Annotated in this window: 47 protein-coding genes and 2 riboswitches (2 of these 49 running past the window's edge); of the genes, 24 read left to right on the top strand and 23 right to left on the bottom strand. The window is 69.1% G+C overall.

Features of this window, described 5'->3' with window-relative positions; translation table 11 throughout:
• From WQ53_RS02950 to WQ53_RS02935, 4 genes are all read left to right on the top strand, one after another.
• Positions 1-927, top strand: partial view of an NAD(P)/FAD-dependent oxidoreductase gene (locus WQ53_RS02950; RefSeq protein WP_052630257.1) — the 3' portion only. It extends 342 nt beyond the left edge of the window; only the last 927 of its 1269 coding nucleotides appear in the window; the start codon falls outside the window, past its left edge; its stop codon occupies positions 925-927.
• Positions 928-962: 35 nt separating this feature from the next.
• Positions 963-2348, top strand: a complete 1386-nt coding sequence (gorA, locus tag WQ53_RS02945; RefSeq protein WP_052630255.1) for a glutathione-disulfide reductase — start codon at positions 963-965, stop codon at positions 2346-2348.
• A gap of 252 nt (positions 2349-2600) precedes the next feature.
• On the top strand, positions 2601-3377 hold the full coding sequence (hutG, locus tag WQ53_RS02940) for an N-formylglutamate deformylase (protein WP_052630253.1): 777 nt from the start codon (positions 2601-2603) through the stop codon (positions 3375-3377).
• A gap of 227 nt (positions 3378-3604) precedes the next feature.
• Positions 3605-4651, top strand: coding sequence for a DMT family transporter (locus WQ53_RS02935; RefSeq protein ID WP_052630252.1), 1047 nt, complete (start codon positions 3605-3607; stop codon positions 4649-4651).
• A 278-nt stretch (positions 4652-4929) separates the two neighbouring features.
• Here WQ53_RS02935 and fusA read toward each other — a convergent pair whose 3' ends face one another.
• Positions 4930-6990: an elongation factor G gene (gene fusA, locus WQ53_RS02930; RefSeq protein WP_052630251.1), complete on the bottom strand. Its 2061-nt coding sequence runs from the start codon at positions 6988-6990 to the stop codon at positions 4930-4932.
• Between the two features lie 380 nt (positions 6991-7370).
• On the opposite strand from fusA, the gene WQ53_RS02925 reads away from it, so the two are divergent.
• The 3 genes from WQ53_RS02925 to WQ53_RS02915 all read left to right on the top strand — a co-directional run bounded on the left by WQ53_RS02925 (position 7371) and on the right by WQ53_RS02915 (position 11623).
• A complete protein-coding gene (locus WQ53_RS02925; protein WP_052630248.1) occupies positions 7371-7805 on the top strand; it encodes an OsmC family protein in 435 nt (144 codons plus the stop codon).
• A 396-nt stretch (positions 7806-8201) separates the two neighbouring features.
• Positions 8202-9923: an amidohydrolase gene (locus WQ53_RS02920; RefSeq protein WP_052630247.1), complete on the top strand. Its 1722-nt coding sequence runs from the start codon at positions 8202-8204 to the stop codon at positions 9921-9923.
• A gap of 407 nt (positions 9924-10330) precedes the next feature.
• Positions 10331-11623 carry an adenylosuccinate synthase gene (locus WQ53_RS02915; RefSeq protein ID WP_052630245.1) on the top strand — a complete coding sequence of 431 codons (1293 nt, stop codon included), beginning with the start codon at positions 10331-10333 and terminating at the stop codon, positions 11621-11623.
• 119 nt (positions 11624-11742) lie between these two features.
• On the opposite strand, the gene WQ53_RS16165 is transcribed toward WQ53_RS02915, so the two are convergent.
• The 6 genes from WQ53_RS16165 to WQ53_RS02885 all read right to left on the bottom strand — a co-directional run bounded on the left by WQ53_RS16165 (position 11743) and on the right by WQ53_RS02885 (position 16997).
• Positions 11743-12303, bottom strand: coding sequence for a TIR domain-containing protein (locus tag WQ53_RS16165; protein WP_082112816.1), 561 nt, complete (start codon positions 12301-12303; stop codon positions 11743-11745).
• Positions 12304-12435: 132 nt separating this feature from the next.
• Entirely contained in the window at positions 12436-13275 is an 840-nt protein-coding gene (locus tag WQ53_RS02905; RefSeq protein WP_052630241.1) for a macro domain-containing protein, read from the bottom strand.
• Between the two features lie 41 nt (positions 13276-13316).
• On the bottom strand, positions 13317-15164 hold the full coding sequence (locus tag WQ53_RS02900) for a DUF2075 domain-containing protein (RefSeq protein WP_052630239.1): 1848 nt from the start codon (positions 15162-15164) through the stop codon (positions 13317-13319).
• A gap of 29 nt (positions 15165-15193) precedes the next feature.
• Positions 15194-15544, bottom strand: a complete 351-nt coding sequence (locus WQ53_RS02895; RefSeq protein ID WP_052633894.1) for a nucleotide pyrophosphohydrolase — start codon at positions 15542-15544, stop codon at positions 15194-15196.
• Between the two features lie 346 nt (positions 15545-15890).
• On the bottom strand, positions 15891-16568 hold the full coding sequence (locus tag WQ53_RS02890; protein WP_052633892.1) for a hypothetical protein: 678 nt from the start codon (positions 16566-16568) through the stop codon (positions 15891-15893).
• A 159-nt stretch (positions 16569-16727) separates the two neighbouring features.
• The gene (locus tag WQ53_RS02885; RefSeq protein WP_052630236.1) at positions 16728-16997 is read right to left on the bottom strand and encodes a hypothetical protein; all 270 of its coding nucleotides are present in this window, start codon (positions 16995-16997) and stop codon (positions 16728-16730) included.
• A gap of 149 nt (positions 16998-17146) precedes the next feature.
• Here WQ53_RS02885 and WQ53_RS02880 point away from each other — a divergent pair, with 149 nt between their 5' ends.
• Complete coding sequence (locus tag WQ53_RS02880; RefSeq protein ID WP_052630234.1) at positions 17147-17455, top strand: hypothetical protein; 309 nt, start codon at positions 17147-17149, stop codon at positions 17453-17455.
• Positions 17456-17696: 241 nt separating this feature from the next.
• The gene (locus WQ53_RS02875) at positions 17697-17969 is read left to right on the top strand and encodes a hypothetical protein (protein ID WP_082113106.1); all 273 of its coding nucleotides are present in this window, start codon (positions 17697-17699) and stop codon (positions 17967-17969) included.
• A gap of 115 nt (positions 17970-18084) precedes the next feature.
• Here the strand turns inward: WQ53_RS02875 and WQ53_RS16960 are convergent, their stop codons facing one another.
• Together WQ53_RS16960 and WQ53_RS02870 are read right to left on the bottom strand one after the other, a co-directional pair.
• Positions 18085-18252 carry a hypothetical protein gene (locus WQ53_RS16960; RefSeq protein WP_158497803.1) on the bottom strand — a complete coding sequence of 56 codons (168 nt, stop codon included), beginning with the start codon at positions 18250-18252 and terminating at the stop codon, positions 18085-18087.
• A gap of 192 nt (positions 18253-18444) precedes the next feature.
• Entirely contained in the window at positions 18445-19377 is a 933-nt protein-coding gene (locus tag WQ53_RS02870; protein ID WP_052630230.1) for an SDR family oxidoreductase, read from the bottom strand.
• Between the two features lie 227 nt (positions 19378-19604).
• On the opposite strand from WQ53_RS02870, the gene WQ53_RS02865 reads away from it, so the two are divergent.
• The 3 genes from WQ53_RS02865 to WQ53_RS02855 all read left to right on the top strand — a co-directional run bounded on the left by WQ53_RS02865 (position 19605) and on the right by WQ53_RS02855 (position 22448).
• Positions 19605-20048: a MerR family transcriptional regulator gene (locus WQ53_RS02865; protein ID WP_052630228.1), complete on the top strand. Its 444-nt coding sequence runs from the start codon at positions 19605-19607 to the stop codon at positions 20046-20048.
• 111 nt (positions 20049-20159) lie between these two features.
• Entirely contained in the window at positions 20160-20822 is a 663-nt protein-coding gene (locus WQ53_RS02860; protein WP_236685896.1) for a type 1 glutamine amidotransferase domain-containing protein, read from the top strand.
• Between the two features lie 195 nt (positions 20823-21017).
• Positions 21018-22448: an MFS transporter gene (locus WQ53_RS02855; RefSeq protein ID WP_052630223.1), complete on the top strand. Its 1431-nt coding sequence runs from the start codon at positions 21018-21020 to the stop codon at positions 22446-22448.
• Positions 22449-22573: 125 nt separating this feature from the next.
• Here WQ53_RS02855 and WQ53_RS02850 read toward each other — a convergent pair whose 3' ends face one another.
• The 4 genes from WQ53_RS02850 to WQ53_RS02835 all read right to left on the bottom strand — a co-directional run bounded on the left by WQ53_RS02850 (position 22574) and on the right by WQ53_RS02835 (position 25444).
• Complete coding sequence (locus tag WQ53_RS02850) at positions 22574-23728, bottom strand: Fic family protein (RefSeq protein WP_052630221.1); 1155 nt, start codon at positions 23726-23728, stop codon at positions 22574-22576.
• A gap of 505 nt (positions 23729-24233) precedes the next feature.
• Complete coding sequence (locus WQ53_RS02845; protein ID WP_052630219.1) at positions 24234-24659, bottom strand: hypothetical protein; 426 nt, start codon at positions 24657-24659, stop codon at positions 24234-24236.
• Between the two features lie 127 nt (positions 24660-24786).
• Positions 24787-25215 carry a type II toxin-antitoxin system death-on-curing family toxin gene (locus tag WQ53_RS02840; RefSeq protein ID WP_052630217.1) on the bottom strand — a complete coding sequence of 143 codons (429 nt, stop codon included), beginning with the start codon at positions 25213-25215 and terminating at the stop codon, positions 24787-24789.
• 7 nt (positions 25216-25222) lie between these two features.
• Positions 25223-25444, bottom strand: coding sequence for an AbrB/MazE/SpoVT family DNA-binding domain-containing protein (locus WQ53_RS02835; RefSeq protein ID WP_052630215.1), 222 nt, complete (start codon positions 25442-25444; stop codon positions 25223-25225).
• A gap of 133 nt (positions 25445-25577) precedes the next feature.
• Here WQ53_RS02835 and WQ53_RS02830 point away from each other — a divergent pair, with 133 nt between their 5' ends.
• From WQ53_RS02830 to WQ53_RS02815, 4 genes are all read left to right on the top strand, one after another.
• A complete protein-coding gene (locus tag WQ53_RS02830) occupies positions 25578-26123 on the top strand; it encodes an HD domain-containing protein (RefSeq protein WP_201774039.1) in 546 nt (181 codons plus the stop codon).
• A gap of 402 nt (positions 26124-26525) precedes the next feature.
• The gene (locus WQ53_RS02825; protein ID WP_144409205.1) at positions 26526-35240 is read left to right on the top strand and encodes a glycoside hydrolase family 94 protein; all 8715 of its coding nucleotides are present in this window, start codon (positions 26526-26528) and stop codon (positions 35238-35240) included.
• Positions 35237-35470, top strand: a complete 234-nt coding sequence (locus tag WQ53_RS02820) for a hypothetical protein (RefSeq protein WP_052630211.1) — start codon at positions 35237-35239, stop codon at positions 35468-35470. Before WQ53_RS02825 ends, WQ53_RS02820 begins: the two co-directional genes overlap by 4 nt.
• A 214-nt stretch (positions 35471-35684) precedes the next feature.
• On the top strand, positions 35685-36359 hold the full coding sequence (locus WQ53_RS02815) for a class I SAM-dependent methyltransferase (RefSeq protein WP_052630209.1): 675 nt from the start codon (positions 35685-35687) through the stop codon (positions 36357-36359).
• Positions 36360-36692: 333 nt separating this feature from the next.
• Here WQ53_RS02815 and WQ53_RS02810 read toward each other — a convergent pair whose 3' ends face one another.
• Complete coding sequence (locus WQ53_RS02810; protein WP_052630207.1) at positions 36693-36902, bottom strand: cold-shock protein; 210 nt, start codon at positions 36900-36902, stop codon at positions 36693-36695.
• Between the two features lie 341 nt (positions 36903-37243).
• Positions 37244-38194, bottom strand: coding sequence for an aldo/keto reductase (locus WQ53_RS02805; RefSeq protein ID WP_052630205.1), 951 nt, complete (start codon positions 38192-38194; stop codon positions 37244-37246).
• Positions 38195-38467: 273 nt separating this feature from the next.
• On the opposite strand from WQ53_RS02805, the gene WQ53_RS02800 reads away from it, so the two are divergent.
• Both WQ53_RS02800 and WQ53_RS02795 read left to right on the top strand, forming a co-directional pair.
• Positions 38468-39781 (top strand): glycoside hydrolase family 30 protein, encoded by a 1314-nt coding sequence (locus WQ53_RS02800; RefSeq protein WP_052633888.1) that lies wholly within the window; start codon positions 38468-38470, stop codon positions 39779-39781.
• Positions 39782-40188: 407 nt separating this feature from the next.
• Positions 40189-40695 (top strand): hypothetical protein, encoded by a 507-nt coding sequence (locus WQ53_RS02795; RefSeq protein WP_052630203.1) that lies wholly within the window; start codon positions 40189-40191, stop codon positions 40693-40695.
• 126 nt (positions 40696-40821) lie between these two features.
• Here the strand turns inward: WQ53_RS02795 and WQ53_RS02790 are convergent, their stop codons facing one another.
• Positions 40822-42921: a catalase gene (locus WQ53_RS02790; RefSeq protein ID WP_052630202.1), complete on the bottom strand. Its 2100-nt coding sequence runs from the start codon at positions 42919-42921 to the stop codon at positions 40822-40824.
• Positions 42922-43283: 362 nt separating this feature from the next.
• Here WQ53_RS02790 and WQ53_RS02785 point away from each other — a divergent pair, with 362 nt between their 5' ends.
• Entirely contained in the window at positions 43284-43544 is a 261-nt protein-coding gene (locus tag WQ53_RS02785) for a hypothetical protein (RefSeq protein WP_236685895.1), read from the top strand.
• A gap of 97 nt (positions 43545-43641) precedes the next feature.
• On the opposite strand, the gene gcvP is transcribed toward WQ53_RS02785, so the two are convergent.
• The gene (gene gcvP, locus WQ53_RS02780) at positions 43642-46557 is read right to left on the bottom strand and encodes an aminomethyl-transferring glycine dehydrogenase (protein ID WP_052630198.1); all 2916 of its coding nucleotides are present in this window, start codon (positions 46555-46557) and stop codon (positions 43642-43644) included.
• Between the two features lie 107 nt (positions 46558-46664).
• A riboswitch (glycine riboswitch) is annotated at positions 46665-46768 on the bottom strand.
• A gap of 3 nt (positions 46769-46771) precedes the next feature.
• Positions 46772-46857, bottom strand: a riboswitch (glycine riboswitch).
• A 393-nt stretch (positions 46858-47250) separates the two neighbouring features.
• Here gcvP and WQ53_RS02775 point away from each other — a divergent pair.
• Positions 47251-48438, top strand: coding sequence for a multidrug effflux MFS transporter (locus tag WQ53_RS02775; protein ID WP_052633887.1), 1188 nt, complete (start codon positions 47251-47253; stop codon positions 48436-48438).
• A 22-nt stretch (positions 48439-48460) separates the two neighbouring features.
• Positions 48461-48874 (top strand): hypothetical protein, encoded by a 414-nt coding sequence (locus tag WQ53_RS02770; protein ID WP_052630196.1) that lies wholly within the window; start codon positions 48461-48463, stop codon positions 48872-48874.
• A 219-nt stretch (positions 48875-49093) separates the two neighbouring features.
• Here WQ53_RS02770 and WQ53_RS02765 read toward each other — a convergent pair whose 3' ends face one another.
• The 6 genes from WQ53_RS02765 to WQ53_RS02740 all read right to left on the bottom strand — a co-directional run bounded on the left by WQ53_RS02765 (position 49094) and on the right by WQ53_RS02740 (position 54491).
• Positions 49094-51073: a M2 family metallopeptidase gene (locus tag WQ53_RS02765; protein ID WP_052630194.1), complete on the bottom strand. Its 1980-nt coding sequence runs from the start codon at positions 51071-51073 to the stop codon at positions 49094-49096.
• A 260-nt stretch (positions 51074-51333) separates the two neighbouring features.
• Entirely contained in the window at positions 51334-51807 is a 474-nt protein-coding gene (locus tag WQ53_RS02760) for a hypothetical protein (protein ID WP_052630192.1), read from the bottom strand.
• 164 nt (positions 51808-51971) lie between these two features.
• Positions 51972-52226, bottom strand: a complete 255-nt coding sequence (minE, locus tag WQ53_RS02755) for a cell division topological specificity factor MinE (protein WP_052630190.1) — start codon at positions 52224-52226, stop codon at positions 51972-51974.
• Positions 52227-52228: 2 nt separating this feature from the next.
• Positions 52229-53038 carry a septum site-determining protein MinD gene (gene minD / locus WQ53_RS02750; protein ID WP_052630188.1) on the bottom strand — a complete coding sequence of 270 codons (810 nt, stop codon included), beginning with the start codon at positions 53036-53038 and terminating at the stop codon, positions 52229-52231.
• Between the two features lie 69 nt (positions 53039-53107).
• Entirely contained in the window at positions 53108-53911 is an 804-nt protein-coding gene (gene minC, locus WQ53_RS02745) for a septum site-determining protein MinC (protein WP_236685894.1), read from the bottom strand.
• On the bottom strand, positions 53895-54491 hold the full coding sequence (locus WQ53_RS02740) for a GNAT family N-acetyltransferase (RefSeq protein ID WP_052630184.1): 597 nt from the start codon (positions 54489-54491) through the stop codon (positions 53895-53897). Before WQ53_RS02740 ends, minC begins: the two co-directional genes overlap by 17 nt.
• Before the next feature lie 151 nt (positions 54492-54642).
• On the opposite strand from WQ53_RS02740, the gene WQ53_RS02735 reads away from it, so the two are divergent.
• From WQ53_RS02735 to WQ53_RS02725, 3 genes are all read left to right on the top strand, one after another.
• Positions 54643-55839: a sensor histidine kinase gene (locus WQ53_RS02735; protein WP_052630182.1), complete on the top strand. Its 1197-nt coding sequence runs from the start codon at positions 54643-54645 to the stop codon at positions 55837-55839.
• Positions 55836-56477 carry a response regulator gene (locus WQ53_RS02730; RefSeq protein ID WP_052630180.1) on the top strand — a complete coding sequence of 214 codons (642 nt, stop codon included), beginning with the start codon at positions 55836-55838 and terminating at the stop codon, positions 56475-56477. Before WQ53_RS02735 ends, WQ53_RS02730 begins: the two co-directional genes overlap by 4 nt.
• 262 nt (positions 56478-56739) lie before the next feature.
• Positions 56740-57671, top strand: the 5' portion of a protein-coding gene (locus WQ53_RS02725) for an SRPBCC family protein (protein WP_052630178.1). The gene runs 232 nt beyond the window's last position; the window shows 932 of its 1164 coding nt (coding positions 1-932); the start codon lies at positions 56740-56742; its stop codon lies off the right edge, out of view.

Below are 57671 nucleotides of genomic sequence, written 5' to 3'. Positions count from 1 at the left end.
CTGCTGGACGACTCGCGGGCGCGGCTGGTGGACTGGATCGGCCGCTACGGGCTGGACTGCGAGTTCGGCGAGACCGGGCTGGACTACGTGTTCCGCGACCGCCGCAACTTCGAGTACTACGCCACCGAGTGCGCCCCGCTCAACGCGATGGGCATCGCCACCGAGGTGATCGACGGCGCGCAGTACCTGCGCCAGGAGCCGTCGCTGCGCGAGGGCGTGGTCGGCGCGGTGCGCTTCCCCGACGACGCCCACCTGCGCCCGGACCGCTACGTGGCCGAGCTGGCGCGCGTGGTACGCGAGCGTGGCGGGGTGATCGAGGAGGGCTGCCGGGTCGAATCCATCCAGCCGGACGCCGACGGCGTGCGCGTGCGGATCGCCGGCCGGGAAGGCGGGCGCGGCGAGCGCCGCGGCCGCGACGCGGTGGTGGCGATGGCGGCATGGACCCCGGAGTTCATCCGCCCGCTGGGCCTGCGCCTGCCGATCCAGCCGGGCAAGGGCTACTCGATCACCTATCCGCGGCCGGCGCTGGCGCCGCGGCGGCCGATCGTGCTCAAGGACCGCTCGGTCTGCGTCACCGCCTGGGGCAGCGGTTTCCGCCTGGGCAGCACGATGGAGTTCTCCGGCCATGACGACACGCTCAACGAGCTGCGGCTGTCGGCGCTGGAGCGCGCCGCGCGCGAGTACCTGCGCGAGCCGCCGGACACCGCCAGCGTGCAGGAGAAGTGGTACGGCTGGCGGCCGATGACCTGGGACGACCTGCCGGCGCTGGGGCGCTCGCCGAAGCATCCTCACGTCTGGTTGGCGGCCGGCCACGGCATGCTGGGCATCAGCATGAGCCCGGCCAGCGGCCAGCTCATGGCCGACCTGATGACCGGCCGCGCGCCGGTCATCGACCCGACCCCCTACCGGGTGGAGCGCTTCCAGTAGGGCTTGCCGGCGGGGCTTTCAGACAGGAGCCGCACATGGGCCAGGACCGCAGCACGGAACGCACGCCGCAGGCCGAGTTCGACCTGGTGGTGCTCGGCGGCGGCTCGGCCGGCCTGGCCGGCGCGTTCCGCGCCGCCGCGCACGGCGCGCGGGTGGCGCTGCTGGAGCCGGACGAGTTCGGCGGCACCTGCGTCAACCTGGGCTGCGTGCCGAAGAAGGCGATGTGGCTGGCGGCCGAGCTGTCCACCAGGATCGCGCTGGCTGCCGACCTGGGCTTCGAGGTGACGCCGCCGTCGCTGGACTGGAAGGCGCTGGTCGCCCACCGCCAGCGCTACATCGGCAACATCCACGCCAGCTACCGGCGCCGGCTGGACGAGGCCGGGGTGGTGTGGATGCCGTGCCGCGGCCGCCTGCTCGACGCGAACACGGTGCTGGCCGACAGCGGCGTGCGGCTGAAGGCCGGCCGCGTACTGCTGGCCACCGGCGGGCGGCCGCTGCGGCCGGACATTCGCGGCGCGGAACTAGGTGGCGTGTCCGACGACTTCTTCCACCTGTGCGAGGCGCCGCCGCGGGTGGCGATCATCGGTGGCGGCTACGTCGCCGTGGAGCTGGCCGGGGTGCTGCAGGCACTGGGCAGCCGGGTCGACCTGTTCGTGCGCGGCCCGCGCCTGCTGCGGGAGATGGACGCCGAAGTCGTCGCCCAGCTGCAGGAGGATATGCGCGGCCACGGCGTGCGCATCCATCTGCAAGCCTCGGTGCATGCGCTCGAAAGCGAGGACGAGCGGGTGCGCGTGCTGCACAAGTCGATCGACAACTGCGCGCCGGAAGCCTTCGACACCGTGTTGTTCGCCACCGGCCGCCGCCCCAACAGCGACGGCCTGGGTCTGGAGGCGGTGGGCGTGGCCATCGGCGATGACGGCGAGATCGTGGTCGACGACTACGAGGACACCTCGGTCGACGGCATCCACGCCGTCGGCGACGTCACCGGCAAGCTGGCGCTCACCCCGGTCGCCATCGCCGCCGCGCGGCGGCTGATGGACCGCGTGTTCGGCGGCCAGGCCGGGGCGAAGCTGGATTACGACAACGTGGCCACCGTGGTGTTCTCGCATCCGGCGCTGGCCACGGTCGGGCTGAGCGAGGAGCGTGCCCGCGAGCAGTACGGCGAGGCGGTGACCGTCTACGCCACCGGCTTCCGGCCGATGCTCACCGCCCTGGCCGACTCGCCGCAGCGCAGCCTGTTCAAGCTGGTGTGCGTGGGCGAGGAGGAGCGGGTGGTCGGCATCCATCTGCTGGGCGAGAGCGCCGACGAAATCCTGCAGGGCTTCGCAGTGGCGCTGAAGCTGGGCGTGACCAAGCGCCAGCTGGAGGACACGGTGGCCATCCACCCGACCTCGGCCGAGGAAGTGGTGCTGATGCGCTGAGACGGAAACCGCAGCCGTGGAGTCCACACGAGTCGTCATTCCCGCGCAGGCGGGAACCCAGTGACTCGGCCTTGGCCTTGAAGCGCAGGCAGATAGTTATTCCCGCGCAGGTGGGAAGCGCTTTACAGCAGCCGAAAGGCTGATCATCCAGTGACTTCATCACAGCATCGAGGCTGGAAGCCAAGTCACTGGGTCCCCGCCTGCGCGGGGACGACGGATGGGGGATTTCCCCACGCGGCGTACAATCCGCGCATGGACACTTATCGCCTCCACCAGGGCACTGCGCCGCTGCTGGTCAGCCTGCCGCACGACGGCACCGGCTTGCCCGACGACATGGCCCCGCGCCTGACCGACGCCGCACGCAGCCTGCCGGACACCGACTGGCATGTCTCGCGCCTGTACGACTTCGCCCGCGAACTCGGCGCCTCGATCCTGGTGCCGCGCTGGTCGCGCTACGTGGTCGACCTCAACCGGCCGCCGGACGACATCTCGCTGTATCCCGGCCAGAACACCACCGGCCTGTGCCCGGTGGTGCAGTTCAGCGGCGAGCCGGTGTACCACGAGGGCGCCGGGCCCGATGCGGCGGAGATCGCCGCGCGCGTGGATAGCTACTGGCGTCCCTACCACGACACCCTCGACGCCGAACTGGCGCGGATCCGCGGTGAGCACGGCCGCGCGGTGCTGTGGGAAGGCCATTCGATCCGCGGCACGCTGCCGTTCCTGTTCGACGGCGCGCTGCCGGACCTGAACCTGGGCACCGCCGCCGGGGCCAGTTGCACTCCGGCGCTGCAGCAGCGGCTGGCCGAGGTGCTGGCCGGGCAGGGCGACTACACGCAGGTGGTCAACGGCCGCTTCAAGGGCGGCTACATCACCCGCCACTACGGCGATCCGGAGATCGGCGTGGAGGCGGTGCAGCTGGAGATCGCGCAGCGTGCCTACATGGACGAGGACAGCTTCGAGTACCTGCCTGAGCGGGCGGAGAAGCTGCAGGTCGTGATCCGCAGGCTGCTGGAGGCCGCGCTGGCGTGAGCGGCGGCAAGCGCGACGAGGACGTGTCCGGGCAGTTGGGCGACCCGGCCACGGAGATGGCCAGCGCCGCGCTGGATCCCGAAGCCACTGCTTCCTGTGGCAGCCCATTGGTGGGCGACACGGGCGTCGGGCGGGCCGATGAAGTCGCCCGTGCCGGAGACATCGGGTCGTCGATGAATCGGTCCCTGCAGGATCACGCCCCGGCTCTTGGTGCAGGCCCACCATCCATGGACGATCCGGCGGCCGGAAACCAGGCACAGTCGCCTGTGCCGACAGGGCGTGTCGCCGGCCGGAGCCCGGCTCCTGCAGATGCAGGTGGCAGCGGGGCAGTGCATGCCACGCCTGCACGCGGTGATGCGGCACGCGCCGCCTCCGCGGACCGGCGCCTATATCTGGCCGGCATCCTCCTCGCCGCCGGCGGCGCGATCCTGTTCTCGGGCAAGGCGATCATCGTCAAGCTCGGTTTCCGCTTCGGCGCCGACGCGGTCACCCTGCTGGCGCTGCGCATGCTGGTCGCGTTCCCGCTGTTCCTGCTGATGGGCTGGTGGGCCGCGCGCCGCGCCGTGCGTCCGCTCACCGGCGGCGAGCGCTGGCGCATCGCCGGGCTCGGCTTCCTCGGCTACTACCTGGCCAGCTTCCTGGACTTCGCCGGGCTGGCCTACATCAGTGCCACCCTGGAACGGCTGATCCTCTACCTCACCCCGACCCTGGTGCTGCTGATCGGCTGGGCCGCGTTCGGCCGCCGGCCCGGCCGCGTGCAGTGGATCGCGCTTGCGGTGAGCTACCTCGGCGTGGCGCTGGCGTTCGGCCACGACCTGCAGGCGGGCGACAAGGGCATCCTCATCGGCGGCGCGCTGGTGTTCGGCAGCGCACTGGCCTACGCGCTGTACCTGGTCGGCAGCGGCGAACTGGTGGCCAGGGTCGGCGCGGTGCGGCTGACCGCCTACGCCAGCAGCGTGGCCAGCGTGCTGTGCATCGGCCAGTTCCTGCTGCTGCGGCCGCTGTCGGCGCTGGCGCTGCCGCGCGAGGTGTACTGGCTGTCGCTGCTCAACGGCACCCTGTGCACGGTGGCGCCAGTGCTGATGGTGATGCTGGGCATCGCCCGGATCGGCTCGGGGCCGGCGGCGCAGATCGGCATGCTCGGCCCGGTGTCGACCATCGTGCTGAGCATGCTGGTGCTGGGGGAGCCGATGGGGCCGTGGCAGGTGGCCGGCACGGGGCTGGTGCTGGGTGGCGTGCTGCTGGTGTCGCGCGCGCAGGTGGCGCGTCCCTGACCACCGCCGTTCTCTTGTAGGAGCCGGGTTTAGCCGGCGACACGCCACCTCGGCACAGGCGACGCCATCGTATTCCCGACGCTCGTGTCGCCGGCTAAACCCGGCTCCTACAAAGGCCGCGGCGCGCCCGCTCTTCTGTAGGAGCTGACTTCAGTCGGCGACACGGGCGTTGGTACGATGAGGGAATTGCCCGTGCCGAAGCCGCCATGTCGCCGGCCGGCGCCCGGCTCCTGCACCCAGGAGAGGCACCCGGCGCGCGGCGCCGGATGCGTGATCCCTCAATCCTCCTCGTGCCTCGGCTTGTACGCCTCCACCAGCTTCTGCTGCACCGGCGGCGGCACCGGTTCGTAGTGGCTGAAGTCGAGCGAATAGCGGCCCTTGCCGGCGGTCAGCGACTTCAGTTCCGCGGCGAAGCCGTCCAGCTCCGACATCGGCACCTGCGCCCTGACCACGGTCTCGCCGCGCACGCTGTCGGTGCCGGTGATGCGCGCCCGCCGCGCCGCCAGGCTGCCGGTGACGTCGCCCAGCTGCGCCTCCGGCGCGCCCACTTCCAGGTCGACGATCGGCTCCAGCACCTGCGGCCTGGCCTTGGCAATCGCATCCAGGAACGCCTTGCGCCCGGCGGTGACGAACGCGATCTCCTTGCTGTCCACCGAATGGTGCTTGCCGTCGTACACGATCACCCGCACATCCTGCAGCGCGTGGCCGGAGACCGCGCCGGTCTGCAGCACCTGGCGCACCCCTTTCTCCACCGCCGGCATGAACTGACCGGGGATGGTGCCGCCCTTGACCTCGTCCACGAACTCGAAACCGGCCCCGCGCGGCAGCGGCTCGATCCGCAGGAACACTTCGCCGAACTGGCCGGCGCCGCCGGTCTGCTTCTTGTGCCGGTGATGGCCCTCGGCCTTGGACGACACCGTCTCGCGGTAGGCGATGCGCGGCGGCCGGGTGGCCACGTCCACCCCGAAGCGCTCCTTCAGCCGCTCCAGCATCACCCGCAGGTGCAGCTCCGACAGGCCGCGGATCACCGTCTCGTTGAGCTCGATGTTGTGCTCGACCAGGAACGCCGGGTCTTCCTCGGCCAGCTTCTGCAGCGCCAGCGACAGCTTCTGTTCCTGGCCGCGGCTGGCCGCCTGCACCGCCAGGCCGAACATCGGCTTGGGGAACTCGGTCGGCGCCAGGCGCACGCTGTCCTCGTCGTGGCTGTCGTGCAGCATCGCGTCGAAGTGCAGGTCGTCGATCTTGGCCACCGCGGCGATGTCGCCGGGGATGGCCTCGTCGATCTCCGCATGCTCCTTGCCGCGCAGCTTGAACAGGTGGCCGACCTTGAACGACTTGCGCCCCTCGTCGACGAACAGCTGGGTGTCGCGGCGCACCGTGCCCTGGAACACGCGGAACACGCCGAGCTTGCCGACGAAGGGATCGTTGACGATCTTGAACACGTCGGCGATGACATGGCCCTGCGCGTCGGCCTGCACCGTGAGCGGCTCGTCGCCCTGGCCGTTGCGCTTGAGCAGCGGCGGCGGGTTGGCCTCGGTCGGGTCCGGGAACAGCCGCTCGGCGATCCGCAACAGCTCGGGCACGCCCACGCCGCTGCGCGCGGAGACGAAGCACACCGGCACCAGGTGACCCTCGCGCAGCGCCTTCTCGAAGGCGTCGTGCAGTTCCTGCGGCGACAATCCGGCCTCGCCGCTCTCCAGGTAGTGCTCCATCGCGCCTTCGTCCACCTCCACCACCTGGTCGATGATGCGCTGGTGCCACTCGGCCACCGGGCCCAGGTCCGACTCGCCCTGGGGGTTGGCGAAGCAGTCGACCACGCGCCGGCCCCAGTCCGCGGGCAGGTTCAGCGGCAGCACCTCGGGGCCGAAGGCCTCGCGCAGTTGCTCCATCACCCGCACGCAGTCGGCGTGCTCGTGGTCGATCTTGTTGACGACGATGGCCCGGCACAGGCCGCGCTCGCGCGCCCGTTCCATCAGCCGCAGGGTGCCGTGCTCCACGCCGGTGTCGGCGTCGACCACGATCGCCGCGGTCTCCACCGCCGCCAGTGCGGATAGGGCGGGGCCGCGGAATTCCGGGTAGCCGGGGGTGTCGATGAAGTTGAGGTGGTAGCTGCGGTCGCCGTCGGGCGCGTGGTCGATGCTGGCGATGGCGATGTCCATCGAGTGGCCGCGCGCTTTTTCCATCGGATCGAAGTCCGATACCGTGGTGCCGCGTTCGATCGTGCCTGCCGTGGTCAGGGCGCCGCCGGCATGCAGCAGGGCTTCGAACAAGGTTGTTTTGCCGGCGCCGGGGTGGCCTGCGAGGGCCACGTTGCGGATGTCATGGGTTGCGTAGGGCATGAGGCCGTTCCTCCCAGGATTGGGGGTTGAAGGGCCGTCATGGCTGTCCGGGCCGGGAGCCATCCCGATGAGGCAGCCCGGGGCGTGGAACCCGGCGGGCGGTCATGGCGGACGCACACCTTAGCGCGTCCGCCGTTGACGGGACGTTGCGGCGCACAACCGCGTGGCGTGGGGCGGCGCCTGTGCCGCCGGCGTCGCTTCTCTTGTAGGAGCGGGCATGACCGCGACCCGACGCCGTCGGCACAGGTGACGCCCTCGCGATCCCGACGCCCGTGTCGCGGTCATGCCCGCTCCTACAACGGCGTGGTTTGGCAGGCAACGGCCCGCTAACGCTTGCGCCTATAGGCTGGCGCTCCCTCCACCCGACCAAGGAACCTCCGATGGGCATCTCCCGCACCGCCACCGCGCACTGGGAAGGCGACCTCAAGACCGGCAAGGGCACCCTCAACACCCCGCAGAGCGGCCTGCTTGCCGACACCCGCTACGGCTTCAACAGCCGCTTCGGCGACGAGAAGGGCACCAACCCGGAGGAGCTGATCGCCGCCGCGCACGCCGGCTGCTTCAGCATGGCGTTCTCGGCCAAGCTGGGCGAGGCCGGGTTCACCCCGACCTCGATCGACACCCGTGCCGAGGTCGACCTGTCGCTGGAAGGCGGCCCGACCCTGTCGCACATCCGCCTGAAGCTCAAGGCGGTGATCCCCGGCATCGACGAGACCCAGTTCCGCGCGATCGCCGACGACGCCAAGCAGAACTGCCCGGTGTCCAAGGCCCTGTCGGCCGTACCGATCTCGCTGGAAGCCGAACTGGCCAGCTGACCGCCCTTGTAGGAGCCCAGCTTGCTGGCGACACGGGCGTCGCAACGACGAAGGAGTCGCCTGAGCGAGAGGTGGGAAAGCCGCGGGCAAGCCACGGCTTCCGCACCAAGCCACCAGTGGTTCTCCTTGTAGGAGCTGACTTCAGTCGGCGACACGACGACGTCGGAACCACGACGTCGTCGCCTGTACCGACGTCGTCGCGTCGCCGGCTGAACCCGGCTCCTACAAACAGCCCAGGCGTCGCTGCGATCCCGTCTTGCGATGCCCCAGGCGTCGGGATCATGAGGGCGTCGCCTGCATCGACGCGCCACTCCACCAGCAAGCACATCCCCCTGCGCCATTGCCCCCACGCGCATGCCCCGGCATAGTCGGTCGCTTTCCTTTCCGGAGAAACCGATGCGCCTGCGTGCCCCGATTGCCCCGTTCGCGTTGCTCCTGGCCGGCGCCTGCGCCGCCGCGACCGCACAGGCCCAGGAAGAGGGCGGGGCACCGGCCGCCGCGCCGGACAGCATCACCGTGCTCACCGCCGCACGCATCCACACCGAAGACCGCGCCCGCCCGCAGGTCACCGCCATCGCCTGGGACGGGCAGGGCCGCATCCTCGCCACCGGCGCGGCCAGGGACCTGCGCCGGCAGTTCCCCGGTGCGCGCCACGTCGATGCCGGCAAGGCCACCGTCGTCCCCGGCCTGATCGACGCCCACGCCCACCTGATGGAGCTGGGTTACGCGCTGATGCAGGCCGATCTCACCGGCGCCGCCAGCAAGGACGAGATCATCGAGCGCCTGCGCGCGTTTGCCGCCACCGCGCCGGCCGATGCCTGGATTGGCGGCTGGGGCTGGGACCAGAACCGCTGGCCCGAGCAGCAGTTCCCGACCGCCGCCGACCTCGACGCCGCCTTCCCCGACCGCCCGGTCTGGCTGGTGCGCATCGACGGCCACGCCGGCTGGGGCAACAGCGCCGCGCTGCGCGCCGCCGAGGCGCTGGCCGGCGCGCGTCCGCTGGCCGGCGACTGGCAACCCGACGGCGGCCGCATCGTCCGCGACGGCGCGCAGGCCACCGGCGTGTTCGTCGACGCCGCCATGCGCCTGGTCGAGCGCGCCATTCCCGCACCGACCGCGGCCTACCGCGAGGAAGCGCTCAAGCGCGCCCTCGACGCGGCGGTGAGCAACGGCCTCACCGGCGTGCATGACATGGGTGTGTCCCGGGCGGACCTGGCGCTGATGCGCCGCTTCGCCGACGAAGGCCGCCTGCCGCTGCGCATCGACGCCTACGCCGACGGCAACCGCGAGGCGCTGGCCGACCTGTGCGAGCACGGCCTCTACCGCCACCCCGGCGGCCGCCTGCAGATGGAGGGCGTGAAGCTGTACATCGACGGCGCCCTGGGCAGCCGCGGCGCCGCGCTGCTGGCCGACTACAGCGACGAGCCCGGCAACCGCGGCCTGCTGGTCACCGACCCGACCGCGTTCGCCGCCGCCGTGTACAAGGCGCGCGACTGCGGCGTGCAGGTCGCCAGCCATGCCATCGGCGACCGCGGCAACCGGCTGGTGCTGGACACCTACGAACAGGCCCTGGCCGGCGCCGGCGTGCGCCCCGACCACCGCTGGCGGGTGGAGCACGCGCAGGTGGTCGCGACCGAAGACATCCCGCGCTTTGCCCAACTGCGCCTGGTCGCCTCGATGCAGCCGACCCACGCCACCTCGGACATGCCCTGGGCCGGCGACCGCCTCGGCCCCGACCGCCTGGACGGCGCCTACGCCTGGCGCCGCTTCCTCGACCTGGGCGTGCCGCTGGCGCTGGGCTCGGATTTCCCGGTCGAGCAGGTCGACCCGCGCTTGGGCCTGTTCGCCGCGGTGAACCGCACCGACCGCGACGGCCACCCGCCCGGCGGCTGGCTGCCGGGGCAAAAGCTGACCGCCGCCGAGGCCCTGCGCGGCTTCACCGCCACCGCCGCCTGGGCCGGCCACGACGAGGCCCAGGTCGGCCGCCTGGCCCCCGGCCTGCGCGCCGATTTCGTGGTGCTGGACCGCGACCCGCTGGCCATCCCCGCCGCCGAGCTGGACGACCTGCAGGTCCGCAGCACCTGGGTCGACGGCCAGCCGATCTACACCGCCGAGTGAAGCCGCGGCCGGGCGCCGTGGGCCCCGCCGACGCCATCACCCTTCGGCCGCCCTTCGCGTTTCCTGTGTAGGAGCCGGGTTCAGCCGGCGACACGGGCGTCGAAACCATGGGGGAGTCGCCTGTACCGACCTGGCGTGTCGCCGGCTGAACCCGGCTCCTACATGGGCCACCCACAACGGCCGCCGACCGGCGGCCCGCTGTCGGGTGGCCCCCTTCGCCCAAAACCCGGATAATCCGCCAAAGCCGGTCGGGCCCGCTTCCCACGAAGCACACCCGCCCGGCTTTTTCCGTGTCAGGCACCCGCGTTGCCCCGGCCGCCCCGATGGCGGCCAACCCCGGGCAGGGCAGGCGCCCGCCACGGTCCATCCCGCGGCCCCGATGGCCGCCAGATAAAGGAGTCACGGCCATGGGCCAGTCAGTCGTCGTCATCGGCGCCCAGTGGGGCGATGAAGGCAAGGGCAAGATCGTCGACCTGCTCACCGAGGAAATCGGCGCGGTCGTCCGCTTCCAGGGCGGCCACAACGCCGGCCACACCCTGGTCATCAACGGCAAGAAGACCGTCCTGCACCTGATCCCGTCCGGCATCCTGCGCGAGGACGCGCTGTGCCTGATCGGCAACGGCGTGGTCATCTCGCCCGCGGCCCTGATCAAGGAGATCGGCGAGCTGGAAACGGCCGGCGTGGAAGTGCGCAGCCGCCTGAAGATCAGCCCGGCCGCCCCGCTGATCATGCCGTACCACATCGCCCTGGATCAGGCCCGCGAGAAGGCCGCCGGCAAGGATGCCATCGGCACCACCGGCCGCGGCATCGGCCCGGCCTACGAGGACAAGGTCGCCCGCCGCGGCATCCGCATCGCCGACCTGCACTATCCCGACCAGCTGGCCGAGAAGCTGCGCAGCGCGCTGGACTACCACAACTTCGTGCTGACCAAGTACCTGGGCGTGGACGCGGTCGACTACCAGCAGACCCTGGACGAGGCCCTGGCCTTCGGCGAGTACGTGCAGCCGATGAAGTCCGACGTGGCCGGCATCTGCCACGACCTGCGCAAGCAGGGCAAGCGCATCCTGTTCGAGGGCGCGCAGGGCGCGCTGCTGGACATCGACCACGGCACCTACCCGTACGTCACCAGCTCCAACACCACCGTCGGCGGCGCGCTGGCCGGCACCGGCGTGGGCGCCGACGCGATCGACTACGTTCTGGGCATCGCCAAGGCCTATGCCACCCGCGTCGGCGGCGGCCCGTTCCCGACCGAGCTGGACGACGAGATCGGCCAGGGCCTGCGCGACCGCGGCGCCGAGTACGGCGCCTCCACCGGCCGCCCGCGCCGCTGCGGCTGGATGGACATCGTCGCCCTCAAGCGCGCGGTGGCCATCAACGGCATCTCCGGCCTGTGCATCACCAAGCTCGACGTGCTCGACGGCATGGAGAAGCTGAAGATGTGCATCGCCTACGAGTACCGCGGCAAGCGCACCGAGTACGCCCCGCTGGACGCCCAGGGCTGGGAAGAGATCACGCCGGTGTACCTGGAGTTCCCCGGCTGGAGCGAGAACACCCACGGCATCACCGTGTGGGACGAGCTGCCGCCGGCGGCGCGTGCGTACCTGCGCGCGCTGGAGGAGCTGGCGGGGTGCCCGATCAGCATCGTCTCGACTGGACCGGACCGGGATCACACGATGGTGTTGCGGGATCCGTTTGCTTAACTTCGGCGACAGCCGAAGAACAGAAAGCCCCGCGAAAGCGGGGCTTTTATTTTGGGCCTGAAGGGAGATTTCACCGTTTACTTCAGCAGATGGCGAAAGCGATCCAGTTGAGTCGAAGCTCAGGGATTTATGAGTCCCCAGCGAACCTGGGTTTCACGGTTGTAAAAACCGTAACCATCTGTCGGATAGGTCGTATTGGAAACGCCAAACTGTTCGATCGCATCAAGTACGGCTGGAAGCCTGAAGGGTATGTGGATTACGCGGGCCTTTCCGCTGGTGATGCGTGATGCAAGAGCGGGAGGCCAGTAGTTGGCGAGTTCCGCCGGGGCAAGTATTGATGTGTAGTTCGGGTAGACGGCAATGATCGGCATCTGGCATGTATCCACGGCATGAGCTATCTCGAAAGCAACCCAGTCGGTGTCATTCTTTGTGGTCGCCGTTAGGATTAGGACCATGTGCTTGGACTTGTTGAGCCGCGTGACAAGTGCCCGGCGCAAAGTTTCCTTCGTGGATGTGTCTCGGACCGCGGACGTCTTCTCATGGCTGTTAATTAAGTTGAATTCTATGTTCTTGTTCTCGCTCCACATCTTTAATGTGTTGTAGTACTTAATATCTGAGGCAGTGGGGTCAGTCGTGCCGCCTGCATGAAAGGCAACGTACGTGCCATTACGGTAGTTCATGAATTCCTCCCGCGAGGTCGTGATCTATCTTAAGTGGGCTAGTCGCCTGCGGCGCTGATGCGAGGATCAAGGAGTCTCGCTACCCTTTCACAAGTTGTGAGGGCTCTTTGCAGGAGATGGCGGAGTGCAGTGCTAAACCCCATTCTTTACCGACGCGATATCCAAGAGATTGATCTGGTCGATCTTGCTCTCGTGAATGACGATTGTGAGCCTTGCTGGATATTTGAACCGCATCTCACTAATCCTGAAAGTCCATAGCATGATTTTCAGTAGGTCCTCGTCACTGATCGTCTTATGGCCTTTAATCCGGGTAATTCCTGAGCCGAAAATAGTTGTTGATACGCTCTTCTGGGCATAGACCTTGTTCACCTTATCCCAAAAATTAATGAGGAACTCTAGGTATTCAGGCATCGTCAGGTTGGCTTGATTCTTTGCGTCAAATCGGGCAAAGGCGGTAAGGAGGAAATCGCCATAAACACAGGTCGTACCGAGCCGGTAACGTGTGATCTTTCCTTTGTGTCGCGTGACTTCGGTCTCGATGACGTCTCTATCGTCAAACAAGTAGCTTGCGATGTATGCGTCTAGGTTTTCGACTGATTCCTTCAATTCATGTTCGATAAACTTTCCGTTTAACGAGGTCCTACTAATGATGATGTCGTCAACCTGAGTATCGAAATACTCGTTGAATGCGATCGCCTTCAATCCGTTCTGTTTGAATATGTCGCCGGTAGTTATTTTTACGGTACTCCCTTCGATTTCGATGCTAATTTCTCGGAGGGAGTTAGCATGGAGCCAAGTTGCAATATGGATCAGGACAAGCGTGCATAGGAAGGCTAGGCCCGCGAGTATTTTGCAGTTGGGTGGGATGTCTACGAATAAGAGCACTGCTGATAAGGATGTCGATGCGCCCGCAATGAATTTCACGGATTTCTTGATGACATTTCTGTCTAGAATCTTGACCTTTAAGTTCATGGGATTAATATATAAGTCGGGTTTGCAATGGGGATTGATGGTTAGGTGCGGGTCTTGTGGGTGCTTGCGGTATGGATATAGCAGCCCTTCAGCCCCCGGCTCATCAGCGTCTTGTACGTATTCCGCACGATCAGATCCAGCCGTTCGCGCGTGGCATCCGGGTTTTCCTCCAGCAGAGTCTTGTATCCCCGCACTGACCGGTCCATCCGCGACCGTGACTCGGGGAACACCATCGGCTTGCCGTCGACCCACCGCAGGTCCGGCCCGATGATCACCCCCACGTAATCCAGCTCCAGCCCCTGGCAGGTATGGATACACCCGACCTGCTCGACCGAATCCGGCGCGACGATCCACAGGCTGCCGTCCTTGTCCAGGTTCCACTGCGCCCTGTAGCCGAACTCGGGAATCTCGATGTCCCAGGCCTTCGGGTTCTTCTTGCTCTTCCAGTCCCAGCAGTAGCCGGCGACAACGCGGGCCTTGTTGTTCAGCCTGTTCTTCTCGCGGATCAAATCGTGCAATTCGACCGGGGAGTCGACGATGCGGAAGTCGAAGCTGTCGCGGTCCAAGTCGGTGTTGGCGGATTCGCGGATGCCGAGGAAGTTGTCCAGCCAGGCGATGTAGCCGTCCGAGCCGGCGCAGCGGAACTGCGAGGCCAGCTCAAGCCGGGTCACCTCCGCGCCGGCAGCGTGTGCCCAGCGCTCCAGTTCCTCGGTGCGGCCGATGTCGGCCAGGGTCACGATCTGATTGTCGTCGGCGAAGAAGACGGTGCAGCGGGCGCTTCGGATCAGTTCCATGATCTGGTTCTGGCCGAGGTTGCCGTACAGGCCGCTCTTCTCGTTGAGGCGGTGGGCCTCGTCCACGACCAAGGTGTCGAACACATTGGGCTGGGCTTCGTGGAAGCCGCCTGAGCCTGCAAAGAGGTTGCCGATCTCGACCTTGCGAAGGTGACCGGCCAGCTTCTGCGCGTAGACCGCACGCGGCGCCGCGTTCTTGGAGGCGTATTTGGTGACCTGGCCACGCTTGGTCAGCTCTACCAGCAGGTTCACTGCCAACACCGATTTGCCGGTGCCCGGGCCGCCCTTGACAATCACCACTTGCTTGCGGGCGTCACTGGCTTGCGCGGCCTTGGCCAGGCAGGTCTCGTAGACGACCTTCTGGTCGTCCACCAGCACGAACTCCTCGTTGCCCTTGAGCATCTTCGCCAGGCTGTCGGCCAGCATCTTCGACGGGCGGATGCGGCCGTTCTCGATCTCGTAGAGCAGGGCACCGTTGTCGCCCTTGCGGACGTGCTGGCGGATGAAGGCGCGCAGCTTCTCCAGTTCGTCGGTGCCGTCGAGGAAGACTGGGGCCTTGTCCAGATAGGCGGCGTAATGCGCGTTGCGGATGACGCCGTCGTCCTTGTAGTTGTGCAGGTAGGCGCAGGGCCGCAGTTCGGTGCCGGACTCGTACACCGCCTCGTTGAACCCGTTGAGCAGTGCGGCGTAGGACCAGGCCTGGTAGCTGGGGTGCGGGCCTTCGATCTCGGCCCTGCCGCCGCGGTTGGCGACGATGATCCCGTCCTTCTCGCTGATGCGGGAGTTGGACCACTGCTTGAGTTCGACGATGACTACGTGCGGGGTGTCGTCCTCGGCCTTGCCCGAGAGGATGAAGTCGATCCGCTTGGCGGTCTGCGGGATGCCGAATTCCACGCCGACGCCGATGTTGTCCGGGATGTCGCCATCGCGCAGCACCCGGGCCATGGCCGCCAACGAGGCGCGCCAGGATTTGAACTCGCCATGGGAGGCGTAGCGCCCGACCTTCTGGACGAAGGCGCGTTGGACCACGTCCTCGATCTGGTCATGGTCGCTGTCGTGCAGAAACTTGGATTTGGTCGCCTGGTAAACGATCACGCCAGCCTTTCCCCCTTCCGCTCGCTGTCTCAGAGTTCGGTGTACTTCCTGCTGCTGCCCCGGGCCTTATCGGCCGGGTATTTGGCCGCGTTGATAGCCAGCTTCTCCCTCGCGGCCGCCAGCGGGTCGATACCCAGCTTGTCGGACAACTGCAGGAGATAGAGCAGGACATCGGCGATCTCATGTCCCACCTTGAGCCGCTGCTCCTCAGTGAGCTGCCGGCTCTGCTCGTCGGTCAGCCACTGGAAGTGCTCCAGCACCTCGGCGGCCTCGATGGACAGTGAAGCGGCCAGGTTCTTCGGCGTATGGAACTGCCCCCAGTCCCGTTCCTCCGCGAACCGGCGCAAGGCGATCTGCAGTTCCTCGATCTCGCGGCTCACGCGCTCTGTCTCCCCTGCGACTGTGACGCCGATCAAGTATAGGCGAGGCGGGGCATGGCGGCTCCGCGCTTTCTGGAGTGCCCGTGGCTCGGGTAGCCTTGGCCGGTAACCGGGGATCCGGGTGGGGGGAGTCGATGGCGACCGGCAAGCGTGTGTTCCGTACCGAGGCCAGCTACGCATTTGAGCGCGAGGCGCGTGATGCGGTGGCACCTTTCCTGCGCAATCGCGGGTTCGTGGTCACCAACTGCAGACGAAACTGGAGCGGGTCAAAGTGGCGGCAGGAAAGTCCTGATAGCAACCGAGCTGCACTCCCTCGCATACCAAACGCAATACGCCGACGCGCCCTTCAGTGGCGGGCGGGCCGTGCGCGTCTTCCATTGTCGCGTTGCGTAGTCGCGCGACTTTGCGCGAACTCCGGGAAGGTCTCCGCTATCGGCGCCGCGTCCGGCAAGATGTAGAACACCCCGCCACGCTCGAACGTCGGACGGATCACCTGCTCGTAGAACTCGGGCGAGACGTTGATGCAGCCATGAGTGACGCGGTTGTCGTCCGGCGAAGGCGATGCAAGGCGTTCGGCGCGTCTCTCGGCCGGGACGCCAGCGGTAGGGTGGAGGGAGACCGCGGAATCGTAGTCCACCCACAGCACGCGCCCAGCGTCGATTGACGGACCGTAACCACCCACAAAGCGACCCGCAGGCGTCGTGCGATCCCGGCCCGGAATCTCGCGAAGCGCGAGACCGGCGATGCCGGGGGCCGTGTGATCGCCGACCGCCGAGCCAAAGAGCCCGGGTGCCGCGCCGCGAAGCCGGCCGTCGCCGCCGAACACCAGGATCTGTGCGGCGGCCTTGTCCATGACCGCGAACGGATAGCCTTGGCTGTCATTGGCTGCGACAACCCAGCCTGCGAGCTCGATCACCGTGTCGGACACATCCTGGCCTGGCGGAAGCTGGTCGACGGCGGCGACCGGTTGTGCGGCGGCATCCTCGGCGCTGGCCACGCTGAAGCTCGCGAACGCCAGCGCCAACACCAGCGCACCATAAGCGGCCCGGATCGCAGGGAGTGTGTACGTACGGATGGGACGGTTCCTTGGAACGAAGATTGGGTGAAGAGTAGGGAGACCGGCGGCCAGCAAAGGCCACCGGGTCCCGGTTCAGGCCGTTCGTCGCGAACTGTGCGAGAAGGACTAGCCGCGCGGCGCGCGGCGCGGCTGCGCTTCAAGCTGCTGGACGCGGCTTTCGATTTGATCCAGCCGTTGGTTGGCCTGCTGCGCGGACCGGTTGGCGGATTCGGCGCTCTGGGCTGCGCCCTGCACCCTGGTGTCGAGTTGATCGAGGCGTGAGTTGATCCTTGCAAAATCGTCGTCATACGTGGCGCAGGCGGCAAGGCCCAGGGTGACGACGATCGCCACGCCGAGCGTACGCGCCATCGTCAGATGTTGCTTGGTCGGAAACATGGCAACTCCTCCTTCGTCTGGGGTCTCGGCAATATAGAAGCCTTTTTGCCGGAGCCATGACCCGCCTTCAGCTGACATTGTAATACGTAGATGGATTGTGAAGATGTGGCTGCAACCACAGGTGTCCACGCCAGCTCAGGGGCGATCCCATGCATCTGGTCCAGCTGTTCCTCCCGCTCCACGACAATGCCGGGGCCGCTTTCGCCAAGGCGCTCTACGACGCCGTCCGCGGTGAGCTCACCGAGCGCTTCGGCGGCGTCACCGCCTTCCTCCCTTCGCCGGCCGTCGGCGCGTGGGAGGACGATCGCGGCGGCGTGCAGCGCGACGAGGTCGTGCTGTTCGAGGTCATGGTCGAGCATGTCGACCACGGCTGGTGGGCGGCCTACCGCCAAGACCTGCAACGGCGTTTCGGCCAGGACGAGGTGCTGATCCGTGCGAGCCCGGTGGAGCGGCTGTAGCGCGGCGGCGCCCGAGTCAGGGCGGGTTCGTAAAGCGGCTTTTCACGCGGGAACGCGCGTGAGGTAACGCGCTGTCTGCGAGCGTGGCCGGGCGCGCACATCGCCGCGCCCACCAGGAGCCGCCATGGCAATCGACAAGGGGACTCGCACCGGCCAGAAGGGTGCCGCTCCCGAACAACGGCACGGCCGGACCGGGCAGGAAGCGCGGCAAGACACCGCCGAGCAGCGCCAGAACGATGCGCTGGAGGAGCGCCGCGGGAATCCGACGGCGGAGGAAACGCAGGTGCGTCGCGAACAGGGCGGCCATGACCGCCCGGTCGGAGCGGACCAGAAGCCGCATCCGCGGCCCGTGCCGGAGGATGGGAAGCAGGCGGCACAGGAGCGCGGCGGCGACGCGGCCCATTCCCATCCGAAGGCCGGCCTCGACCGCGAAGTCGGTGACCTGGAAGATCCGGATGCGCGGAAGGATGGCGCGCTGCCGGGGCGTGCCGGCGGTGGGCTGGCCGGCGGCTGAGGCAGCCCGGAAGGAGCGCCGGCAGTCCGCGCGCATCGCAAGCCGGTTGGCGCGGCCGGGATGAAGAAAGGCCCCCGGATGGGGGCCTTTGCGCACGTCGCGATACTGGAGCCGGTCAGCGCTGCTGGCCGCCTTGGCGTCCCTGCTGGTCCTGGTCCTTGCGGGTGTTCGGATCGTTCTGGTCGTCGTGCTGGCCCTGCTGGCCCGGCATGCGCTGGCCCTGGTCCTTCTGGCCCTGCTGGTCCTTGCGCTGCTGGTCGTTCTGGTTGTTGTTGTTCGGCATCTTCTTTCTCCAAATCCCCGATCCCATGCCGGGGTAGCAGCAGCATGGGCGCCGCAGCGGTAGATGGACGTCGAATCCCTGTGGAGCGGATGTTCGGCGAACGCGAAGACACGTTCACGAAGGGGACGCCGGTGGTTTTTACGCGTGCCGGCGACAATGGCGCATCTCCGTCAGGCGGTTGGGAGGGTGAAGTCAATTTCCGGATGCTTCCCGTCGAATCAGGTCGAGACCATCGCGATAGCTCGTCACCTCGAATCGCGGGAAACGGTGCTTGAACTTCGTGGAGTCGAACAGGGCGTCCTGTCCGTAGCGCGGAAGCAGTTCCCGGATCTCCCGCACCTGCGAGGAAAAGAGGCCCGCGGCGACCAGGGTCGATCTGCCAATGACGCTGTACGACACCGGCCTGCCGAAGGCTTCGCATGCCATCGCGACGAATTGCCGGTACGTCGGCCGATCGTCGCAGCAGGGCAGGTGCCAGGTCTGCCCGAATGCCTCGGGCGTGTTGCCGAGGGTCGCCAGCGCGCGGCTGGCATCGGGCGTCCAGATGAGCGTGCGCCGGACGTCGTCGCGCACCGGGACGCGCGGCTTCTTGCCGGCCTTGAGCTTGTCGATGACCAGCGCGTTGGTGAAGCTCTGGGTCTTCCCGGGGCCGTAGAACTCGGGGGCGCGGCCGATGAGGACGGGAATCTCGCCGCGCGCCATTTCCTCCAGCACCATCGTGGCCATCGTCGCGCGAACCCTGCCCTTGCGCCCGACCGGGGCGAACGGCGTTTCCTCCGTCTGCAGCCGGTCGTCCTGCGGGTACATGTAGGTGTTGTCGAAATAGACGAAGCTGGCGCCTGCCGCCCGGCAGGCGTCGAGCGCGTTCTTCAGCATCAGCGGGAACTGCGCCTCCCACAGGCGGGTGCGGGGTGGCAGGCCGGCGGTGAAGTAGACGACGCGGCTGCCCTTGACGGCCTCGGCGGTCTGCCTGGCATCGAGCAGGTCGGCCGATGCCAGGGTATCGGTGTCGTTGACCTTGCGCGGATTGCGACTGACCAGCCTCAGGTCGCTGGTGTGGCTGCGCCGCAGTTCGCGCGCCAATTCGATGGCGATCTGGCCGTTCGCGCCCAATATCGTCTGCATCCTGGTTCCTCGGTATTCGACACGCCGGCCCGCATCGCGCGCGGGCCGGCATCATTCCAGCCTGCCGCGATCAATCCTGCTGCAGGAACTCCGGCAGGTCGGCGTTGATCTGGTCGGCATGCATGGCATGAGATCCAACGCCCGGTCGTCCATACCTTGTCCTCCCGGGCGTTGCCGGACTGTATGCTTGAAGTTAACTTGAAGGTCAACGCATCCGGGTCCATGGCATGAAGATCGGGGAACTGGCGAAGCTGACCGGCCTCACGGCCTCGCGCATCCGCTTCTACGAGAGCACGGGCCTCATCCAGTCGGTGGCGCGCCGGGCCAATGGTTATCGCGACTATCCGCCGGAGACGGCGTCGGTGCTGGAGATCATCGACAGCGCCCAGCGCGCCGGTTTCTCGCTGGAGCAGATCCGCTACCTGCTGCCGGTCGGCGATGGTAGCTGGGACCATGGCGAGTTGCTGGTCGCCCTGAAAGCCAAGGTGGCCGAGATCGATGCGCTGCTGAAGCGCCTGAAGCAGAACAAGGCGCAGCTGCTGGTGGCCATCGACAGCATCGCCCGCCGGCCAGACGGCATCAGCTGCGCGGACAACAGGTCGCGTGTGCTGGATCAGCTGCGCGGCGAGGGCGTGGTGTCGTCGCGGCGCAAGCCGGCTCGTGGCCCATGACGCCATGTCCGCGGCCTTGACCTTCAAGTGCGGTTGAGCCCTAGGATGCGCGCCGGTACTTCATCGGCACGAACGGGAGTTGTCCGTCACATGGCCCGACGCATCCTGCACGTGGTCAGCAACGTATCCCACTACGCCGACCCGTCCGACCCGACCGGCCTGTGGCTGTCGGAACTGACCCATGCCTGGCACGTGTTCGACGCGCGCGGCTTCGAGCAGCGGCTGGTCAGCCCGAAGGGGGGCTTCACGCCGCTGGAACCGCGCGCGCTCAAGTGGCCGCTCGCCGATGCCTCGGCGAAGGCCTGGCTGCACGATCCCGCGCGCATGGCCTTGCTGGCGGATACCGCCAGGCCCGACGATATCGATCCGGCCAGCTTCGATGCCGTCTACTTCACCGGCGGGCACGCGGTGATGTGGGATTTCCCCGACGACCCGGGATTGCAGCGGATAACGCGCGAAATTTTCGAGCGCGGCGGCATCGTCTCGGCGGTCTGCCACGGCTATTGCGGCTTGTTGAACACCCGGCTGTCGGACGGCACCCTGCTGGTGGCGGGGCGGCGCGTCACCGGGTTCTCGTGGCGGGAAGAAGTCCTTGCCGGCGTGGCGAAGAAGATGCCCTACAACGCGGAGCAGGCGATGAAGGACCGCGGTGCCCGCTACGAAAGGGCGCTCCTCCCGTTCGTCCCGCATGTCGTTGTCGATGGCCGCCTGGTGACCGGACAGAACCCGCAATCGGCCAAGGCGACCGCGAGGCGCGTGGCGGAGTTGCTATAACAGCTTGGGATCGCAAGCGGGTGCAGTGAAGGCACCCGATTCCCGTTGCCTGCAGACATGGTGGCCGACGACGCGCTGCTGGTGGCGGCGGACCGGGCAGAAGCAATCCTTTGCGGCGGCCCCCACGGACGATGACGCGACACCGTTCACGCGCTTCCGGCGAGAATGGCGCCGCCGCGATACCGCCCTGGACCCGTGCGCCCCCAACGCCTCCTCCCCCTGATCGTCGCCACCGCCCTGTTCATCGAGAACATGGACTCCACGGCGATCGCCACCTCGCTGCCGCAGATCGCGGCGGACCTGGGGACCGAGCCGATCGCGCTGAAGCTGGCGCTGACCACCTACCTGGTGGCGCTGGCGGTGTTCATCCCGGTCAGTGGCTGGGTGGCGGACCGGTTCGGGGCGCGGCGGACCTTCGTCGGCGCGATCGCGGTGTTCCTGCTCGGTTCGCTGGGCTGCGCGGCCAGCGACGGGCTGGGGCAGCTGGTGGCCGGGCGCTTCGTGCAGGGCGTGGGCGGGGCGATGATGGTGCCGGTCGGGCGGCTGGTGCTGTTGCGCAGCATCGACAAGGCCGAGCTGGTGCGGGCGCTGAGCTGGCTGACGATCCCGGCCATGCTCGGGCCGATGCTGGGGCCGGTGCTGGGCGGGGCGATCACCACCTACGCGCACTGGCGCTTCATCTTCCTCATCAACCTGCCGATGGGCGCGCTGGGCATGTGGCTGGCCTGGCGGCACATCCCGGAGCTGCGCCAGGTGGTGGGGCCGCTGGACACGCGTGGCTTCCTGCTGTCGGCCGGCGGGCTGGCGCTGGCGATGTTCGGGCTGTCGGCGATCGGACGCGGGCTGGTGCCGGGCGCGGCCATCGCCGCCTGCGTGCTGGCCGGCGCCGGGCTGATGGCCGGCTACGTGCGGCATGCGCGCGTGCATCCGCATCCGCTGCTGCGGCTGGACCTGTTCCGGGTGCCGACCTTCCGCGCCGGGGTGCTGGGCGGTTCGCTGTTCCGCATCGGCATCGGCGCCACGCCGTTCCTGCTGCCGCTGATGCTGCAGCTGGGCTTCGGCCTCAACCCGCTGCAGTCGGGGCTGATCACCTTCACCTCCACCGCCGGGGCGATGGTGATGAAGACGGTGGCGCCGCGGATCCTGCACCGCTTCGGCTTCCGCCCGGTGCTGGTGTGGAACGGGCTGGTGGCGGCGCTGGCGATGTGCCTGTTCGGGCTGTTCCGCGCCGACACGCCGTACTGGCTGATGGTCGGCGTGCTGCTGGCCAGCGGCTGCCTGCGCTCCCTGCACTTCACCAGCATCAACGCGATCGCCTACGCCGACATCGACCAGGACCGCATGAGCCAGGCCAGCAGCCTGGCGGCCATGGCCCAGCAGGTGGCGCTGGCGCTGGGCGTGACCCTGGGCGGCTACGCGCTGAGCCTGGCCGGCACGCTCACCGGCCGCCCGGGCGACGACCCGCTCAACTTCACCTTCGCCTTCCTCAGCGTGGGGCTGATCTCGGCGATGTCGGTGTGGGAGATGCGCCGGCTGCCGCCCGACGCCGGTGCGGAGATGGCCGGCCACGCCGAGGCCGGGCGCGAGGTGGCCGAGCCGAGGGTGGAGGCGCGGCCGCAGGGGTGAGGGCCGTCAGGCCGGTCGCGGTTTGTAGAGTGGGGCTTGCCCCGCTGCCTTTGCGTCACGGGGTTGCACACGCATGGCGAGTAGCGGGACAAGCCCGGCTCTACGGGAACAGTCCGCCTCCTCGCTCAAGCTTCGTGAATGGGCAGAACAGCGGCGATGGCCGGTGCATTGATGACATAGCGAGTACTGCGCCCACCACCAGGCAGGCGCCGCAGGCAGCCTTTCTCCAGCAGGTCGGCCAGGTGGCGGGTGGCGGTGGCCTTGGAGACCTTGGCCACGGCCTGGTACTGGCGGGCGCTGATGCCATGTTCGAAATCGCCGTCGAGCAGGCGGTTGAGCACCTTGGCCTGTTCGGCGGACAGGGCCTGGTCGCGATGCTGCTGCCAGAAGCGCGTCCTGGCCAGCACGCCGTCGATGCGGTGCAGGGCCTGCACCAGGCTGTCGTGGAGGGTCTGCAGGAACCATTGCAGCCAGGCGGTAACGTCCAGTCCGCCCTTCTGGCTGGATTCGAGGATGCGGTAGTAGCCGGCGCGGTCGGCCAGGATGCTGGCGGACATGGCGTGGAAGCGGATCGCCTGCGGCTGGGCCTGGGCCAGGGCCAGGTCGGTGAGGGCGCGGGTCAGGCGACCGTTGCCGTCGTCGAACGGGTGCAGGGTGACGAACCAGAAGTGGGCGATGCCGGCTCGCAGCAGCGGATCCAGGGCGGCGTCTTCGCGTGAGCGGGAGAACCAGGCGAGGAATTCGTCGAGCCGGGCCTCCAGTCCTGCACGCGGCGGCGCCTCGAAGTGGACGGTGGGGCGGTCGATGCGGCCGGAGACGACCTGCATCGGTTCTTCGCCGCGAAGCATGCCGACGCGGATGCGCTCCGGCACCAGCCGGTCGCGATCGGGGAACAGCCAGCGATGCCATTGCAGTAGCCGCGGCAAGTCGAAGGGCGCGTCGGCATGGCCGGTGGCGTCGAGCATCAGTTCGGCCAGGCCTTCGCTGCGCGGCGTGGGGCGGCGTGGCGTTTCCTCGGCCAGCCCCAGGTGCCGCGCCAGCGAGGAGCGGACCGATGCGGCATCCAGGCGCTCACCCTCGATCGCCGACGAAGTGATGATGTTGGACAGCAGGGTGTCCAGCGCTTCCTCGGCCTGCTGATCGCTGGCGACCAGGCCCGCCATGCCGAGCAACTGGCCCTGGGCCTGCTGGCAGGCGCGCAGCAGCGGGGCCAGTGCGTCGGCTTGCCAGGTGAACCGGGGCCAATCCTGGTGCTGCCAGATCCAGTGGGGGGCGGTCATCCGAGTACCCTGTCGATGACGTGAGCCGAATAACAGGGCTATTCGGCTCATTATATGAGCCGAATATAGACTGTATTCGGCTCATGCGCGAGCTTTGGCAAGACTGTCTCGGCCGCGGCCCGATGCCGGCGTGGAGATGGCCGGCGGCCATTCGGGGCTGGCCGCGAGGTGGCCGAGCCGAAGGTGGCGGCGCGGCCGCAGGGTGAGGGGCCTGCCTGGTCTAGAGCAGCCACATCTGGCCGAAGGCCGGTTGCGCCGGCTGGCTCCAGTAGTCGAACGCGGACTGCGGGTCGTCCCGTTTGCTGTGTGGCGGCAACTTGAAGCGTCGCCATGGATGCAGGGCCGCATCGTTGCCGATACCGACCTGCAGTCCGTGCGGCAGCGGTATCTGGGTGGTGCTGCGCCGTCGCGCCCGTCGCCGGCAACAGCGGCACCAGGAGGGCGAGATCAGGAGATGCTCGGCGATGGCCCGGGTGCGGTGATCGAAGCGTATGGCCAGCCAATGCTAGGCGGACGCCTCGCAATGGTAGGGATCGGGCATTTCCGCAGGCACGCCTTCCGAGCTCTCCGCGGCCTCGATGAGCGAAAGCGGATGCTCGCCGCCATCGGCCACGAGGCGTTCCAGCAGCGAGGTCTTTCCAGGTTCGGCCAGATCGAGCCGGCTGGCCTTGCGCAGCGTGCGGCCATGACGATTGGCGATGCGACGCAGGTGGGCAAGGAGCCTGCCGGCGTCCTCTTCGCTATCCGGATCGAGGTCGCGTCCGCACGATGCACCGAGTTCGTGGAGGGCGAGGAAGATCTCGCCCTCCAGGTCTTCCTGCGACCACAGCCCCTGCGAGTCGACCACGATCCATCGCAAGGCGTCGGCGTGGCGTTGGGTGAAGCGGGTGATCGGCGCATCTTCCGCCGCCATCCGGTCATCGCTGTGCATCGGGCGAGTATCGGGTGCCCGTGTTGCGGACCGATTGCATGGGACTCGCGTTGTCCCGACGAGTGAAAGGCGGCGCGTTGCCGGCGTGCTGGTACACCAGATTGCCGGTTCCCGCGTAGCCGCGTGTTCAGCGGCGGTATCCCGCCCGCTTCTCCTGCACCTTGCCGCCATGCGCCGTGACCATCCGCGGGCGCAGCCAGTCGGCGAAAGCGGTTTCGTCCAGGCTGCCCTCGGCCAGGGCGATCATCTGCACGTACATCTCGTCCAGGCCGGCGTCGAGGCGGACGTCGTTGAGGATGAGGAACACGTAGTAGCAGACATGCGCGGTGCGCTTGTTGCCGTCCACGAACGGGTGGTTGCGGGCCAGTCCGTAGGCGAGGCTGGCCGCCAGCGCGGCCAGGTCCGGGGGTGGATCGCCGTACGCGAACAACTGCTGTGGCCGCGCCAGCGCCGATTCGAGCAACGCTTCGTCGCGCACACCGATGCCGCCGCCGTGTTCCGCCAGTTGCCGCTCATGGATGGCCAGCGCCAGTGGCCGCTCGATCCAGACGATCATGGCGCGCTCACTGGGCCAGCTTGCGCAGCAGGTCGCGGTGTTCGCGCATGACCTGTTCGGCCACTTCCATCTGCGCGGCCAGCGTCGGGTCGTAGGTGGTCAGGCGCACACCGTCGGGAGTTTCCACTGCGAACAGCTCGTCGCCCTTGTCCACGCGCAAACGGGCCAGCAGCTCCTTGGGCAGGATGACGCCGGCGGAATTGCCGATTGTGGTGATCTTGAGCTTCATGGCGGCGGGCCAGTTGTTATAACGATGGTTATATTGAGCCTGTCTGTCGCTCAAGGCAAGGCCACTGGGCAGGACCTTCTACCCGGTGTCTTTGCTTCTCGGCGCCTGAGACGCTGGCGCGAGAAACTCTTCCCTGACACCTCAAGGGGACCGTCATGAACGCAATGGACGCCGCATTGCCCGCGTCATCGATGCCATCGCCTTCGCCGCCCATGCCCACCGCAGGCAGCGGCGCAAGGATGACGAGGCCACGCCGTACATCAGCCACCCGGTCGCGCTGGTCCACATCCTGTCGGTGGAGGCGGGCGTGGAAGACATCGACGTCCTGTGCGCGGCGGCGTTGCACGACTACCTGGAGGACTGCTGCGGGCAGGATGGGCAGCCGACGCTGGAGCAGGGGCGGGCGCTGCTGTGCGAGCGCTTCGGCGCGGGCGTGCTGGCGCTGGTGGAGGCGGTGACCGACGACAAGGCCCTGCCCAAGGCCGAGCGCAAGCGCCTGCAGGTGGAGCACGCCGCGCACATTCCCGAGGGCGCGCGGCTGATCAAGCTGGCCGACAAGACCGCCAACCTGCGCGACATCGCCGCCTGCCCGCCCGCCGACTGGCCGCTGTTCCGGCGCCGCGAGTATTTCGACTGGGCGGCGCAGGTGGTGGCGCGGTTGCGGGGTACCCATGCATGACTGGAGGCGCTGTTCGACCACGCTGCGCAGGCCCGCCCTTTGTAGGAGCGGGCATGACCGCGACACCGACGCCATCGGCACGGGCGACACCCTCGCGATTCCGACGCCCTGGTCGCGCCCTGAAGTGCGCTCCTACAGAAAACCCCGCGCCGCGGCTGTTGTAGGAGCGGTGCATGACCGCGACACCGACGCCATCGGCACAGGCGACACCCTCGCGATTCCGACGCCCGTGTCGCGGTCTGATGCCCGCTCCTACAGAAAGCTGTGCGTCCCGGTCCCGGTCCCGGTCCCGGTTCGCGGGCGCTCCAGTTTTAGCGGGCGTGACGCCTATTCACACGCCCCTCCGCCCCGGGTGCAAGGATGGGGCCCGAGGCAGTTGCCTGGCCCCCCACCGGACACGACATGCCCCAGGTACGACGGATCTTCGGTCGCTGGTTGCGCCTGCGCCGGCGTCTGTGGCGCGTGTGGCGCACGCGCCGCGCGGCGCGGCGCAAGGGGCTGCCGGCCGAGGCGCTGCTGCGCGCGCAGCTGTTCAACGTGGAGCAGATGGAGCTGCACGGCCGGGCGCTGGCGCGCTCGCACCACGTGCAGGCGCGGCCGGTGCCCGAGCGGTTGCTGGAGCGGCTGCAGGAGAACGAACGCCTGCTCGACGACGCCTGCACCCTGCTGACACGGATGGTGCAGGACGAGATGCGCATCGCCCCGGCCGGCGAATGGCTGCTGGACAACTACTACCTGGTCCAGGAGCAGATCCACACCGCGCGCCGGCACCTGCCGCGCGGCTACAGCCGCCAGCTGCCGTCGCTGAGCCAGGGGCTGTCGGCCGGGCTGCCGCGGGTCTACGACCTGTCGATGCAGGCGATCGCCCACGGCGACGGCCGGATCGACGCGGAAGCCATCAGCCGCTTCGTCGCGGCCTACCAGCAAGTCGCGCCGCTCAAGCTCGGCGAGCTGTGGGCGGTGCCGATCATGCTGAGGCTGGCGCTGATCGAAAACCTGCGGCGCCTGGCGGTGGGCGTGATGCGCGACGGCGTCGACCGCCGCCTGGCCAGCGTGTGGGCCGAGGCGCTGAACCGAACCGCCAGCGACAGTCCCAAGGACGTGGTCCTGGTGGTCGCCGACATGGCGCGTTCGGAGCCGCCGCTGAGCGGCGCGTTCGTCGCCGAGCTGACCCGCGCGCTGCAGGGGCAGGGCGCGGCGCTGGCGATGCCGCTGACCTGGCTGGACCAGTGGGCTGCCGACGGCGGCCACCGCATCGAGGAGTTGATCCACCTGGAAAGCCAGCAGCAGGCGGCCGACCAGGTCTCGATCAGCAACAGCATCGGCAGCCTGCGCTTCCTGGGCACCATGGACTGGCGCGAGTTCGTCGAGGCCATGAGCGTGGTCGAGTACCGGCTGCGCGAGGATCCGGCCGACACCTACGCGCGGATGGATTTCAGCACCCGCGATTCCTACCGGCACGTGGTCGAGAAGATCGCCCGCCGCAGCGGCGCCAGCGAGGAGGAGGTGGCCGGGGTCGCGCTGGGATTGGCGCAGGCGGCGGCGCAGCGCGATCCGCAGGGGCGCGAGGCGCACGTGGGCTACTACCTGGTGGACCGCGGGGTGGCGCGGACCGAGGCCGACGTGGCCGCGCTGGCGCCGGGCTACCGTGCCGCGCGCCTGCCGGCTCGGCAGGTGCCGCTGTGGGCCTACCTGCTGCCGATCGCGGTGATCGTCGCCCTGAGCAGCTGGGGCCTGCTCGCGTCCGGGACCGGCGCGCTGCCGCCGTGGCTGCCGGCGGCGCTGGCAGTGCTGGTGTTCAGCGAGCTGGGCATCGCCCTGGTCAACTGGACGGCGACGCTGCGGGTCGCTCCAAAGCCGCTGCCGCGCATGGATTTCTCGCGCGGCATCCCCGACGGGTTCCGCACCCTGGTGGTGGTGCCGAGCATGCTCTCGGGCATCGAGGCGGTGGATGCGCTGGTCGAGGGACTGGAGGTGCGCTTCCTCGCCAACCGCGACCGCCAGCTGCATTTCGCCCTGCTCACCGATTTCCTCGATGCCGACCAGCAGGTGCTGCCCGGCGACGAGGCGCTGCTGGCGCATGCGGCCTGGCAGATCGAACGGCTCAACGGCCGCTACGCGCCGGAAAGTGGCGACCGCTTCTTCCTGTTCCACCGGGCGCGCGAATGGAATCCGCGCGAGCGGACGTGGATGGGCCACGAGCGCAAGCGCGGCAAGCTGGCGGCGCTGAACCGGCTGCTGCGCGGCGGCGATGGCGGGTTCATGCACGTGGTCGGGCGGACCGATGCACTGGCCCAGGTGCGCTATGTGATCACCCTGGACACCGATACCCGCCTGCCGCGCGACGCGGCGCGCGAGTTCGTCGCCACCCTGGCCCATCCGCTCAACCGGCCGCATTTCGACGTGCGGCGGCGGCGGGTGGTGGACGGCTACGGCATCCTCCAGCCCAGCGTGGGCACCAGCCTGGGCGGTCGCCGCAGCTCGCGCTATGCGCGCCTGTTCGGCAGCGAGCCGGGGATCGATCCTTACACGCGCACCGTGTCCGACGTGTACCAGGACCTGTTCGGCGAGGGGTCGTTCGTCGGCAAGGGCATCTACGACGTGGACGCGTTCGAGTACGCGCTGGCCGACCGCTTCCCGGACAACCGCATCCTCAGCCACGACCTGCTGGAGGGCTGCTACGCGCGCGCCGGGCTGGTCAGCGACGTGCGCCTGTTCGAGGACTATCCCGAGCGCTACGCGGTCGACGTCAAGCGCCGCCACCGCTGGATCCGCGGCGACTGGCAGCTGCTGCCGTGGCTGCTGCCGTGGGTGCCGCGCCGCGGAGGCGGCTTCGAGCGCAACCCACTGAACTGGCTCTCGCGCGGCAAGTTGCTGGACAACCTGCGCCGCAGCCTGGTGCCGCCGGCCGCCACCGCGTTGCTGCTGCTGGGCTGGGTGTATTCGCCGCGGCCGCTGGCCTGGACGGCGTGGGTGCTGGCGCTGTGGTTGCTGCCGGTGCTGCTGCCGGCGCTGCGCAATGTGTTCGCGGTGCCGGTGGACATGCCGCTGGAAGCCCACCTGGCGCAGGTGGCGAAGGCCGGCTTGCGCCAGTTGGAACGCGCCGCGGTCAGCCTGGCCTGCCTGCCGTACGAGGCCTCGCTGAGCCTGGGCGCGATCGCGCGCACGCTGTGGCGGCTGCTGCTCAGCCGCCGCCACCTGCTGCAGTGGAATCCGTCCAGCGAAGTGGAGCGTAGCCTGGGCGGCGACCGCGGCGCGGAGTGGCGCGGCATGGCGCTGGCGCCGCTGTTCGCGGTCGGCGTGGCGGTGCTGCTGTCCGTGGTGCGGCCGGCGTCGCTGCCGGTGGCGATGTCGTTGCTGCTGCTGTGGCTGCTGTCGCCGGGGCTGATGGCCTGGCTGGGCCGGCCGCCGCAGACGCACGGCGCGGACCTGTCCGCGGCGCAACGCACGTTCCTCGGCCGGCTGGCGCGACGCACCTGGGCGTTCTTCGAGACCTGGGTGCGCGCCGAGGACCACTGGCTGCCGCCGGACAACATCCAGGAGCATCCGGCGCTGGTGGTGGCGCGGCGCACCTCGCCGACCAACATCGGCCTGTCGCTGCTGGCCAATGTGTCGGCCTGGGACTTCGGCTACCTGCAGGCGGGCGGGGTGATGGAACGCACCCAGCGGGTGTTCGCCACGCTGGAGGAGCTGCCGCGCCACCGCGGCCACTTCTACAACTGGTACGACACCGAGACCCTGCAACCGCTGCCGCCGCACTACGTCTCCACGGTGGACAGCGGCAACCTGGCCGGCCACCTGCTGACCCTGCGCCAGGGGCTGCTGGCACTGGCCGACGCGCCGATACTGGCGCCGCACACCTTCGACGGCCTGGCCGACACCCTGGGCGTGCTGGAAGAGGCGTTGGAGGAAGGTGAAGCGGCGGCGGCGCCGCAGGGCGATGCGTTGCCCACGGCACTGGCCGCATTCCGCGCCGCGCTGACACCGGCGCTGGTGCAAGCGCCGGCCACGCCGGGCGAGGCCGGGCGCGTTCTGGCGGAGTTGCTGCGGCATGCCGATGCGATCCTCGCCGCGTGGCCGGACCCGGCAGTCGAGGGCCAGCCGCACTGGCCCGTCGCGCTGCGCGAGGCCTGCCGGTCCGCGCATGACGAGTTGCTGTTCCTGATGCCCGACTTGACGACGACCGATGACGCCGGCACGGACGGATTCGGCTACATCCCGACGCTGCGCGAGCTGCACGCCCGCGCACCGCAGTCGCCGGCCGGGATGCGGGCGCGCGAGCGCATCCACCAGCTGGAACGGCTGGCGCACGTGGCCGGCCAGTTCTCGCTGATGGACTACGAGTTCCTGTACGACCGCGCGCGCCACCTGCTGGCGATCGGCTACAACCTGGAAGAGCACCGCCTGGACAGCGGCTACTACGACCTGCTCGCCTCCGAGGCACGGCTGTGCACGTTCGTGGCCATCGCCCAGGGGCAGCTGCCGCAGGAAAGCTGGTTCGCGCTCGGGCGCCTGCTGACCGAGGTCAACGGCTACGCCACGCTGCTGTCGTGGAGCGGCTCGATGTTCGAGTACCTGATGCCGCAGCTGGTGATGCCCAGCTATCCGGACACGCTGCTCGACCAGACCTCGCGCCACGCGGTCGAGGCGCAGATCCTGCACGGCCGCAGCCTGGCCGTGCCGTGGGGCATCTCCGAGTCCGGCTACAACGCCGTGGACACGCGCATGAACTACCAGTACCGCGCGTTCGGCGTGCCCGGGCTCGGGCTCAAGCGCGGCCTCGGCCAGGACGTGGTGATCGCGCCCTACGCCAGCATGATGGCGCTGATGGTGGCGCCGGAGGCGGCCTGCCAGAACCTGCAGCGGCTGTCGGCGCTGGGATTTGCCGGCGACTTCGGCATGTACGAGGCGATCGACTACACCCCGGCGCGGGTACCGCCCGGGCAGGACTACGTGCTGATCCGCTCGTTCATGGCCCACCACCAGGGCATGGGCTTCCTGGCGCTGGACTACCTGTTGCGCCAGCAGCCGATGCAGCGCCGCTTCGTCGCCGACGCCGAGTTCCAGGCCACGCTGCTGCTGCTGCAGGAGCGCATCCCGCAGACCGGCGTGTTCCATCCGCACGAGGCCGAGACCCTGGGCGCGCGCGCGTCCTCCGGCGAGACCGAGACCCAGCTGCGGATCCTGCGCAACCCGTCCACCGCGCGCCCGGAAGTGCAGCTGCTGTCCAACGGCCGCTACCACGGCCTGCTCACCCACGCCGGCGGCGGCTACAGCCGCCACCGCGACATGGCCACCACGCGCTGGCGCGAGGACGGCACCCGCGACCACTGGGGCACGTTCTGCTACCTGCGCGACGTGGAGAGCGGCGAGTTCTGGTCCGCCGCGCTGCAGCCCACCGGCGTACCGATGGACCAGTACGAGGCGATCTTCTCCGACGCCAAGGCCGAGTTCCGCGGCAGCAAGCGCGGCTACGAAAGCCACCTGGAGATCGCGATCTCGGCCGAGGACGACATCGAGCTGCGCCGGCTGCGCCTGAGCAACCGCAGCCGGCGCGCGCGCGCCATCGAGATCACCACCTACGCCGAGGTGGTGCTGGCGCCGGCGATCGCCGACGAGGCGCACCCGGCCTTCAGCAACCTGTTCGTGCAGACCGAGATCGTGCGCCCGAAGCAGGCGCTGCTGTGCACACGCCGCCCGCGCGCGCACGACGAAGTGCCGCCGTGGATGTTCCACCTGATCGCGGTGCACGACGCCGACATCACTGCGATCTCCTACGAGACCGACCGCGCGCGCTTCCTCGGCCGCGGCAACACCCCGCGTGCGCCGCGCGCGCTGGCCGAAGACGAGGCGCTATCGGATTCCGACGGCTCGGTGCTCGACCCGGTGGTGGCGATTCGCTGCCGGATCGAACTGGCGCCGGAACAGACCGCGATGATCGACATGGTCTACGGCGTGGGCATCGATCGCGAGGCCTGCGCCGGGCTGGTCGACAAGTACCGCGACCGGCGCCTGGCCGACCGCGTGTTCGACCTGGCCTGGACCCACAGCCAGGTGGTGCGGCGCCAGATCAACGCCACCCAGGCCGAGGCCCAGCTGTACGAGCGCCTGGCCGGGCTGATGGTCTATGCGCACCCGCTGCTGCGCGCCGACACCGAGGTGCTGCTGCAGAACCAGCGCGGGCAGTCGGGGCTGTGGGGCCACGCGATCTCCGGCGACCTGCCGATCGTGCTGCTGAAGATCACCGATTCGGAGAACATCGAGCTGGTCCGGCAGATGGTGCAGGCGCACGCGTACTGGCGCCTGAAGGGCCTGCGCACCGACCTGGTGATCTGGAACGAGAGCAAGAGCGGCTACCGGCAGCAGCTGCAGGACCAGATCCTGGGCATGGTCTCGGCCGACCCGGAGTCCAACATCCTCGACCGGCCCGGCGGCATCTTCGTGCGCCCGGCGCAGCTGATGTCGCAGGAGGACCGCATCCTGCTGCAGTCGGTGGCGCGGGCGATCATCAGCGACGAGCAAGGTACGTTGGCCGCGCAGGTCGGCCGCCACGTGCCCGCCGAGCGGGCCGTCCCCGCGCTGCTGCCCGATGGCGCACCGGTGGCAGCGACGGAGGCACCACTGCCGGCGTTGCCTGACGGACTGCCGCCACCGGCGCCGGACGGATCCGATGGCGACGATCCCTGGCCGTTCCTGCCGCTGGCCGAGGGCACGCTGTTCGACAACGGCCTGGGCGCCTTCACCGCCGACGGCCGCGAGTACGTGGTGGTGTCGCGCGAAGGCGCGCCGACCCCGGCGCCGTGGTCCAACGTGATGGCCAATGCGCGGCTGGGCACGGTGGTCAGCGAAAGCTCGCCGGGCTACACCTGGTTCGAGAACGCGCACGAGTTCCGCCTGACCCCGTGGCACAACGATCCGGTGTCCGATACCGGCGGCGAGGCGTTCTACCTGCGCGACGAGGAGAGTGGTCGGACCTGGTCGCCGATGCCGCTGCCGCGCCGCGGCCACGGCGACTACCGCACCCGACACGGCTTCGGCTACACGGTCTACGAGCACTTCGAGGACGGCATCGCCAGCGAACTGTGGGTGTACGTGGCGGTCGAGGACGCGGTGAAGTTCTCGGTGCTGCGCCTGCGCAACCTGTCGGGCCGGCCGCGGCGGCTGTCGGCCACCGGTTACGTCGAGTGGGTGCTGGGCGACCTGCGCGCGAAGTCGCAGATGCACGTGGTCAGCGAACTGGACCCGGGCACCGGTGCGTTGACCGCGCGCAATCCGTACAACACCGAGTTCGGCGGGCGCGTCGCGTTCTTCGACACCGACGCCACCGGCTGCAGCCACACCGCCGACCGCACCGAGTTCCTCGGCCGCAACGGCGGCCTGGACGATCCGGCGGCGTTGCGCCGCGAGCGGCTGTCCGGGCGGATCGGGGTCGGCCTGGATCCGTGCGCGGCGATCCAGGTGCCGCTGGCGCTGGCCGACGGGCAGGACCAGGAGATCGTGTTCCGCCTGGGCGTGGGCAAGGACCCGGGCGAGGCCCTGGAACTGGCGCAGCGGGTCTGCGGCGCGCAGCGCGCGCACGATGCGCTGGATGCGGTGCGCGTGCACTGGCGTGGCCTGCTGTCGACGGTGCAGGTGAGCACGCCCGATCCGGCGGTCGACGCGCTGGCCAACGGCTGGCTGGTCTACCAGACCCTGGCCTGCCGCTACGTGGCGCGCAGCGGCTACTACCAGTCCGGCGGCGCGTTCGGCTTCCGCGACCAGTTGCAGGACACCATGGCCACGGTGCATGCCAGGCCGGAGCTGATGCGCGAGCACCTGCTGCTGTGCGCCGCCCACCAGTTCCCGCAGGGCGACGTGATGCACTGGTGGCATCCGCCGCAGGGCCGCGGCGTGCGCACGCGCTGTTCGGACGACTACCTGTGGCTGCCGCTGGCGGCCTGCCGCTACCTGGAAGTCACCGGCGATGCCGGCGTGTTGGACGAAGTGGTGGGCTTCGTCGACGGGCGCCCGGTGAATCCCGACGAGGAAGGCTATTACGACATGCCGGTGCCCTCGTACCTGCGCGAGCCGTTCTACCGGCACTGCGTGCTGGCGTTGCAGCGCGGCTGCAGCCTGCTCGGCGAGCGCGGCCTGCCGCTGATCGCCACCGGCGACTGGAACGACGGCATGAACCGGGTGGGCGAGGCCGGTCGCGGCGAAAGCGTCTGGCTGGGGTTTTTCCTGTACGACGTCCTGCAGCGGTTCGGTGGCGTGGCACAGGGGCGGGGCGATGCCGCCTTCGCCGCCTGGTGCGGCGAGCAGGCCGGGCAGTTGCGCGCCAACCTGGAGGCCCACGCCTGGGACGGCCAGTGGTACCGGCGTGCATGGTTCGACGACGGCACGCCGCTGGGTTCCACCCAGAGCGACGAATGCCGGATCGATTCGATCTCGCAGAGCTGGTCGGTGCTGTCGGGCGCGGCGGAGCCCGAACGCGCACGGCAGGCGCTGGATTCGCTGTACGCGCACCTGGTGCGGCCGGAGGCGGGCCTGATCCAGCTGCTGGACCCGCCATTCGACAAGACGCCCAAGGACCCGGGCTACATCCGCGGCTACGTGCCGGGCGTGCGCGAGAACGGCGGCCAGTACACGCATGCCGCGGTATGGGCGGCGATGGCCTTCGCCCACCAGGGCGACGCGGCGCGCGCCTGGGAACTGGCGCGGATGATCAACCCGGTCAACCACGCCCGCGACGCCGAGGCGGCGGCGGTCTACAAGGTCGAACCCTACGTGCTGGCCGCCGACGTGTATGCGGTGGCACCGCACGTCGGGCGTGGCGGCTGGACCTGGTACACCGGTTCGGCGGGCTGGATGTACCGGTTGCTGGTCGAGTCGCTGCTCGGCCTGCGGCGCACCGGCGACCGCCTGGCGCTGAAGCCGTGCCTGCCCGCCGAGTGGGACCGCTACGAGCTGCGGTACCGCCATGGCGGCAGCGTCTACCTGATCGAGGTGACGCAGAGCGACGCCGGGCCAGCGGGCCTGCGGCTCGATGGCCGGGAACAGCCGGGCCTGGATTTCCCTCTGGTCGACGACGGTGCCGTCCACCGGGTCCAGGCCTGCTGGCCGCGAAGCGCGGCATGAGCGGGCGCCGGCAGCTGGATGCCGAAATCGAGCGGCTGGCGCGGATGCTGCCGCCGTGGCTGGCGCGGCTGCGCCATCCGGCGCAGTTCTGGCCGCAGTTCGATGCGCTGGCGCGGGAGATCCTGGAGCAGGCCGACGTCGACCAGCGGCCATACGTGCTGCAACGCTTGCAGGACATGCTGGAGGAGAACGGGATCGCATTGCCGCGCGCCGGCCGCCCGCTGTCCTAGACGACGGTGCTGCCCGGACTGCCGCATCGCGGCTCCGGGTCATGCCCCGTTGTCGGGCACGGGCCGCGCATGGAGTAGCATGGCTACCGCAGACATCTGTTCTGCCCCGCGCGTCCCGCACGGCTCATGCTGCCCTGGCGGCATGGCCCTTCGCCTCGCTCCCTTTCATGCGTGACCCGCCCCCGCTCCGGGGCGGCGCCTGACGGGAGCCTCCATGCCCGGTTACTCCACCCGCAACCAGTGCGTCTCCGTCGGCGGCCATGTGTGGCGCCTGCGCGTGCTCAGCGATAAACAGCAGTTCTCCGATCCGGACGGGCATGGCAACCGGCTGGGCATCTCCTCGGCGCAGTGGAGCCTGTTCGGCCAGTTGTGGCCGGCCGGGCGGCTGCTGGCGCAGGCGATGCAGCGCTTCGACGTCGACGGAAAGCGGGTGCTGGAACTGGGCTGCGGCATCGGCCTGGCCAGCCTGGTGCTGCAGCAGCGCGGCGCGCAGGTGGTGGCCTCGGACATGCATCCGCTGACCGAGCCGTTCCTGGCCTACAACGCCGCGCTCAACGCGTTGCCGGCGCTGCACTACCGCCAGCTGCGCTGGGACGTGCCGTTGCCGACGCTCGGGCACTTCGACGTAATCATCGCCAGCGACGTGTTGTACGAGCACGACCATGCCGCGCTGCTGGCCGGGGTGGTCGATCGGCATGCCTGGCCCGATGCCGAGGTGCTGGTGACCGATCCGGGCCGGGGCAACAGCGCACGCTTCAGCCGGCTGCTGGCGGACCGGGGCTTCACCCTGGTCGAGGAGCGCTGCCCGATGGACGACCGCGACGAACCGCCGTATCGCGGGCGGCTGCTGCACTACACCCGCGTCGCGCAGGCCACGCCAGTCGTGTAGGAGCCGGGTTCAGCCGGCGACACGACGACACTGGCACAGGCGACGCCAGCGTATTCCCGACGCCCGCGTCGCCCACTGAAGTGGGCTCCTACAAGAAGATCGGATCGTTCACCGACGCTGTCCTGATGCTGCTTTTGTAGGAGCCGGGTTCAGCCGGGGACACGACGCCGTCGGCACAGGCGACGCCCTCGCATTCCCGACGCTCGTGTCGCCCACTGAAGTGGGCTCCTACAGAAGAGCGCGGCGATGCCGTCGGTGGGGCAGGGCGGGTAACAGGCAAGAAAAAAGCCCGGCGCGAGCCGGGCTTTTTCCGTCAGCCGGTGAGGGCTGGTGTCAGAGCGGCTGGACCTGGTCGGCCTGCATGCCCTTCTGGCCCTGCACGGCGACGAACTGCACGCGCTGGCCTTCCTGCAGGCTGCGGAAGCCCGAGGACTGGATCGAATTGTGGTGGACGAACAGGTCCGGGCCGCTTTCCGGGGTGATGAAGCCGAAGCCCTTGGCGTCGTTGAACCACTTCACGGTGCCGGTCTGGGTCTGGGACATGGTGTATCTCCTTGGAGCAATAGATGAAAGCCGCGTGGCGGCAGAAGCTGGCTGCAAGGAGGGAAGCGGGTGCAACGGTGTAGTGGATCTTTGATCTACAGCATCGGGCCACGATTCGGGTGACCCTTGTAACTCAGCTCGACCACGGTAGGCCTATGGGACGAGGAAAGCAAACGGCGAATGTCGTCCCGTTCATGTTGAAGGTGCATTCGCCCTTGCAGAGCACGCCGTGTCCTGTGGCCGGCATCGCATCGAGCTGCCATATCGATGCGGTGCCGGTGCTTCGCTCCCGCATGGCGAGCACTCGCCAGCGAGGCTGCGGCGGGTCCAGATGACTCGTCTCAGCCCAGCGAATCCCACAGTTCCTCGATCCGCTTCCGCGTCGCCGCATCCGGCAGGCGGCCGCGGCCGGCGCCCAGGTTGTCCTCCAGGTTGGCGACCTTGGTGGTGCCGGGGATCACCGCGGTCACCGCCGGGTGCGACAGGCTGTACTTGAGGAACAGCTGGCCCCAGCTGTGGGCGTCGAAGTCGGCGGCCCAGGCCGGCAGCGGCACGTCCTTGACCTTGCCGAACAGACTGCCGCGGCGCCCGCCCAGCGGGATGTTGAGCAGCACGGCGGTGCCGCGTTCCAGCGCGGCCGGCAGCACGGTCTCCTCGGCGGCGCGGTTGCCCAGCGAGTAGTTGACCTGCACGAAGTCCAGCGCGTGCTGGCGGATCAGTTCGGCGGTGCGCGCGTGCTGGTCGTTGGAGGAAGTGGTGATGCCGATGTGGCCGAAGCGGCCATCGCGCTTCCACTGCGCCAGGGTCGGCAGGACGGCCTCGGCGCCGTTGAGGTTGTGCACCTGCATCAGGTCGATGCGGTCGGTCTTGAGCAGGCGGAACGAGTTCTCCAACTGGCGCAGCGCCTCGGCGAGGTCGTCGCCGGGAGCGGTGACCTTGGTCGCCAGGAACAGGCGGTCGCGTACGCCCAGTTCGGCGATGAGCTCGCCCAGCACCTCCTCGGAGTTGCGATAGCCCGGCGCGGTATCGATCACGCTGCCTTGCACCTGCGCCAGCCGCGCGATCACCTCGCGCAGCGGCGCGCGTTCCTCGGCGGTGGCCACGCCATAGGCGTTGGTGCCCAGGCCGACGATCGGGATGCGCACGCCGGTCGACGGGATCGCGCGCAGGATGGGGGCGTCGTCGGCAGCCAGTGCCGGCAGCGGCCACCGGGCCAGCGCCAGGGCGGCACCGGAGACCAGCAGGCCCTTGAGGGCGGAACGGCGGGAGGGGTCGTGCGTGGGCTTGCGCATGGCGCTCTCTCCTGGAGGCGGTCGGGCCGCCGATTATGCCGGCGTAGCCACGGGCGGGGGCGTGGAGGCGTATCTTCCGTTGCACCGCAACATGCCTCCCGGTCTCCCGGACCGGTACCCTCCCCGATTCACACAGCAAGGAGGGGTGCAGTGAAGTCCATTCTGATGACAGCGCTGGTCATGGCGGCATTGCCGGTCCAGGCGGCCACGGTGAAATCCGCGGAGGGTCAAGTGGTTACGATCTACACCACGGCCAAGGACGCCGGCCGGCAGATGGTGCGCAGCCAGTCCGCGCCGCTGGCCGCGGGCCATGCGCTGACCGAGGCGGAGAACTCGGTGTTCGTCGAGCCGGCCCGGCGCTTCCAGGACCTGCTCGGCATCGGCGGCTCGATCACCGACGCCACCGCCGAGACCTTCGCCAAGCTCGACGCCAGGCGCCAGGCCGAACTGCTGCGCGCCTACTACGACACCGAGCACGGGATCGGCTACACCCTGGGGCGCACCACCATCCACAGCTCGGACTTCAGCAGCGGCAGCTACACCTACATCGAGGAGGGCGACGGCGAACTGAAGACCTTCTCGATCGAGCACGACCGCCGGTACCGCATCCCGATGATCAAGCGCGCCATCGAGGCCGCCGGCGGCAAGCTGCCGCTGATGGCCAGCCCGTGGAGCGCGCCGGCCTTCATGAAGGACACCAACCACATGCTGCAGGGCGGCCGCCTGCTGCCCGAGCACGCCGCCGCCTGGGCGAAGTACTACACCAGGTTCATCGACGCCTACCAGGCCGAGGGCATCCCGATCTGGTCGATCAGCGTGCAGAACGAGCCGATGGCCAAGCAGACCTGGGAGTCGATGCTGTACACCGCCGAGGAGGAGCGCGACTTCCTCAAGAACCACCTCGGCCCGACCGTCCGGGCCAGCGCCCACCCGGACACCAAGATCGTGGTCTGGGACCACAACCGCGACATGATGGTCCACCGCGCCAACGTGATCTTCGGCGACCCGGAGGCGGCCCAGTACGCCTGGGGCATGGGTTTCCACTGGTACGAGACCTGGGCCGGCTTCGATCCGATGTTCGAGAACGTGCGCCGGGTGAAGGAGTCGTATCCGGACAAGGTGCTGCTGCTGACCGAGGCCACAGTGGAGGGGTTCGACTGGGCGCAGGTGCAGCGCTGGGCCAACGGCGAGCGCTACGGCACCTCGATCATCAATGACCTCAACAACGGCGCCTCCGGCTGGATCGACTGGAACATGCTGCTGGACGAGACCGGCGGCCCGAACCACGTCGGCAACTACTGCTTCTCGCCGATCCATGCCGATACCCGCACCGGCGAGCTGGTCTATACGCCCAGCTACTGGTACATCGGCCACTTCTCCAAGTTCCTGCGCCCGGGCGCGTACCGGGTGAGCGCGTCGAGCAGCCGCAGCAACCTGCTGTCGACCGCGTTCCTCAACTCCGACGGCCGGCTGGCCACGGTGGTGATGAACCCGACCGACGAGGCGATCTCCTACAACTACTACGTCGGCACCGCCTCCACCCGCGTCACCATCCCGGCGCACGCGATCCAGACGCTGGTGCATTGAGTGGCGTTCCGCGGCCCGGTCTGCGCCGGGCCGCGCCGCCGGCCTTTCCGGCTTTTTGTAGGAGCCCACTTCAGTGGGCGACACGGGCGTCGGGAATACGACGGCGTCGCCTGTGCCGACGTCGTCGTGTCGCCGGCTGAACCCGGCTCCTACATATGACCCTCCCTTGGCGCGCCGCACCCGCGCTGGTACGTGCTCTTCGGCCTGCAGCGCCGTGCGCGTTCTGCTCGACGCCTACGGCGCTGGATTGATGGTCGAGCAGCAACGGGGTCTTGGCCTATACCACCGGGGCGTCTGAACCGCGGCATCGTCGTGCGTCGTTTCGCGTGAGCGTGCCGCCGATTGCACGGTGTGTTCACCACCGCATTGCTACACCGCCCGGGTCGATCCCCCGCAGGAGAGGCGTCATGCCGGAAAAGAAGACCCGCCAGGCCGCCGCCCGTGCCAAGCGCCAGGGCAAGTCGGCCGGCACCCAGGCCGGTGAGTACGTGAAGGAGGAAATCGAGCACGTGCGCGAGGGCAAGCACGGCGCCAAGAACGCCAAGCAGGCCATTGCGATCGGGCTGTCCAAGGCGCGCCGCGCCGGGGTCAAGGCCAAGCCCGGCAAGAGCGCGTCGAAGGCGACCAAGAAGAAGGCCGCGCAGGACAGCAAGGCGGCCAGGAAGGCGACGAAGAAGATCTCTCCGACCCGCTCGACCGGTGCCAGGAAGGCGCTCAAGACCGCCAGTCGCGGCACCACCGCGAAGAAGGCGGTCGGCAAGAAGGCGCTGTCCACCCAGGCGAAGAAGGCCGCGTCCAAGCGCAGTGCCGGCAGCCGTTCGGCGGCGGCGAAGAAGGCAGCCCGGACCAAGGGCCCGGCCGCGCGCAAGGCCGCGGCGAAGAAGGCGGCGCGCACACGCAAGCGCAGCACCTGAACGCCGGCGCGCCGGGCAATCTAGAGCCCATCCATGGCGACACGGCGTCGGAATCGCGAGGAGTGTCGCCTGCGCGGCATGGGGTGTCGCCCGCCGCAGCCCGGCTCCTGCCGGTGAGCAGCTTCGTCAGGCCAACGTGCGCACCTTCGGTTCGCGCTCCCACTGCCGGGTCCTGGCGGCCTTGACGAAGGCCGCTGCGTCGCCGGCATCGACCACGCCCGCGTCGCGGCCGACGCCGCCGGCCTTGAGCACCTTGCGCGCGCCGGCATCGGCGGCGATCGCCTTGAGATGGCCCCAGGCATCGCGCACCCAGTCCACCGCCGCCGCTTCCTTGGCCAGTGCGGCACCGGCGTCTTCCGACAGCACCAGCGCCACCGCGTCGAACACCACCGACGGGGTGCCGGCCAGCTGGCCGTCGGCGGCCTGGCGGCGGCCGTCGGACAGCGTTGCGCCGCCGAGCTTCGGCGCGACGATCTTGACCGTGGCGCCGTCCTTCTCGGCGGCCTTGCGCAGTGCCTTGATCGTGGCCGCGTCGGAACCGTCGTCGACCAGGATGCCGACGCAGCGGCCCTCCAGCGTGTCGCGCATGCGGTCGATGATGCGCAGCGCAGGCGAGGGCGGCAGGTCCTGCGCTGGTACCCGCGCCGGCGGTGCCGGCGGCAGCTCCGGCATGCCCAGGCCGTCGGCCACCCGCTGCGCCAGCGAGGCGTCGATGTGGCGCAGGTGGCCCACGATCGCCTCGCGCACGTGCGGCGTCTCCACCTTGGACAACTCGAATACCAGCGCGCTGGCCATGTGCGCCTGCTCGAGCTTGCTCTGGCTGCGGAAGAACATCCGCGCCTGGCTGTAGTGGTCGGCGAAGCTCTCGGCGCGGATCCGGCCCTTGGCGCCGTCGTCCGGTGGCGTGGTATGGCTGCGGAAACCCGCCGGCGTGGCCCGCGGTGAATCCGCTTGCAGCGAGCTGGGCTCGTAGTTCACCCGCCCCTTGTGCACTTCCATCTGCATGTGTCCGTCGCGCTGGTGGTTTGCGAACGGGCACTTGGGCGCGTTGACCGGGATCTGGTGGAAGTTCGGCCCGCCAAGGCGCGACAGCTGAGTGTCCAGGTAGGAGAACAGCCGGCCCTGCAGCAGCGGGTCGTTGCTGAAGTCGATGCCCGGCACGATGTTGGCCGGGCAGTAGGCGACCTGTTCGGTTTCGGCGAAGAAGTTGTCCGGCCAGCGGTCCAGTACCAGGCGGCCGACGATGCGCAGCGGCACGGTCTCCTCGGGTACCAGCTTGGTCGGGTCGAGGTGGTCGAACGGGAAGGCCTCGGCCTCCTCCTCGGTGAACAGCTGCACGCCCAGTTCCCACTCCGGGAACTGCCCGGCCTGGATCGCCTCGAACAGGTCGCGGCGGTGGAAGTCGTTGTCGGCGCCCTGCAGCTTGACCGCCTCGTCCCAGACCGTGGACTGGATGCCCAGCTTCGGCCGCCAGTGGAACTTGACGAAGGTGCTGTTGCCCTTGGCGTCGAGCAGGCGGAAGGAGTGCACGCCGAAGCCCTCGATCGTGCGCAGCGAGCGCGGGATGGTGCGGTCGCTCATCGCCCACATGATCATGTGCATGGTCTCGGGCGTGAGCGACACGAAGTCCCAGAAGGTGTCGTGGGCGCTGGCAGCCTGCGGGAAGGCGCGGTCCGGCTCCATCTTCACCGAGTGGACCACGTCGGGGAACTTCATCGCGTCCTGGATGAAGAACACCGGGATGTTGTTGCCGACCAGGTCCCAGTTGCCCTCCTGGGTGTAGAACTTGACCGCGAAGCCGCGCACGTCGCGCGGAGTGTCGACCGAGCCGGCGCCGCCGGCGACGGTGGAGAAGCGCACGAACACCGGGGTCTTCCCGCCTGCCTCGGTCAGCACCTTGGCGGTGGTGTATTCGGCCAGCGACTCGGTCAGTTCGAAATAGCCGTGCGCGGCCGAGCCGCGGGCGTGGACGATGCGCTCGGGAATGCGCTCGTGGTCGAAGTGGGTGATTTTCTCGCGGAGGATGAAGTCCTCCAGCAGGGTCGGTCCGAGCGGGGTGGCGCGCAGCGAGTTCTGGTTGTCGGCAACGGGGATGCCCTGCGCGGTGGTCAGCGGTGGGTGGGTGCCGCCGGCAAGCTGCTGCAGTTCGTCGCCATGGCCACGGGTCTCGGTCGGGGAACCGCGGTCGTCGGCATCGCGGCGGCGGGCGGGCTTCTTGCTGGCCATGGGCGGGTTCCTGCAGGGCGAAGAAGCGGCATCGTGACCGACCTGCCGTTCAGCGGACGCGCACGCGATGCGAATGGGAGGTGAAGCCCGCATCGCCATTGCCGGAGCGAGGGTCAGGAGGGCGTGGCTGACGCGCAGCGGCGTTCAGTGCCGCCGGGCGTCCATTGCGTACCCGTGACCGGCCTAGGATGTGAGGACGGAAGCCGTGGCAGGCCACCGGCATCGTCGCGGCACGGCTCTTGCATTGCAGGGCGGTCCCGCCGGTTCTCTGGCGGAGTGATGGACGGCGCGTGATCACCGGCGCCGATGCATGGACAACCTCGTGGGCGGGCAGGGATGCACGCTCTACCCTCGGAGTCGCAATGCCAGTGTCGAATATGCAGAAGGAGCGGCGCAGGCCGCAGGCCGCGCCGGAGCCGGCGCAACTGAAGGACGGGCTGACCCCCGCGCAGTTGAGCACCCTGAAGACCATGGAGCAGTTCCACTGGGAACTGCGCTTCGTCCGCCGGCCGCTGTTCCAGGCGCCGATGCCGGTGCTGTTCGACCGCGGCGGCACCCGCTACGTGGTGCTGCAGCCCGACGGCTCGATCGACGAGAGCCCGGCGGTGCGTCTGCGCGGCTGATCCCGGCGCTTTCGGGCAGCCAAATGGGGTCCAGCCAAATGGGGTCAGGTTCAATTTCCCAGAAAAATGAACCTGACTCCATTGTGGGCGGGGTGCGTTACATCACGTTCGGCTCGCTGAAGGCTTCCGGTTCGCCCTGGAACTCGCCGATCGGGATGCAGCTGCAGAACACGTTCTTGTCCCCGTGCACGTTGTCCACGCGCGCCACCGGCGGCCAGTACTTCTGCTGCCTGAGCGACGGCAGCGGGAACGCGGCCAGCTCGCGCGGGTAGGCATGGGTCCATTCGCTGGCGGAAACCTGCACGGCGGTGTGCGGGGCGTGCTTGAGCGGGTTGTCCTCGCGGTCCAGACGGCCGTCCTCGATCGCGCGGATCTCGTCGCGGATCTGGATCATCGCGTCGATGAAGCGGTCCAGCTCGTGCAGCGACTCGCTCTCGGTCGGCTCGACCATCAGCGTGCCGGCCACCGGGAAACTCAGGGTGGGCGCGTGGAAGCCGAAGTCGATCAGGCGCTTGGCGATGTCCTCGGCGCCGATGCCGGTGGCCTTCTCCAGCGGGCGGATGTCGAGGATGCACTCGTGCGCGACCAGGCCATTGCGGCCGGTGTACAGGGTCTTGTAGTGAGACGCCAGGCGCTTGGAGATGTAGTTGGCGTTGAGCAGAGCGACCTGGGTCGCCTTGCGCAGGCCGGTGCTGCCCATCATGGTCACGTACATCCAGCTGATCGGCAGGATGGAGGCCGAACCGAAGCTGGCGGCGCTGACCATGCCTACAACTCCATTGGAAGCCGCGCCTTCGCCGCCGAGCGTGCGCGGCAGGAACGGCGCCAGATGCGACTTCACCGCGCACGGGCCTACGCCCGGGCCACCGCCGCCGTGCGGGATGCAGAAGGTCTTGTGCAGGTTCAGGTGCGAGACGTCCGAGCCCCACTTGCCGGGCTTGGCCACGCCGACCAGTGCGTTCATGTTGGCGCCGTCGGTGTACACCTGGCCGCCGTGCCGGTGGACGATCTCGCAGATCTCGACCACGTCCTCCTCGAACACGCCGTGGGTGGACGGGTAGGTCATCATGATCGCGGCCAGGTTCGCCGAATGCTTCTCGGCGGCGCGGCGGATGTCCTCGACGTCGACGTTGCCGTTGGCGTCGCACTTGGTGACCACGACCCGCATCCCGCACATCTGCGCCGAGGCCGGGTTGGTGCCGTGCGCCGATTCGGGGATCAGGCAGATGTCGCGGTGGCCCTCGCCGCGCGAGGCGTGGTACGCGCGGATCGCCAGCAGGCCGGCGTACTCGCCCTGGGCGCCGGAGTTGGGCTGCAGGCTGACCGCGTCGTAGCCGGTGCACTCGGCCAGCATCGCCTCGAGCTCGGCGATCAGCTGGGCGTAGCCCTGCGCCTGCTCGGCCGGGACCAGCGGATGGATCTGGCCGAATTCCGGCCAGGTCACCGGGATCATCTCGGCCGTTGCATTCAGCTTCATGGTGCAGCTGCCCAGCGGGATCATGGTGCGATCCATCGCCAGGTCCTTGTCGGCCAGTGAGCGCATGTAGCGCAGCAGTTCGTGCTCGCTGTGGTGGGTGTTGAACACCGGGTGCTGCAGGAAGGCGCTGGTGCGCAGCAGGCTTTCCGGCAGCGCGTCGGCGGTGGCCGCGTCGAGCGCGTCCAGGTCGGCCTTGGCGCCGAACAGCGCGGCCAGGGCGACGACGTCGGCGCGGGTGGTGGTCTCGTCCAGGCTGATGCCGACTGCCTCGCTGTCGATCGCGCGCAGGTTGATCCCGGCCTGGTGTGCCTTCGCATGGATCGCCGCGGCGTCCACGTCCTTGACGTGCAGGGTGTCGAAGAAGCGCTCGCCGACGTTGACGCCGGCCACGCGCAGCGCCGCGGCCAGGATCGCGGCCAGGCGGTGGGTGCGGCGGGCGATGCGGACCAGGCCCTCGGGACCGTGGTAGACCGCGTACATCGAGGCCATCACCGCCAGCAGCACCTGCGCGGTGCAGATATTGGAGGTGGCCTTCTCGCGGCGGATGTGCTGCTCGCGGGTCTGCAGGGTCAGGCGGTACGCCGGGTTGCCCTCGGCGTCGATCGACACGCCGATCAGGCGGCCGGGCATGGAGCGCTTGTAGGCGTCGCGGCAGGCCATGAACGCCGCGTGCGGGCCGCCGAAGCCGAACGGCACGCCGAAGCGCTGGCTGTTGCCGACCACGATGTCCGCGCCCCATTCGCCGGGGGCGGCGATCAGGGTCAGTGCGAGCAGGTCGGTGGCCACCGCGACCAGGCCGCCACGCGCGTGCACGGCGTCGGCCAGCGCCCGGTGGTCGCCGACGTGGCCGAAGGTGTCCGGGTACTGCAGCAGCACGCCGAAGGCCTCGGCCTCCAGCGCCTCCTCCGGCGTGCCCACGCGCAGCACGATGCCGAGCGGCTCGGCGCGGGTGCGCAGCACTTCCAGGGTCTGCGGATGCACCGCGTCGTGCACGAAGAAGGTGTCCGACTTCGACTTGGCCGAGCGCTTGGCCAGGGTCATCGCCTCGGCCGCGGCGGTGGCCTCGTCCAGCAGCGAGGCGTTGGCGATCTGCATGCCGGTCAGGTCGGCGCACAGGGTCTGGAAGTTGATCAGCGCCTCCATGCGGCCCTGCGAGATCTCCGCCTGGTACGGGGTGTAGGCGGTGTACCAAGCCGGGTTCTCGAGGATGTTGCGCAGGATCACCTTCGGCGTGTGGGTGCCGTAGTAGCCCTGGCCGATGAAGTTGCGGAACACCTGGTTCTTCAGCGCGACGGCGCGGATCTTGGCCAGCGCCTCTTCCTCGGTCAGGCTCTCCGGCAGGGCCAGCGGTGCGGGCGACTTGATGCTCGACGGAACGATGGCATCGGTCAGCGTCTCCAGCGAGTCGTGGCCGACGGTGGCGAGCATCGTGGCGATCTCGGCGTCGTTGGGGCCGATGTGGCGGCCGACGAAGGCGTCGTGCTGCTCGAGCTCGCGCAGGCTGGGGTCGCGCAGGGAAGGGGCGGGCTGGGACATGGCGGGGCACCGGCGGAGAGTGGAGGGGCGCCGATGCCCGGTTTCCCGGCTGCGTCATTCCCGCCTGCGCGGGAACGACGAGCAGAAGCCGTGCTCGGCAGGCGCCCCTCTGTCCTTTTGCCTGAGAGTTTGGAAGCGGCGCGGACGAGGTCGCGGCTTCTTGCCCCTTCGGCGCCGGCGCGGCCCTGGCGGGCGGCCGGTCTCTCCAGAGTGTTCGTGCGCGGTGGTATGGGAGCCTGAGCGATTACGGGCGTTTGCGCCTTCGGCAGCGGGTCGCCCCGCTTCTCCCACCGCACGCGGTGTGGGCGGAATTATACGCCTCCGGCCGCGGGCGATGGCTTAACATGACGGCGTATTCAGCGCGGCACGGTCCAGCCCGTATGGAACGGGACGGCCCGGGGCGCATGGCCCGCCCGGGTGGCGGGATCTGCCGAGGGAACGCATGCAGGACGCCACCGCTCCGACTCCACAGGCACCGGCCGACAGGTTCCGGCCGAACCCGGCCGCGACCGATATCGGGCGGTCGGGGATGGCCGGCGGGCACGGGGAGGAGCCGGCGCGCGGGCCAGAGGCCGCGCCGACGCCGGGCGGAGCAGGGCACGCGACCGTCCCGCCGCGGACCGCACAGCAGTGACGGACATCCGCTCCGCGCCGTCCACCCGCCGCCTGGCCCTGCTGCTGGGCGGCCTGGCGATGTTCGGCCCGTTCTCGATCGACACCATCTTCCCGGCCTTCCCGCAGATGGCCGCGCAGTTCGGCGCCGACAAGCTGGCGATGCAGCAGACCATCAGCGTCTACCTGGCCGCCTACGCGCTGATGAGCATCGTCCACGGGCCGCTGTCGGATGCGATCGGCCGGCGCCGGGTGATCCTGGCCGGGCTGGCGGTGTTCATCGTCGCCTCGGTCGGTTGCGCGCTGGCGCGCGACCTGTCCACGCTGCTGGCGTTCCGCGCGCTACAGGGCCTGTCGGCCGGCGTGGGCCTGATTGTCGGCCGCGCGGTGATCCGCGACGTGCTGGAGGGCAGCGACGCGCAGCGGCTGATGAGCCAGGTGTCGATGATCTTCGGCATCGCCCCGGCGATCGCCCCGATCATCGGCGGCTGGATGCTGGGTGCCGGCCGCTGGCCGCTGATCTTCTGGTTCCTGGCCGCGTTCTCGCTGCTGCTGCTGGCCAGCACTGCGCTGTGGCTGCCGGAGACGCACCCGCGCGAATCGCGCATGCCGCTGCGCCCGGGCCGGCTGCTGCGCGACTACGTCGCCATTGCCCTCAACCCGCGTTTCCAGCGCCTGGCCGCAGCCGGTGCGTTCGGCTTCGCCGGGCTGTTCCTGTACATCGCCTCGGCGCCGGCGTTCGTGATGGACCTGCTCGGCCTGGGCGAGCAGCAGTTCGCCTGGCTGTTCATTCCGACCATCGGCGGCATGGTCCTGGGCGCGTTCGTCTCCGGGCGCGTGGCCGGGCGCTGGCAGCCGCCGTACCAGGTCGGCGTGGGCTATGCCTGCATCGGCGTCGCCGCGCTGGGCAACGTGCTGTACAACGCCTTCGTCGACGTGCCGTCGGTGCCGTGGGCGGTGCTGCCGATGAGCCTGGCCGCGTTCGGCGTGGCGCTGGTGTTCCCGGTGCTGACCCTGGCGATCCTGGACATGTACCCGCGCCAGCGTGGCTCGGCGTCCTCGCTGCAGGCGTTCACCCAGCTGGTGCTCAACGCCGCCATCGCTGGCGTGCTTTCGCCGCTGCTCAGCCACCACGGCCTGCACCTGGCCCTGGGCCTGGCCGGCTTCGCCCTGCTGGGCTGGCTGTTCTGGCGCTGGGAGGCCCGGGTGGCGCGCCGCTTCCCGCCGCCGCCGTCCTCGCCTACGCTGGAGCCGGGCGAGCAGCTCTGATCCACTTTTCTCCGGAGTCCCCATGTCGATCCAGTCCAAGGCCCGCCGCGACGCCCGCAAGCGCAAGTCCGCGCGCGAGCGCAACCGCGCCCAGGCCGGCGCGGCGCAGATCGAACCGCATGCCGAACTGCGCGACCGCGACGACAACCTGCTGGCCGGCATCGTCCGCCAGTCCGGGGTCTGGGTGCTGGGCATGGACGGGCGCATCGTCGGCAGCAGCGACAGCGCCGCGCAGGTGCTGATGCTGATCCGCCGCGCGCAGCGCCTGCACGACGAGAAGGGGATCGCGGTGAAGCTGGTGTACTCCGACGCGTTGCGCGACGAGGCCGAACTGGAGGCCGCCGCGCAGGGCAAGTCGCTGGCCGACTACGAGCAGCAGCTGGAAGAGGAGATGGCGGCGGCGCAGCCGGCCGCCGCCTCCGACACCGTCCAGTGACCCCGCTTTTGTAGGAGCCGGGTTCAGCCGGCGACACGACGCCGTCGGCACAGGCGACTTCCTCGTATTCCCGACGCCCGTGTCGCCCACTGAAGTGGGCTCCTACAGGAAGTCCGGATCGTTGTTCGCCACGTGGCGTCGGCTACCCGCCAGCATCAGGCCGACAAAAAAAACACGGGCGCCGCGAGGGCGCCCGTACCAATCCAACTGGCGTGCCGCTCAGCCCTGCCCGGTCGGCGCCGGCGGTGCCGCGGGCGTGGCCGCCGCCTGCCACCCGCACTGCTTGCCCTCGTTCTGCTTCTTGAGCCACTCCTGCAGCGGGGCGAAGTACTCCAGCACCGCGCCGCCGTCGATCTGCTCGCTGCCGGTCAGCTCCTTCATCGTGGCCTGCCAGGGCTGGCTGGCGCCCTGCCGCAGCATCGCCTGGAACTTCCTGCCCGCCTCCGGGTTGCCGTAGAAGCTGCAGTCGTACAGCGGGCCGGTGTGGCCGGCGGCCTCGCACAGCGACTTGTAGAACTGGAACTGCAGCACGTGCGAGAGGAAGTAGCGCGTGTACGGGGTGTTGCCCGGCACGTGGTACTTGGCGCCCGGATCGAAGAACTCCTCGCCGCGCGCGCTGGCCGGGGCCACGCCCTGGTACTTGCCCTTCAGTTCCCACCAGGCCTGGTTGTAGCGGTCCGGCGTGATCGAGCCGTCGAACACGCCCCAGCGCCAGCGGTCGATCATCAGGCCGAACGGCAGGAACGCGACCTTGGCCAGGGCCATGCGCATCTGCGCGTTGATCAGCGCCTGCTGGCTCTGGTCCTGGGCTTCGACCAGGCCGATCGACTCCAGGTACTTGGGGGTCATCGCCAGCACGATGGTGTCGCCGATGGCCTCGTGGAAGCCGTCGTTGGCGCCGTTCTGGAACAGCGGCGGCTGCACGTTATAGGCCAGGTCGTAATAGATGTGGCCCAGCTCGTGGTAGATGGTGGTGAAGTCCTCTTCGTTCGGCTTGATGCACATCTTGGTGCGCACGTCGCCTTCCATGTCCAGGTCCCAGGCGCTGGCGTGGCAGACCACGTCACGGTCCAGCGGCTTGATGAACTGGGTCTTGGCCCAGTAGCTGTCAGGCAGCTTGGGCATGCCCAGCGACACGTAGAAGTCCTGCGCACGCTCGGTCATCTGCCTGGCGACATGCAGTTGCGCCTCACGCTCGGCCTCGAAGCGGGCCTTCGCGTCGGCGCCCGCGCCGCGCTTCTGCAATGCCGCGCCCAGGTCCTGCTGGTACTGCTTCTCCAGCGCCGCGGTGATGTCCAGGCTGCCCACGCCCGGGTAAGGCTGCAGGATGTCCCACAGGTTGCCCCAGTCCTGCTGCCACATGTTGCCGGTCAGGTGCGCCGGCAGCAGGCCGCCTGCGACCTGGCCCTTCTCCACGCCGTAGGTCTGCTGCAGGCGGTCGCGGGCGAAGCAGTGCAGCTGCTCGTACAGCGGGCGGACCTGGTCCCAAAGGCGGTCGGTTTCGGCGGCGAACGCGTCGGGCGCCATGTCGTAGCCGCTGCGCCACATCGCACCGGCGTCGGCGTAGCCCTGTTCCCTGGCGCCTTCGTTGACCAGCTCGACGAAGCGCGCGTAGTCCTGGCGCATCGGCGCGGCGGTGGAGTGCCAGCCCTGCCAGGCGTCGATCTGGGCGTCGTAGTCGCGGCTGGAACGCAGCACATCCTCCAGTTCGCCCAACTGGCGGCACTTCCTCGCCGCCCCCTCGCCGGTGCAGTAGGTGCCGGCGCCATAGGCGCCCTCCATCTTCGCCGCGATGGTGGTCAGCTCTGCCAGCCTGGCCGGGTCCTTGGGCGCCGGCATCGCGCTCATCAGCTTCAGCAGCGCCAGGGTGCGCTGGCTGTCTTCCGACATCGGCTGGCCTTCGAACTTCCGCGCCTCCTCGATCCAGACATTGAGCTGGGTGAGCGCGCGCTCGTTGGCCTTGGCTGCTATCCGCTGGCTGTCTTCGTTGATGTAGGTCTGCGACAACCACTGCGCCGAACTGATCTCGGGCAAGGCCGCCTTGTACTCGGCATTGATCCGGGCGACGAACTCGTCGGCGGTCTCGCCGGACTGCGCGGCAGCCGGCGCCGCTTCGGGCGAGGCTTCCTTCTTGCAGGCAGACAGCGACAGAACGCCGGCGGCAATGGCGAGCGGCAACAGCAGGTGGCGGTGCTTCACGTCGGTTCCCCGGTGGGATTGCGGTGCCGGCAGGCTAGTGGCGCGCCCCGGCGAAAACAAGGGCGTTGGCGGGGTATGGCGCGTCGCCACGCGCTTGCCACATCCCGAAGCGCCCTTTGTAGGAGCGGGCATGACCGCGACGCGACGCCGTCGGCACAGGCGACGCCCCCGTGGTCCAGACGCCCGGGTCGCGGTCATGCCCGCTCCTACAAAAAACCGCGCGCGTCGTCACGCGCTGCGGAAGTGCCGCCAGACGACGCTCAGGCTGGCACCAGCCCGCGCTCCGCCAGCCACTGGCGCGCATCATCGGCATCGCGCTCGAACCACGCCCTGGTCGACCCCAGCCGGTAGGTGTACCCCCACGCATCCATGTCGGCCATCAGCCGCGCGCTGCCGACGCCGGGCAGGGCGGCGGCCAGGACGATCTGCAGGTAGCAGGTGGCGTCCTCCTCGGCGACCGAGTCGGTGGCGTCGGTGTGGACCGCGGCGCGGCGCTCGGGCGGCAGCACGATCAGGTGGCAGGCCTCGTGCAGCATCGAATGCACCGGCGTGTCGCCGCGCACGTAAACGGTGGTGCCGATGATCCCGGCTTCCGGCTCGCCCCAGTAGCTGCCGGGGATCGGCGCGTCGTCGGCGACCTGCTCCAGCGCCAGGCCGTGGCCGGCGAGCAGGGCGGCGGCGTCCGCCAGCGCGATGTCGCGCAGGCACAGGATGTCGGTGGCTGGGGAGTCCATGGCGGCGGATTGCGGGTGACGGATTCGCCGGCCGCCTTCCTGTAGGAGCCCACTTCAGTGGGCGACACGGGCGTCGGGATCACCAGGGCGTCGCCTGTGCCGACGGCGTCGTGTCGCCGGCTGAACCCGGCTCCTACAAAGGCGTTGCGTCGCCGTGGCCGGGCTCAGCCCGGTCCTTCCGGCAGCGCCACCGAGATGTCGAGCACGTCGTGGTCGCCGTCCTTGATCACGTCGACCTTGACCGCTTCGGCGTCGACGTTGACGTACTTCTTGATCACCTCCAGCAGCTCCCGCCGCAGCAGCGGCAGGTAGTCCGGCGCGCCGCGGCTGCTGCGCTCCTGGGCGATGATGATCTGGAGCCGGTTCTTGGCCGTCTCGGCGGTGTTCTTCTTGGCCTTGAGGAAGTCGAACAGTCCCATGCTCAACCTCCGAACAACTTGCTGAAGAAGCCTTTCTTCTCCAGGGTGGTGAAGCGCAGCGGCCGCTCCTCGCCGAGCAGGCGGCCCACCGCGTCATCGTAGGCCTGGCCGGCCTCGGACTCGGATTCCAGGATCACCGGCTCGCCCTTGTTGGAGGCGTTGAGCACGTCGGAGGACTCGGGGATGACACCCAGCGCCTTCAGGCCCAGCACCTCCTCGACGTCGGCGATGCTGAGCATCTCGCCGCTGGCCACCCGCGCCGGGCTGTAGCGGGTCAGCAGCAGGTGCGAGGGCACCGCTTCGCCGGCCTCGGCCTTGCGCGTCTTGGAATCGAGCAGGCCGATGATGCGGTCGGAGTCGCGCACCGAGGACACTTCCGGGTTGACCACCACCACCGCCTTGTCGGCGAAGTACATGGCCAGGAACGCGCCCTTCTCGATGCCGGCCGGCGAGTCGCAGACGATGTAGTCGAAGCCGTCGGCAGCCAGGTCCTTGAGCACCTTCTCCACGCCTTCCTTGGTCAGCGCGTCCTTGTCGCGGGTCTGCGAGGCGGCCAGCACGTAGAGGTTGTCGAAGCGCTTGTCCTTGATCAGGGCCTGCTTGAGCGTGGCCTCGCCGTGGACGACGTTGACGAAGTCGTACACCACGCGGCGCTCGCAGCCCATGATCAGGTCCAGGTTGCGCAGGCCGACGTCGAAGTCGATCACCGCGGTCTTGTGGCCGCGCTTGGCCAGGCCGATCGCGATGCTGGCGCTGGAGGTGGTCTTGCCGACGCCGCCCTTGCCGGAAGTGACTACGATGATTTCAGCCAATGGATGTCTCCTGGATGCTGCGTGCGGGTGGGGCGTGCGCCAGGCGGAGGGCCGCCGGCGCGCGCCGGGTCATTCGAGTGCGGCCAGCTTGAGCTGGTCGTTTTCCAGCCAGATCTGCACGGCCTTGCCGCGCAGCTTCTCGGGGATATCGTCCAGCACCTTGTAGTGGCCGGCAATGGCCACCAGTTCGGCGTGGAACTCGCGGCAGAAGATCCGCGCCTCGGCATTGCCCTGGGCGCCGGCCAGGGCGCGGCCGCGCAGGGTGCCGTAGATGTGGATCGAGCCGTCGGCGATCACCTCGGCGCCGGCGCCGACCGTGGACAGCACGGTCAGGTCGCAGCCCTCGGCGTACAGCTGCTGGCCGGAGCGGACCGGGGTCTTCTGGACGCGGCCGGGCGCGCGCGGCTTGTCCGCGGCGGCGGGCTTGGCCGCGGCGCGGGACGCGGGCGCCGGTTCGCGCGGCGGCGGGGGCGGAGCGGTACGCGCGGGCGCCGCGTCGGCGTGCTCGGCATGCTCGTATTGGGCGCGGAACTTGGCCAGCACCGGCAGGGCCAGGCGCTCGGCCAGGGCGTCGTTGTCGCGGGTGCCGTAGGCCAGCGCCACCGGCAGCACGCCGGCCTCGCGCAGCCCGTCGATCAGGGCGCGGGCAGTGGCCTCGTCCGGGGTCTGGGCCAGGCCGCCGAAGTCGACGATCACCGCGGCGCGGCCGAACAGCTTGGGCGCGCGCTCCACCCGCTCGCGCATCTCACGTACCAGCTGGGCGACATCGAGGGTGCGCACGCGCAGGTTGGCGATGCCGACCTGGCCGATCTTCAGTTCGCCTGCCTGTTCGTAGTCGTTGGCCGCCAGCGCCACGTCAGGTACCCGTCGCACGGCTGTCGCGCGGCTGGCTCTGGCGGGGGCGGCCGACCCAGGGCAGGTCGGGCAGGTCGTCGCCGTAGGTCGCGTGGACCCAGGGATAGCTGCACAGCTCCTTGGTCATCATGCTGGCGCGCACGTCCACGTTCGCCATCACGTTCTGGCCGGCCTCGTGGAAGCCGAAGCTGCCGTGGAACAGCAGTGCCGGGTCGGCGCCGTGGTCGAGGAACACCTCGCAGCACAGCTGCGGGTAGCGCAGCTCGGCGTAGCTCTGCACGTCGGCGTAGAACGCGCGGCCCACGCCGCCGCCGCGGCGGCGGCTGGCGACCACGATCCGGTCGATGTAGAAGAAATTCGGGTAGCGCGCCTTGAACCAGGCGAAGTTGCTGCTGTCGTGGTCGGCGTCGCTGCCGAAGCCGACCAGGAACCCGGCCAGGTTGCCGTCGCGTTCGGCCACGCGGAAGTACTCGGCGTTCTCGTAGAAGTCGCGGAGCCGGGCCGAGTCGAGCGGCAGGATCGCCGAGCCGGCGTTGTTGTTGAGCGCCAGGACCGAATCCAGCTCGTGTTCGCGCACGTCGCGGATGACGATGGACATGGGGGTAAAGCCGACTCCGTGTGGGGCGGTGGTGCTGTGTGGGGGCCGGTGGCGCGGCCGGGCGGGATTATCGCACGGGGGTCGGGCCCGGGCGAGCCGGGCATGACTTCCGTCCGCCGACGTATGCCGGCCCGCACCGTAAGATGCCGTTATGTTCGGACGCCTCAGCCATACCCGCCTGCTGCGCTACGCCGGCCTGTTCACCTGGGCCATGGTCGGCGTGCCGCTGGTCTATTCGCAGTACGTGCCGGCCGACGGCGGCGAGGAACTGGCCAGCCTCGGCGCGCGCGCGGTCTGGCTGTTCGCCTGCTACCTGGGCTTCGGCGCCTGCTACTGGTGGCTGACCCGGGGCCTGGGCCATGCCGCCGGCAACTGGCTGGACCGGGTGCTGCTGCTGGTGCTGACGGTGTTCGCGCTGGCGGTGAGCTACTTCAACGGCTCGGGCCTGGGCAGCATCCTGCTGATGGTCGCGGCCGGCGTGATCCCCTGGCTGCTGCCGGCCGGCTCGGGCATGGTCCTGCTGCTGATGAGCCAGCTGGCGGTGCTGCCGATCTACTACAACGTGTTCCGGATGCCGCTGTTCGAGGCATTGATGCAGTCGCTGCTGTATGCCGGCTTCTCGATGTTCATCTACGTGACCAGCCTGGTCGCCCGGCAGCAGGCCCAGGCCCGCGACGAGCAGCGCCGGCTCAACGCCGAATTGCGCGCGACCCGCGCGCTGCTGGCCGAGAGCGCCCGGGTCAACGAGCGCACCCGCATCTCGCGCGAGCTGCATGACCTGCTCGGCCACCACCTGACCGCGCTGAGCCTGAACCTGGAAGTGGCCAGCCACATGACCCAGGGCCGCGCCCAGGAACACGTGCGCCAGGCCAACACCCTGGCCCGGCTGCTGCTGACCGACGTGCGCGAGGCGGTCAGCCAGCTGCGCGACGCCAGCGGCGGGATCGACCTGGCCGCGGCGCTGCGGCCGCTGGCCGACCACGTGCCGTCCCTGGACATCGCGCTGGAGGTCGAATCGCCGCTGGCCATCGACGACCCCGAGCGCGCCCACGTGATGCTGCGCTGCACCCAGGAAATCATCACCAACGCGGTCCGCCATGCCGGCGCGCGGCGCCTGCGGATCCGGGTCTGGCGCGAATCCGGCGGGCTGGTGCTGGAAGCCGAGGACGACGGCCAGGGCGCCGACGGCCTGGTCCCCGGCAACGGCCTGCGCGGCATGCGCGAACGGCTCCAGCAGTGCGGCGGTACCCTCGACATCCAGACCCGGCGCGGCGCCGGGTTCCGGCTGCGCCTGTCCATCCCCGTCTCCACCCCGGCGATGCCGGCCATCGAAGGAGCGCTTCCATGATCCGAGTCTGCCTGGTCGACGACCAGACCCTGGTCCGCCAGGGCATCCGTTCCCTGCTGGCGCTGGATGGCGGCATCGAAGTGATCGCCGAGGCCGGCGACGGTCGCCAGGCGGTCGAGCTGATCCCGCAGGTCAAGCCGGACGTGGTGCTGATGGACATGCGCATGCCGGCCATGTCCGGGCTGGAGGCGCTGCAGGTGCTCTCGCGCCTGGACCAGCTGCCGCCGACCATCATCCTGACCACCTTCGACGACGACCAGCTGGTGCTGGCCGGGCTCAAGGCCGGTGCCAAGGGCTACCTGCTCAAGGACGTGTCGCTGGAGCAGCTGGTCGGCGCGATCCGCACCGTGGCCGAGGGCGGATCGCTGGTGCAGCCGGCGGTGACCCAGCGCCTGCTGTCGGGGCTGGAGCACATGCGCAACGACTTCGTCAGCCTGGACCGCCCCGATCCGCTGACCGACCGCGAGACCGAGATCCTGCGGCTGATGGCGTCGGGCTTTTCCAACAAGGAGATCGCCAACTCGCTGGGCGTGGCCGAGGGCACGATCAAGAACCACGTGTCCAACATACTGAGCAAGCTCGGCGTGCGCGACCGCACCCGGGCCGTGCTCAAGGCCTTCGAGTTGCAGCTGGTCTGAGCGTGCTCCGTCCGCCCGGCCGGAGCCGCCCGCGGCGGCATGGGCGCCGGGAGCGCCGGGGCGTTCAGCCGCCGTCGGGCCGCGGCCGGAACTCCGGCCATCGACCCCCTGTCCACTGGGGACATCCGGCCCGGCCGGGTGTAAGAATTCCGTTCACCCCAGGCCCCGGTCGCCCGGCCGGCTGCGCTCGGGTGGCGAAGCCTGCTAGGATTCGCGGCTCGCCTTGTCAATTCGCCGTGGATTCGGCCCCGGAGACTCCTGCATGACCCGCATTATCGAGTTCCTGATCGCCTTGGGCATCGTGGCTGTTCTGGCCCTGGTGATCGGCCTTGTCCTGCCTTCGCATCGCCACATTTCCGAGAGCGTGGAAACCAACCGCCGGATGACCATCGTCTACGACACGGTCAACAACCTGCGCCGCTTCAAGGACTGGAATCCGCTGGTGCTGCGGGATCCGCAAATCAAGCTCAACGTCACCGGCCCCGAGTCGGGCGTCGGCGCGCGCCTGGACTACGAGTCGCAGGAAGGCCGCATCGGCAAGGGCAGCTGGGAGATCGTCGACAGCGTCCCGAACCAGAAGGTCGTGATCAAGGTCGAGGACCCGCAGCGCGGCAACGACAAGACCATGCAGTTCCTGCTCGAGCCGACCGGCAAGAACAACCGCAACGTCAAGATCACCCAGACCTACGACGTCGACTACGGCTGGAACCTGTTCGGCCGCTACGCCGGCCTGTACGTCAACCGCCACGTCGGCGACGACATCAAGATGGGCCTGGGCCGCATGGCCAACATGCTCGCCTCGGTGCCGAACTTCGACTACCGCGCCCAGGACGTGCCGCTGACCGGCCTCAAGCTCGTCGACGTGCCGGCCATGGACCTGCTGGTGGTCAATGCCGGCAACATCGACCGCAACAACGAGGCGATCAAGCAGTCGATCAAGAACAACCAGGAGTGGATCAAGCGCACCCTGGAGGCCAACCCCGAGCTGGAGGCTGCCGGTCCGGTGCGCATCATCACCACCGACTTCGGCTCCGAGAAGTACGCGTTCGACGTGGCCGTGCCGGTCCGCCGCAAGAGCACCGCCCGTGCGCCGGCCCCGGCCGCCGCCGAGGGCGACGCGGCGGAAGGCGAGCAGGCGCCGGTCGAGCAGCCCGCCGTGCTGCTGGCCGCCGAGGGCGAGCCGCTGAAGGTCAT

It is taken from the genome of Pseudoxanthomonas suwonensis, from assembly GCF_000972865.1.
GTDB lineage: Bacteria > Pseudomonadota > Gammaproteobacteria > Xanthomonadales > Xanthomonadaceae > Pseudoxanthomonas > Pseudoxanthomonas suwonensis_B.
The sequence above is the reverse complement of the archived record's forward strand: the minus strand, read 5'-3'. Positions and strand labels throughout refer to the sequence as shown.

Excerpts from the sequence above, each read along its gene's own strand:
- WQ53_RS02740 (WP_052630184.1), bottom strand. The coding sequence starts at position 54,491 with ATGTCCATCGTCATCCGCGACGTGCGCGAACACGAGCTGGATTCGGTC.
- WQ53_RS02870 (WP_052630230.1), bottom strand. The coding sequence starts at position 19,377 with ATGCAGACGATATTGGGCGCGAACGGCCAGATCGCCATCGAATTGGCG.
- WQ53_RS02795 (WP_052630203.1), top strand. The coding sequence starts at position 40,189 with ATGCCGGAAAAGAAGACCCGCCAGGCCGCCGCCCGTGCCAAGCGCCAG.
- WQ53_RS02865 (WP_052630228.1), top strand. The coding sequence starts at position 19,605 with ATGAAGATCGGGGAACTGGCGAAGCTGACCGGCCTCACGGCCTCGCGC.
- WQ53_RS02885 (WP_052630236.1), bottom strand. The coding sequence starts at position 16,997 with ATGTTTCCGACCAAGCAACATCTGACGATGGCGCGTACGCTCGGCGTG.
- WQ53_RS16165 (WP_082112816.1), bottom strand. The coding sequence starts at position 12,303 with ATGAACTACCGTAATGGCACGTACGTTGCCTTTCATGCAGGCGGCACG.
- WQ53_RS02735 (WP_052630182.1), top strand. The coding sequence starts at position 54,643 with ATGTTCGGACGCCTCAGCCATACCCGCCTGCTGCGCTACGCCGGCCTG.
- WQ53_RS02925 (WP_052630248.1), top strand. The coding sequence starts at position 7,371 with ATGGGCATCTCCCGCACCGCCACCGCGCACTGGGAAGGCGACCTCAAG.
- WQ53_RS02825 (WP_144409205.1), top strand. The coding sequence starts at position 26,526 with ATGCCCCAGGTACGACGGATCTTCGGTCGCTGGTTGCGCCTGCGCCGG.
- WQ53_RS02845 (WP_052630219.1), bottom strand. The coding sequence starts at position 24,659 with ATGCACAGCGATGACCGGATGGCGGCGGAAGATGCGCCGATCACCCGC.
- WQ53_RS02840 (WP_052630217.1), bottom strand. The coding sequence starts at position 25,215 with ATGATCGTCTGGATCGAGCGGCCACTGGCGCTGGCCATCCATGAGCGG.
- WQ53_RS02805 (WP_052630205.1), bottom strand. The coding sequence starts at position 38,194 with ATGCGCAAGCCCACGCACGACCCCTCCCGCCGTTCCGCCCTCAAGGGC.
- WQ53_RS02730 (WP_052630180.1), top strand. The coding sequence starts at position 55,836 with ATGATCCGAGTCTGCCTGGTCGACGACCAGACCCTGGTCCGCCAGGGC.
- WQ53_RS16960 (WP_158497803.1), bottom strand. The coding sequence starts at position 18,252 with ATGCCGAACAACAACAACCAGAACGACCAGCAGCGCAAGGACCAGCAG.
- WQ53_RS02760 (WP_052630192.1), bottom strand. The coding sequence starts at position 51,807 with ATGGACTCCCCAGCCACCGACATCCTGTGCCTGCGCGACATCGCGCTG.
- WQ53_RS02790 (WP_052630202.1), bottom strand. The coding sequence starts at position 42,921 with ATGGCCAGCAAGAAGCCCGCCCGCCGCCGCGATGCCGACGACCGCGGT.
- hutG (WP_052630253.1), top strand. The coding sequence starts at position 2,601 with ATGGACACTTATCGCCTCCACCAGGGCACTGCGCCGCTGCTGGTCAGC.
- minE (WP_052630190.1), bottom strand. The coding sequence starts at position 52,226 with ATGGGACTGTTCGACTTCCTCAAGGCCAAGAAGAACACCGCCGAGACG.
- WQ53_RS02810 (WP_052630207.1), bottom strand. The coding sequence starts at position 36,902 with ATGTCCCAGACCCAGACCGGCACCGTGAAGTGGTTCAACGACGCCAAG.
- gorA (WP_052630255.1), top strand. The coding sequence starts at position 963 with ATGGGCCAGGACCGCAGCACGGAACGCACGCCGCAGGCCGAGTTCGAC.
- WQ53_RS02905 (WP_052630241.1), bottom strand. The coding sequence starts at position 13,275 with ATGAACTTAAAGGTCAAGATTCTAGACAGAAATGTCATCAAGAAATCC.
- WQ53_RS02935 (WP_052630252.1), top strand. The coding sequence starts at position 3,605 with ATGGACGATCCGGCGGCCGGAAACCAGGCACAGTCGCCTGTGCCGACA.
- WQ53_RS02775 (WP_052633887.1), top strand. The coding sequence starts at position 47,251 with ATGTTCGGCCCGTTCTCGATCGACACCATCTTCCCGGCCTTCCCGCAG.
- WQ53_RS02835 (WP_052630215.1), bottom strand. The coding sequence starts at position 25,444 with ATGAAGCTCAAGATCACCACAATCGGCAATTCCGCCGGCGTCATCCTG.
- WQ53_RS02915 (WP_052630245.1), top strand. The coding sequence starts at position 10,331 with ATGGGCCAGTCAGTCGTCGTCATCGGCGCCCAGTGGGGCGATGAAGGC.
- WQ53_RS02850 (WP_052630221.1), bottom strand. The coding sequence starts at position 23,728 with ATGACCGCCCCCCACTGGATCTGGCAGCACCAGGATTGGCCCCGGTTC.
- fusA (WP_052630251.1), bottom strand. The coding sequence starts at position 6,990 with ATGCCCTACGCAACCCATGACATCCGCAACGTGGCCCTCGCAGGCCAC.
- WQ53_RS02820 (WP_052630211.1), top strand. The coding sequence starts at position 35,237 with ATGAGCGGGCGCCGGCAGCTGGATGCCGAAATCGAGCGGCTGGCGCGG.
- WQ53_RS02880 (WP_052630234.1), top strand. The coding sequence starts at position 17,147 with ATGCATCTGGTCCAGCTGTTCCTCCCGCTCCACGACAATGCCGGGGCC.
- WQ53_RS02920 (WP_052630247.1), top strand. The coding sequence starts at position 8,202 with ATGCGCCTGCGTGCCCCGATTGCCCCGTTCGCGTTGCTCCTGGCCGGC.
- WQ53_RS02770 (WP_052630196.1), top strand. The coding sequence starts at position 48,461 with ATGTCGATCCAGTCCAAGGCCCGCCGCGACGCCCGCAAGCGCAAGTCC.
- gcvP (WP_052630198.1), bottom strand. The coding sequence starts at position 46,557 with ATGTCCCAGCCCGCCCCTTCCCTGCGCGACCCCAGCCTGCGCGAGCTC.
- WQ53_RS02815 (WP_052630209.1), top strand. The coding sequence starts at position 35,685 with ATGCCCGGTTACTCCACCCGCAACCAGTGCGTCTCCGTCGGCGGCCAT.
- WQ53_RS02785 (WP_236685895.1), top strand. The coding sequence starts at position 43,284 with ATGCCAGTGTCGAATATGCAGAAGGAGCGGCGCAGGCCGCAGGCCGCG.
- WQ53_RS02800 (WP_052633888.1), top strand. The coding sequence starts at position 38,468 with ATGGTGCGCAGCCAGTCCGCGCCGCTGGCCGCGGGCCATGCGCTGACC.